Origin of the sequence: Rhizobium sophoriradicis, from assembly GCF_003939025.1 — a bacterium.
Lineage (GTDB): Bacteria > Pseudomonadota > Alphaproteobacteria > Rhizobiales > Rhizobiaceae > Rhizobium > Rhizobium sophoriradicis.
The window spans coordinates 57,672-115,342 of the sequence record NZ_RQIH01000018.1; the positions used below are offsets into that span (position 1 = coordinate 57,672).

General features: G+C 58.8%; 46 protein-coding genes, 15 pseudogenes and 1 other annotated feature (1 of these 62 only partly in view). Of the genes and pseudogenes, 27 read left to right on the forward strand and 34 right to left on the reverse strand.

Translation table 11 applies throughout. The annotated features are described in order from the left end of the window. Positions 1–49: 49 nt before the first annotated feature. The 3 genes and pseudogenes from EFR00_RS26625 to EFR00_RS26635 form a co-directional block, all read right to left on the reverse strand. A pseudogene (locus EFR00_RS26625) lies at positions 50–617 on the reverse strand (ATP dependent DNA ligase); the annotation flags it as partial. A 67-nt stretch (positions 618–684) separates the two neighbouring features. After that, positions 685–918: a hypothetical protein gene (locus tag EFR00_RS26630; protein WP_016737406.1), complete on the reverse strand. Its 234-nt coding sequence runs from the start codon at positions 916–918 to the stop codon at positions 685–687. A gap of 462 nt (positions 919–1,380) precedes the next feature. After that, positions 1,381–3,825: a beta-glucosidase gene (locus EFR00_RS26635; RefSeq protein WP_016737400.1), complete on the reverse strand. Its 2,445-nt coding sequence runs from the start codon at positions 3,823–3,825 to the stop codon at positions 1,381–1,383. A gap of 468 nt (positions 3,826–4,293) precedes the next feature. Between EFR00_RS26635 and EFR00_RS33640 the strand changes: the two are divergent. After that, a pseudogene (locus EFR00_RS33640) lies at positions 4,294–4,474 on the forward strand (hypothetical protein); the annotation flags it as partial. Between the two features lie 409 nt (positions 4,475–4,883). Here the strand turns inward: EFR00_RS33640 and EFR00_RS26650 are convergent. From EFR00_RS26650 to EFR00_RS34295, 3 genes are all read right to left on the reverse strand, one after another. Then, the gene (locus tag EFR00_RS26650; protein WP_237353186.1) at positions 4,884–5,750 is read right to left on the reverse strand and encodes an ISAs1 family transposase; all 867 of its coding nucleotides are present in this window, start codon (positions 5,748–5,750) and stop codon (positions 4,884–4,886) included. 287 nt (positions 5,751–6,037) lie between these two features. Beyond that, complete coding sequence (locus EFR00_RS26655) at positions 6,038–6,943, reverse strand: LysR family transcriptional regulator (RefSeq protein ID WP_004674388.1); 906 nt, start codon at positions 6,941–6,943, stop codon at positions 6,038–6,040. Positions 6,944–7,074: 131 nt separating this feature from the next. Further along, the gene (locus EFR00_RS34295) at positions 7,075–8,811 is read right to left on the reverse strand and encodes an SDR family NAD(P)-dependent oxidoreductase (RefSeq protein WP_225884156.1); all 1,737 of its coding nucleotides are present in this window, start codon (positions 8,809–8,811) and stop codon (positions 7,075–7,077) included. A gap of 467 nt (positions 8,812–9,278) precedes the next feature. Here EFR00_RS34295 and EFR00_RS26670 point away from each other — a divergent pair, with 467 nt between their 5' ends. The 5 genes from EFR00_RS26670 (at position 9,279) to EFR00_RS26685 (ending at position 13,857) form a co-directional block, all read left to right on the forward strand. Beyond that, positions 9,279–10,130: an SDR family NAD(P)-dependent oxidoreductase gene (locus tag EFR00_RS26670; protein ID WP_008534165.1), complete on the forward strand. Its 852-nt coding sequence runs from the start codon at positions 9,279–9,281 to the stop codon at positions 10,128–10,130. Positions 10,131–10,137: 7 nt separating this feature from the next. Then, positions 10,138–10,863 (forward strand): RibD family protein, encoded by a 726-nt coding sequence (locus EFR00_RS26675; RefSeq protein ID WP_225884158.1) that lies wholly within the window; start codon positions 10,138–10,140, stop codon positions 10,861–10,863. Positions 10,864–10,885: 22 nt separating this feature from the next. Next, the gene (locus EFR00_RS33950) at positions 10,886–11,008 is read left to right on the forward strand and encodes a hypothetical protein (protein ID WP_009982859.1); all 123 of its coding nucleotides are present in this window, start codon (positions 10,886–10,888) and stop codon (positions 11,006–11,008) included. A gap of 480 nt (positions 11,009–11,488) precedes the next feature. Further along, the gene (locus EFR00_RS26680; protein WP_016737399.1) at positions 11,489–13,438 is read left to right on the forward strand and encodes a multicopper oxidase family protein; all 1,950 of its coding nucleotides are present in this window, start codon (positions 11,489–11,491) and stop codon (positions 13,436–13,438) included. Positions 13,439–13,464: 26 nt separating this feature from the next. Then, on the forward strand, positions 13,465–13,857 hold the full coding sequence (locus tag EFR00_RS26685; RefSeq protein ID WP_004674379.1) for a hypothetical protein: 393 nt from the start codon (positions 13,465–13,467) through the stop codon (positions 13,855–13,857). Between the two features lie 77 nt (positions 13,858–13,934). Here EFR00_RS26685 and EFR00_RS26690 read toward each other — a convergent pair. The 4 genes and pseudogenes from EFR00_RS26690 to EFR00_RS26710 all read right to left on the reverse strand — a co-directional run. Then, positions 13,935–14,602, reverse strand: a pseudogene (locus EFR00_RS26690) (transposase domain-containing protein); the annotation flags it as partial. A 47-nt stretch (positions 14,603–14,649) separates the two neighbouring features. Continuing rightward, positions 14,650–14,937, reverse strand: coding sequence for a hypothetical protein (locus EFR00_RS26695; RefSeq protein WP_008534161.1), 288 nt, complete (start codon positions 14,935–14,937; stop codon positions 14,650–14,652). Positions 14,938–15,263: 326 nt separating this feature from the next. After that, positions 15,264–15,491, reverse strand: a pseudogene (tnpB, locus tag EFR00_RS34300) (IS66 family insertion sequence element accessory protein TnpB); the annotation flags it as partial. 217 nt (positions 15,492–15,708) lie between these two features. Further along, positions 15,709–16,176, reverse strand: a complete 468-nt coding sequence (locus EFR00_RS26710) for an avidin/streptavidin family protein (protein ID WP_004674376.1) — start codon at positions 16,174–16,176, stop codon at positions 15,709–15,711. 209 nt (positions 16,177–16,385) lie between these two features. Between EFR00_RS26710 and EFR00_RS34305 the strand changes: the two are divergent. The 6 genes and pseudogenes from EFR00_RS34305 to EFR00_RS26745 form a co-directional block, all read left to right on the forward strand. Then, positions 16,386–16,544, forward strand: a pseudogene (locus EFR00_RS34305) (transposase domain-containing protein); the annotation flags it as partial. Between the two features lie 200 nt (positions 16,545–16,744). Next, a pseudogene (locus EFR00_RS33660) lies at positions 16,745–16,963 on the forward strand (FAD binding domain-containing protein); the annotation flags it as partial. Between the two features lie 643 nt (positions 16,964–17,606). Further along, positions 17,607–17,846 carry a 2Fe-2S iron-sulfur cluster-binding protein gene (locus tag EFR00_RS34080; RefSeq protein WP_237358375.1) on the forward strand — a complete coding sequence of 80 codons (240 nt, stop codon included), beginning with the start codon at positions 17,607–17,609 and terminating at the stop codon, positions 17,844–17,846. 1 nt (position 17,847) lies between these two features. Further along, complete coding sequence (locus EFR00_RS26730; protein ID WP_004674371.1) at positions 17,848–18,609, forward strand: N-acyl homoserine lactonase family protein; 762 nt, start codon at positions 17,848–17,850, stop codon at positions 18,607–18,609. Next, positions 18,606–18,930: pseudogene (locus EFR00_RS26735) on the forward strand (xanthine dehydrogenase family protein molybdopterin-binding subunit); the annotation flags it as partial. The gene EFR00_RS26730 and the pseudogene EFR00_RS26735, both read left to right, overlap by 4 nt. Positions 18,931–19,108: 178 nt before the next feature. Continuing rightward, positions 19,109–19,509, forward strand: a pseudogene (locus EFR00_RS26745) (transposase); the annotation flags it as partial. On the opposite strand, the gene EFR00_RS26750 reads toward EFR00_RS26745, so the two are convergent. The 4 genes from EFR00_RS26750 to EFR00_RS26765 form a co-directional block, all read right to left on the reverse strand. After that, positions 19,460–19,780 (reverse strand): hypothetical protein, encoded by a 321-nt coding sequence (locus EFR00_RS26750; protein WP_008534157.1) that lies wholly within the window; start codon positions 19,778–19,780, stop codon positions 19,460–19,462. The pseudogene EFR00_RS26745 and the gene EFR00_RS26750 overlap by 50 nt on opposite strands. A gap of 321 nt (positions 19,781–20,101) precedes the next feature. Then, positions 20,102–20,245 (reverse strand): hypothetical protein, encoded by a 144-nt coding sequence (locus EFR00_RS33175; protein WP_016737394.1) that lies wholly within the window; start codon positions 20,243–20,245, stop codon positions 20,102–20,104. A 39-nt stretch (positions 20,246–20,284) separates the two neighbouring features. Next, positions 20,285–20,542 (reverse strand): BON domain-containing protein, encoded by a 258-nt coding sequence (locus EFR00_RS26760; RefSeq protein WP_008534156.1) that lies wholly within the window; start codon positions 20,540–20,542, stop codon positions 20,285–20,287. Between the two features lie 154 nt (positions 20,543–20,696). Then, positions 20,697–20,906: a CBS domain-containing protein gene (locus tag EFR00_RS26765; protein WP_008534154.1), complete on the reverse strand. Its 210-nt coding sequence runs from the start codon at positions 20,904–20,906 to the stop codon at positions 20,697–20,699. A 270-nt stretch (positions 20,907–21,176) separates the two neighbouring features. Here EFR00_RS26765 and EFR00_RS26770 point away from each other — a divergent pair, with 270 nt between their 5' ends. Beyond that, positions 21,177–22,229 (forward strand): type III polyketide synthase, encoded by a 1,053-nt coding sequence (locus tag EFR00_RS26770; RefSeq protein WP_008534153.1) that lies wholly within the window; start codon positions 21,177–21,179, stop codon positions 22,227–22,229. A 220-nt stretch (positions 22,230–22,449) separates the two neighbouring features. Here the strand turns inward: EFR00_RS26770 and EFR00_RS33180 are convergent, their stop codons facing one another. Beyond that, positions 22,450–22,587 (reverse strand): hypothetical protein, encoded by a 138-nt coding sequence (locus EFR00_RS33180; RefSeq protein WP_257784652.1) that lies wholly within the window; start codon positions 22,585–22,587, stop codon positions 22,450–22,452. A gap of 774 nt (positions 22,588–23,361) precedes the next feature. Between EFR00_RS33180 and EFR00_RS26780 the strand changes: the two genes are divergently transcribed. Further along, positions 23,362–24,240 carry a response regulator gene (locus tag EFR00_RS26780; RefSeq protein ID WP_016737392.1) on the forward strand — a complete coding sequence of 293 codons (879 nt, stop codon included), beginning with the start codon at positions 23,362–23,364 and terminating at the stop codon, positions 24,238–24,240. Here EFR00_RS26780 and EFR00_RS26785 read toward each other — a convergent pair. The 3 genes and pseudogenes from EFR00_RS26785 to EFR00_RS26795 form a co-directional block, all read right to left on the reverse strand. Next, positions 24,206–24,853 (reverse strand): BON domain-containing protein, encoded by a 648-nt coding sequence (locus EFR00_RS26785; protein WP_012489422.1) that lies wholly within the window; start codon positions 24,851–24,853, stop codon positions 24,206–24,208. The two genes, EFR00_RS26780 and EFR00_RS26785, sit on opposite strands and share 35 nt — an antisense overlap. Positions 24,854–24,976: 123 nt before the next feature. Further along, positions 24,977–26,332, reverse strand: a complete 1,356-nt coding sequence (locus EFR00_RS26790; protein WP_016737390.1) for a trypsin-like peptidase domain-containing protein — start codon at positions 26,330–26,332, stop codon at positions 24,977–24,979. Between the two features lie 108 nt (positions 26,333–26,440). After that, positions 26,441–26,683, reverse strand: a pseudogene (locus EFR00_RS26795) (alcohol dehydrogenase); the annotation flags it as partial. A gap of 16 nt (positions 26,684–26,699) precedes the next feature. Here EFR00_RS26795 and EFR00_RS33675 point away from each other — a divergent pair. Further along, positions 26,700–26,840: pseudogene (locus EFR00_RS33675) on the forward strand (alcohol dehydrogenase); the annotation flags it as partial. Between the two features lie 151 nt (positions 26,841–26,991). Here EFR00_RS33675 and EFR00_RS26805 read toward each other — a convergent pair. Beyond that, positions 26,992–27,447: pseudogene (locus EFR00_RS26805) on the reverse strand (pyridoxamine 5'-phosphate oxidase family protein). A 129-nt stretch (positions 27,448–27,576) separates the two neighbouring features. Here EFR00_RS26805 and EFR00_RS26810 point away from each other — a divergent pair. Beyond that, on the forward strand, positions 27,577–28,398 hold the full coding sequence (locus EFR00_RS26810; protein ID WP_008534144.1) for a universal stress protein: 822 nt from the start codon (positions 27,577–27,579) through the stop codon (positions 28,396–28,398). 77 nt (positions 28,399–28,475) lie between these two features. Here EFR00_RS26810 and EFR00_RS34085 read toward each other — a convergent pair. The 4 genes and pseudogenes from EFR00_RS34085 to EFR00_RS26830 all read right to left on the reverse strand — a co-directional run. Beyond that, positions 28,476–29,314 (reverse strand): annotated as a pseudogene (locus EFR00_RS34085) (HAD-IC family P-type ATPase); the annotation flags it as partial. Between the two features lie 167 nt (positions 29,315–29,481). After that, the gene (locus EFR00_RS26820; protein WP_012489416.1) at positions 29,482–30,576 is read right to left on the reverse strand and encodes a nucleotidyltransferase family protein; all 1,095 of its coding nucleotides are present in this window, start codon (positions 30,574–30,576) and stop codon (positions 29,482–29,484) included. Positions 30,577–30,711: 135 nt separating this feature from the next. Next, positions 30,712–31,265: pseudogene (locus EFR00_RS26825) on the reverse strand (hypothetical protein). Between the two features lie 127 nt (positions 31,266–31,392). Next, a complete protein-coding gene (locus EFR00_RS26830; protein ID WP_008534132.1) occupies positions 31,393–32,067 on the reverse strand; it encodes an MreC domain-containing protein in 675 nt (224 codons plus the stop codon). 598 nt (positions 32,068–32,665) lie between these two features. On the opposite strand from EFR00_RS26830, the gene EFR00_RS26835 reads away from it, so the two are divergent. After that, entirely contained in the window at positions 32,666–33,391 is a 726-nt protein-coding gene (locus EFR00_RS26835; RefSeq protein WP_016737385.1) for a DUF2726 domain-containing protein, read from the forward strand. Between the two features lie 203 nt (positions 33,392–33,594). Here the strand turns inward: EFR00_RS26835 and EFR00_RS26840 are convergent, their stop codons facing one another. The 4 genes from EFR00_RS26840 to EFR00_RS26855 form a co-directional block, all read right to left on the reverse strand. Then, positions 33,595–34,416 carry a DUF2182 domain-containing protein gene (locus EFR00_RS26840; protein ID WP_016737384.1) on the reverse strand — a complete coding sequence of 274 codons (822 nt, stop codon included), beginning with the start codon at positions 34,414–34,416 and terminating at the stop codon, positions 33,595–33,597. Beyond that, positions 34,413–36,014, reverse strand: coding sequence for a tyrosinase family protein (locus EFR00_RS26845; protein ID WP_016737383.1), 1,602 nt, complete (start codon positions 36,012–36,014; stop codon positions 34,413–34,415). The genes EFR00_RS26840 and EFR00_RS26845 overlap by 4 nt, the downstream gene beginning before the upstream one ends. Positions 36,015–36,086: 72 nt before the next feature. Next, on the reverse strand, positions 36,087–36,479 hold the full coding sequence (locus EFR00_RS26850; RefSeq protein ID WP_029532339.1) for a hypothetical protein: 393 nt from the start codon (positions 36,477–36,479) through the stop codon (positions 36,087–36,089). A 69-nt stretch (positions 36,480–36,548) separates the two neighbouring features. After that, the gene (locus EFR00_RS26855) at positions 36,549–38,264 is read right to left on the reverse strand and encodes a M4 family metallopeptidase (protein ID WP_125462014.1); all 1,716 of its coding nucleotides are present in this window, start codon (positions 38,262–38,264) and stop codon (positions 36,549–36,551) included. A gap of 424 nt (positions 38,265–38,688) precedes the next feature. Between EFR00_RS26855 and EFR00_RS26860 the strand changes: the two genes are divergently transcribed. Beyond that, complete coding sequence (locus tag EFR00_RS26860) at positions 38,689–38,880, forward strand: hypothetical protein (protein ID WP_016737380.1); 192 nt, start codon at positions 38,689–38,691, stop codon at positions 38,878–38,880. Between the two features lies 1 nt (position 38,881). Here the strand turns inward: EFR00_RS26860 and EFR00_RS26865 are convergent. Next, positions 38,882–40,115 (reverse strand): annotated as a pseudogene (locus EFR00_RS26865) (IS3 family transposase). Further along, positions 39,713–39,829, reverse strand: a sequence feature (AL1L pseudoknot). Its footprint overlaps the pseudogene before it by 117 nt. Before the next feature lie 56 nt (positions 40,116–40,171). On the opposite strand from EFR00_RS26865, the pseudogene EFR00_RS26870 reads away from it, so the two are divergent. Continuing rightward, positions 40,172–40,414 (forward strand): annotated as a pseudogene (locus tag EFR00_RS26870) (DinB/UmuC family translesion DNA polymerase); the annotation flags it as partial. 34 nt (positions 40,415–40,448) lie between these two features. Here the strand turns inward: EFR00_RS26870 and EFR00_RS26875 are convergent. From EFR00_RS26875 to EFR00_RS26895, 6 genes are all read right to left on the reverse strand, one after another. After that, positions 40,449–41,813 (reverse strand): hypothetical protein, encoded by a 1,365-nt coding sequence (locus EFR00_RS26875; protein WP_016737376.1) that lies wholly within the window; start codon positions 41,811–41,813, stop codon positions 40,449–40,451. 50 nt (positions 41,814–41,863) lie between these two features. Then, positions 41,864–42,451, reverse strand: a complete 588-nt coding sequence (locus tag EFR00_RS26880; RefSeq protein WP_009991263.1) for a hypothetical protein — start codon at positions 42,449–42,451, stop codon at positions 41,864–41,866. Positions 42,452–42,467: 16 nt separating this feature from the next. Continuing rightward, complete coding sequence (locus EFR00_RS26885; RefSeq protein WP_016737375.1) at positions 42,468–44,126, reverse strand: c-type cytochrome; 1,659 nt, start codon at positions 44,124–44,126, stop codon at positions 42,468–42,470. Positions 44,127–44,136: 10 nt separating this feature from the next. After that, positions 44,137–46,965, reverse strand: coding sequence for a peroxidase family protein (locus EFR00_RS26890; RefSeq protein WP_199287286.1), 2,829 nt, complete (start codon positions 46,963–46,965; stop codon positions 44,137–44,139). Beyond that, positions 46,940–47,146, reverse strand: a complete 207-nt coding sequence (locus tag EFR00_RS33185; protein WP_016737373.1) for a hypothetical protein — start codon at positions 47,144–47,146, stop codon at positions 46,940–46,942. The genes EFR00_RS26890 and EFR00_RS33185 overlap by 26 nt, the downstream gene beginning before the upstream one ends. 75 nt (positions 47,147–47,221) lie before the next feature. Beyond that, positions 47,222–47,461, reverse strand: coding sequence for a hypothetical protein (locus EFR00_RS26895; protein ID WP_125462013.1), 240 nt, complete (start codon positions 47,459–47,461; stop codon positions 47,222–47,224). 452 nt (positions 47,462–47,913) lie between these two features. On the opposite strand from EFR00_RS26895, the gene EFR00_RS26900 reads away from it, so the two are divergent. The 8 genes from EFR00_RS26900 to EFR00_RS26935 all read left to right on the forward strand — a co-directional run. Continuing rightward, on the forward strand, positions 47,914–48,096 hold the full coding sequence (locus tag EFR00_RS26900) for a hypothetical protein (protein WP_009991623.1): 183 nt from the start codon (positions 47,914–47,916) through the stop codon (positions 48,094–48,096). After that, positions 48,089–48,757, forward strand: a complete 669-nt coding sequence (locus EFR00_RS26905; RefSeq protein WP_016737371.1) for a Fic family protein — start codon at positions 48,089–48,091, stop codon at positions 48,755–48,757. Before EFR00_RS26900 ends, EFR00_RS26905 begins: the two co-directional genes overlap by 8 nt. A gap of 462 nt (positions 48,758–49,219) precedes the next feature. Next, positions 49,220–49,636, forward strand: a complete 417-nt coding sequence (locus EFR00_RS26910) for a hypothetical protein (RefSeq protein ID WP_016737370.1) — start codon at positions 49,220–49,222, stop codon at positions 49,634–49,636. Then, positions 49,617–50,867 carry a hypothetical protein gene (locus EFR00_RS26915; protein ID WP_016737369.1) on the forward strand — a complete coding sequence of 417 codons (1,251 nt, stop codon included), beginning with the start codon at positions 49,617–49,619 and terminating at the stop codon, positions 50,865–50,867. The genes EFR00_RS26910 and EFR00_RS26915 overlap by 20 nt, the downstream gene beginning before the upstream one ends. 5 nt (positions 50,868–50,872) lie before the next feature. Further along, entirely contained in the window at positions 50,873–51,469 is a 597-nt protein-coding gene (dcd, locus tag EFR00_RS26920; protein WP_016737368.1) for a dCTP deaminase, read from the forward strand. Positions 51,470–51,689: 220 nt separating this feature from the next. Next, on the forward strand, positions 51,690–54,482 hold the full coding sequence (locus EFR00_RS26925; protein WP_125462012.1) for a S8 family serine peptidase: 2,793 nt from the start codon (positions 51,690–51,692) through the stop codon (positions 54,480–54,482). Between the two features lie 8 nt (positions 54,483–54,490). Next, on the forward strand, positions 54,491–56,563 hold the full coding sequence (locus EFR00_RS26930; protein WP_064820001.1) for a trypsin-like serine peptidase: 2,073 nt from the start codon (positions 54,491–54,493) through the stop codon (positions 56,561–56,563). Next, positions 56,560–57,671: the beginning of an AAA family ATPase gene (locus EFR00_RS26935; RefSeq protein WP_016737365.1), read on the forward strand. Its footprint extends 2,260 nt past the window's final position; only the first 1,112 of its 3,372 coding nucleotides appear in the window; its start codon is at positions 56,560–56,562; its stop codon lies beyond the right edge, outside the window. Before EFR00_RS26930 ends, EFR00_RS26935 begins: the two co-directional genes overlap by 4 nt.

Consider the following 57,671-nt stretch of genomic DNA (forward strand, 5'->3'; position numbering starts at 1 on the left):
CCATCGCGGGCGTGAATTGGCCGCTACGGGTCGTAGCGGCGCCGGCGAATTATTGCACCTCATAAACGCCTGCGTTATCAGCAGCGTCGCGCAGCCCCTTAAATGACGCGTGCCGCAGCTTCCCGTCGTGCGTCCACGCTCGATATTTGATCTCGGCAACAAGCTTCGGATCGACGAAGACCGCATTTCACTTCCGTCCGTATCGACAGGGGGCTTGCCGATGGTCAGTTTGTCTATCTGTTTCCGGAACTCACCCGCAGAATATTCGCTGAAGCCGGTTCCCACTCCCCCCACATACCAGCTCTTTTCCTCTGCGCGGCGAGCAGCAGCCGCCCAATGCCCGCAATGACGCCGTCGACTTCTCATGCCCAATGATTAAAAAGCCATCGCTCTGGACACATTTGATCTTCACCCAGCCGACCGGGTCGATAGGTGGCGTCCCTTCGCTTGGCGATGATCCCCTCAAGCCCGTGGTCGCAGGCGATGCGCAGGAGAACCTCTCCGTCCGTCTCGATCTCCTCGGACAGTCGAAGGGCGTCTTCGCCGCCTGCCGGCACCAGCCCTTCCAGAAGATGGCGTCGCGAGGCGAGTTCGGTTCCAGTGAGGTCGTGGCCGTCGGCTGGAAGCTGTCGATCGATTAAGAATGCTCAGGGCGAAGCCTGGTTATGCAGTCAATCGGGCAGGTCAGTGAACGGCAGCCGACGTCGGCGCGTTTACACGTGTTGCCCACCTGCCGACATAGGTGCCGATGAGCAGCGTCGTGACATCCTCTAACGATCTCGCGCCTTCGTTGAAGAACTCGATGGCGGCCGAGCACAAGGTTTGCGACGCCTGGTCGTCGGGTTCGACCTCGTAATAGCGGTACCAAGCCTGTACCGCTTCCGAAAGCATGCGGAAGTGTTTGTCGTGCGTTGGCATGTGACATCCTCCAGCTATCGACATAGCGGAGGAGCGATCTACAACAAGACCTCAGTCTCCAACTCTTCGGGATCCTGACGGCGGTCGTTCCCCACTCAAAGGACGCCACAGTCGAGAACGGTCACACCGCGCCACTTGGCGTATTCAAAACCGCCGAGGCTCTAATCGCCGCCGGATGAAAATTCAGTGGCAGGTCACCTCTTCCATCCCTTGGTGTCCACCTATTTGGGTGGACACCTCATGCCAAAGCTCACTCAATTGCAGAAGGTGCGGAGAAAATCGCGCTTACGATCGTTCAGAAAACATTGCCTGTTTTTGGAGGCGCAGGCGGTGTTTGGCCGGGCCATTAACCAAGTACCGGTTTTGAGGCATTCTCTCACTCAACTCACCCAGCTTCACCGCCAAAACTGCATACGTTGGAACTCAACCACTGCCCAATATGGTCATTGATTTGCGGCACATTCAGAGCGCCAAGACAGCGCCCTTTTGCGTGACAGTTAAACTCAAACGGATGTCGGTGGCCGAGAACCCAGCCATCACTGCAAATTCCCCCGCCTCTATCCGCCAACGCCGCTCGGTCGTGTCGAAGAAGGCAAATGTTCGGGCGTCAAGTATGAAACGCAACCTTCGTTTCTCACCGGGTTCCAGGGCAATTTTCGAGAAGGCTTTCAGCTCTTTAACCGGTCTGGGTATAGATGCTTCAACATCGCCGACATAGATTTGCACCACTGCCGAACCTGGCCGCTCGCTGATGTTGGTCAATTCCAGTGTCACTGTCACCGCGCCGGCAGCGTCCGGTAGCCCTACCGTCAGGTCCGACATCGCAAAGCTTGAATAACCGAGACCATGACCGAACGGGAACAGCGGCTTAATGCCGTGGCGGTCGTAGTGCCGATAACCGACGAACACACCTTCGTCATATCGCACATGGCCGTCCTTACCTGGATAGACCGCGTCATCCTCGGTATGTGTGGGGTTGTCAGCCCAGCGCACGGGGAAGGTCTGTGCCAGTCGGCCCGAGGGCTCGGCCTTGCCGAGGAGCACATCGGCGATCGCGTTGCCAGCCTCCTGTCCGGGATACCAGCATTGCAGTACTGCACGAGCACCGGAAAGCCAGGGCATTTCCACCGGTCCACCGGTTTGTAGTACGACGATCGTGTTCGGATTGGCCGCAATTACCGCCTCAACAAGCTGGTTCTGCAGACCGGGAAGTGCAATACCGCGAAGATCGGAGCCCTCGGTATCCCAGTCGCCCGTTCTGCCCACGAAGACTACCGCATGATCAGCCTTTGCCGCGACGGCTGCTGCCTCGGCAATCTCCGCTTCGGCCGAAAATCTGCCTATTCCTACCCGAATTGCAGCGATATAGAGGTTGACGTGGTCGTGCCGGGCGTACTCGGCGACGACCTCGTATGTACGGCCGGCTTCGAGCGTGATTTCACCCACGACCTCTTCGCAGCCTTCTTCAAAGAATGTGGTACCACGTATCCAGGAAGCCCAAGCGTCCACCACAAGTCTGCCGTCCACATAGACCCGGCCAAGCCCGGCCGAGGTTAGTCCGACGCGATAGATGCCGGCTTCCGAGGCTGTGAAGATGGTGCGCATTCTAGCCGAAAAGCGAAGGGGATCGACAAAGCCCTCGGCCACGGGGGGCAACCATACACCAAGGCTCGACGGTTCCTCGACGACCTTCACCGGTTCGCCAGCTAGCTCCCTTCCTTGGAAAAACTCGAAGGTTGTGGGGTTTTCGATTAGCGGCTGAAACCGATAATTGTTGCAACCCTGAGCGTAGCACAGATTCTCCTCACCCAGCGCGTCCACCAGCCCCTGCCACGGACTGATGACATAGTGAGGGTTCAACTGCGCCGAGCCGCCTCCCATCACCTGCGCGACCTTAGCATTGGGTCCAATGATGGCGACCATACCTTGCTGAGCCAATGGCAGGACCCCGTCATTCTGTAGCAGAACTGCGCTTTCCGCTCCCGCGCGCCTGATCAATGCCCTATGTTCCGGTCGATCAATGGCGTACTCCTTAAACTCGCGATGATCGTTGATAGCGCCGGTGCGTTCCATCAAAGTCAGGATATTGCGCACACAGGCGCGGATCGTCTCGACACTAACCTCGCCGCCTTCGACCGCAGCCAGTAGCTTGGAGCCGCGATCGCGAGTCGGGCCCGGCATCTCCAGATCCAGCCCGGCATTCACGGTGGGTGCGGTCGAACGCGAGCCGAACCAGTCCGACATCACCACGCCGTTAAAACCCCAGTCACCGCGCAGAACCTCGTTCAACAGCCAATGGCTTTCCGCCGTGTAAGTACCGTTTAGCTTGTTATACGAAGACATCACGGCCCAGACCTTTGCCCGCTTCACCGCCGTCTCAAAGGGTATCAGGTAGACTTCGCGCAGCGTGCGTTCATCGATATCTGAAGAGATGGTTGTACGTTCAATCTCGGACTCGTTGCCGACGAAATGTTTTATCGTGGCACCGACTTTCGTGGACTGCAGACCTTCGATATAGCCGACTGCAAGTTCCGCCGTCAGGATCGGATCCTCAGAGAAGCACTCAAAGTTGCGGCCGTTTGTGACGCTACGCTGGATGTTAACGGTGGGGGCTAACGAGACGTGGGCACCTTTTGAAAGAACCTCGTCACCTAGGGCACTGCCGATTTCCTTGGCTAGATCCGGGTTCCAACTCGCTCCGATGGCGATGCCCACCGGGAAAGCCGCTGCAGTCACACCTCCGACAAAAGACCCCGCCCCGCGGGCGCCGTTGGGGCCGTCGGTCAAGCGCAATCTCCCTATCCCTAGGCGGTCGATGGGCGGTAAAGACCAGAACGTATCGCCGGAAAGTAGCGAGACCTGCTCCGCCAAGGTCATATTATCGAGTAATGCTTTCTTATCAATCATCTTCTCTGCTTCTTGAATCTCGATACTTACCTGTCCCAGATCGGCATCTCGAGATGCATATTGGGGAAGCTGGTGATCTCGGCGCCATGGAGCCGTCCATCCATAAAAAGGACGCCCGTTTGTTCATCAAGGCGTCGCGTCCCGCCGTCGCGAGGACGACGACATGTTCGAAGCCTTCACATAGCCGAGATGCGGTCACCGCTTTCCATTGAAAACAAGGGACATCGCGGCAATCGATTTCAGCAGTGAAAGTTGTGCCGGCTGCGGCAGCGCCGGTTCTGTTACGGAGTTATTCCTCCGCAAGTTTGTGAGACAGTTTGAACCTTAGCAAGCTTTATCAGACAATCTGTTGACAGACAACCTCGGTCGCGCAGCTTTCGTGTCGTCATTGATGATTCGATGCTTCCCTCGGAGGCGGATCCCGATTGATGAAGTTTCTTCGCCGCCTATGGACAAGGATCGACCACAATGGACAGGCTGTTGTCCCGTTTCCGGCTACAGAGTAATCATTTTCGTACTGTCTTTCATAATCAGCATTTGCGCGGTGGGGTTTTCGGGGCACTACGCCGCGGGTCTCCTACAAGGCCGCCTGGAAACCTCGAGCGAGGTGATGCAGGTGCTCTCGGGTTTCCGTGACGTCTCCGCCTCGTCCGTCTGCATCGCCCTCACGCCGTGCTTGAATCCTCCCTACATATGCAGGCATTCCCGGTTGATATCGATCCAGATTGTCTGAGAGCTACCAGTATTCGTTGATCCTGCCGTTATAGCTTTGCCTGCTCGTCTGCACAAATTTAGATATCGAGAGATCAAAAACGGGCGCCTGGAGGAGAGCCGTGGCAGTACCGCATTCGTACCGGCTGGTCGTGTCAGACAGCCGAAGACTTGCGGATTCTCTACCATCATGGATGGCCTCCGCTCAGAGAGGGATCGGAGGCTGTCACGTATTTTTTTCCGCTTTCGGCATGTTAAAGGATGCCAGGCGATCTTGCTGCCAATTATTTTTCTGGCTGCGAGCGACCGCTTTCTGCCGGCACTCAAATTCCCCTGGTGAAGCAGGGCTATCGCATATGAGCGATGATAGAGATGAGGAACTGATCGTCCCACCCTGCGTTCTTGATCTTTCGACGAATGGAGGCCTTATCTGGATGGGCTCGGATGAGGTTGAGGGCAATCTTTCGTAACAGAGCAATGTTTGCCGGTCCGTGATCCTTACGGTTTCTGGCGGCATCCTCGCGGAACTGGACGTCGAGCACCCAGTGCAGTTTGTTTTCGATCTGCCAATGAGTTCTGGTTACCTCGATCAGGGCGGCAGCCGACATGATGGTGGAGAGCAGGAAGTAGCGGACATGGCTGGTCAGACGGCCATCGGCATGACGGCTTGTGGCCTCGACGGATCCGATGGCCTGCAGGCCGGGGAAGTCGATGTCATTGACGGCGACGATGCAGGCACGGCGTCTTTCGCAGCGGTCATGGTCATTCTCGGCGGCGGTCTGGACGCCGAGTGGCTCGACGTCGTCCAGACGAGCAATCGTCTGTGCCAGGAGGCCGGGCTGATTGGCCTTCAACGCCAGGGCATAGTCGCCGCCGGCGGAAAGGATGGCATGAGCGGTATCGGCGCGGCAATGCAGGGCATCGGCGGTGACGATGGCACCTTCCAGCGACAAAAGCGCAAGCGCATCGAGCGCCCCTTGGACCTCGTTGCGGCCCGGCGCGGTCTGTTGGCCGATGACCAGGCCGCAACCGGCAGCCCAGACCTTGACGAGGGGCAGCGGCGGCGCCTCGTACCGCCTTGCCGTCGACCGCCACCACGCCTTCCATGCCCTTTGCAAAGGCTTCGGTAAAGCGGCTTCGAAGGCAACCTGATTGAGGCAGCGGAAAACGGTGGAGAAGGTGCCATGGCCGGCGATGCCATAGGGCAGCGGCACGATCGTCTTGAGCCACTTCTTTTTGGAAACGCCGAATCGGCCATGTCGGCGCAGCTTTCGGCGCCGCAAACGATCGCGGCAATGGCAATGAACAGGATCGACATCAGCGGATGACGTGTGTTGCGCCCCGAGGGTCGGGCAGATCTTTTAAAACAGGTGGCAAATCGATTCATCCGAACCTCCAAATTATCGGAGAGTTCTTGAGTCGATTTGCCTCAGCAAAACAACTCCTTACCATCCATGTGCGATTCTCCTGCCTGGTGAAGCTGTCTCGTCTGGTCGTCACTTCAATCGCCCGCAACCGGCGCCTTAAGGTAGTCGAGAAACGTCCGGAGAGCGGACGGCACCTGTCGATGCGAAACGTAGTATGCATGAAAACCCGGCCCGGTAGAGGTCCAGTCCGGCAGCACGACTTCGAGTGAACCGGCCGCAAGTTTGTCCTCGACCCGGGCCTGCAGGCAATAAAAGAGACCGCCTCCCTCCTCCGCCATGCGGATAGATAGTTCCGAATCTCCGAGCGTGAGAAGTCCCGGAACGTCGAGAGAAACCATGCGATCGCCGTCGCCAAGTTCCCATTTGCAGAGGTGATCTGTACCGGTTCGGATCCGGATGCACTCGTGCGTCAAGAGATCTTCCGGCCGCGCGGGCCGCCCTCGTTCGTTGAGATAGGCCGGAGAACCGACTACGATCCATTCGAGTTCGGATGTCAGACGCGACGCGATCATCCCCTCGGGAACCGTTCCCCCATAACGGATGCCCGCGTCAAAACCTTCGGCGACCATATCGATGAAGCGATCCTCGACGCTGACTTCGACCTCGACATCTGGGTAGCTCTTGCGAAAACTGTGCAGTCGAGGAGCGATCAGCAGCTCGGCGGCGTCACGCAGGGTGGTCACTCTCACTCTGCCCGTAGGCCCGCTCCTGAAACTGTCTAGGAGATCCATCGCAGCTTGAATGCCGAGGAAACGGGGCTCCAGTTCGGCAAGCAGCACTTCGCCGGCGGCGGTGAGACTGATGCTCCTGCTTGTCCGATGAAACAGACGGACGCCCAGACGGGCCTCCAAACCCCTGATCGAGTGGCTGAGGGCAGACCCGGAAACGCCGCGAAGCGCGGCGGCCTTTCGGAACCCCCCCGCACGCGCGATCGCGACGAAAGTTTCAAGGTCGGCCAGATCGGCCCGCGTTGATACCATGAGTTATGGATACTCGCACTTGTACTGAAAAAGATCGCCCTTGCCGGCGCCGACCTTGCTTCAGGCCGGCCGGCACCTTCAATCCTTATTTAACTGGCCCTGTATTTGGTATGTGATGGCCGAGGAAGCAGTCAAAAATTTGACCTAGTGATCCATGTTGGATCCTGCGAAGGACGGCGGAGATGGCCCGGTCGCTGAAAAACGAAAACGTCCGGGATTAGATCGTCATGCAATGAAGATCTTCGTGTCCACAGCCACGAGAGACGGCACCGGTTGGTTCCGCGAGGCGGTCTAACAGTCCCGGAGGTTCTAGTTCTGAGCTCTCGAAAACGCGGGCTACCAGTCCTGCCGGGTTGGATGGACGAAATGTCGTTGATCGTGATCTCCGGGGGCTGGTCTAGTGCATAGACCACGGCTTCAGCCATCGACGACGGCGGAATACCCTGCTTGTTGAGCTCTCCGGCGATCTTTCTGCCCGTCTCGTCATGAACCTTGTCGGCCCAGCCGGTATCGATCACGCCAGGGCTGATCATAGACACTTGGATCCCGCTACCCACGCCCACCTCCTTCCTGAGGCTTTCGGTAATACCGCGTATGAAGAACTTCGTGGCTCCGTAAACCCCTGCCGCCTCGCCGACATGAACGCCGGCGATAGAGCTCATATTCAGGATGCGGCCGGACCGGCGCTCCAACATCGACGGCAGCACCGCGGCGATCGCATGCAGATAGCCACGCAGATTGGTATCGATCATCTTGTTCCAATCGCCGACGGCGGCATCCTTCCAATAGGAAAAGAGCATGAGGCCGGCATTGTTGACCAATATATCGACCGGGCCGTACGTCGTTGTGGCGAACGCGACGAGGGCCTTGGTACTCTCAAAATCCGTGGCATCAGCAACCTTGTAGCTGGCAATACCTCCCGAACCGGTGATGTCTTCGACGATCTGACTGAGGCGTTCCTCATTGCGGCCGGCAAGGACGACGCGCGCACCTTTTTCCGCCAATCCTCTGGCGGTCGCCGCTCCAATGCCCGAGGAAGCCCCTGTGACGATGGCGACCTTGTTTTTCAGATGTGACATGACGTGCTCCTTCACTGCGGTTGGGTCAATTCGGCTTGCCGCGCGGCTTTGACGGGCTCGGGGGTCGTCCGGTTTTCCAACACCTGGCGCTTGGTTTCCTGATCTCCGCCGACGATATGGTCGATGCCGTTCATGAGAGCCTCGAACCCCTGCTGGGCGACGAGCGTCTTGTCGTTTTTTTGTTGGCCACCGAGCTTCGTACCGCCCATTCCAGCGTTCGCGTGGAAGTCGCTGTTGGTGGCGCCCGGAAGGAGTGCCGTCACCGTGACCCCGGTCGAGCGCAACTCCTCGCGCAGACGCGAACATATAACCAAATGCCTTCGACGGGCCGTAAACGGTTTCGTATGGCGTGGGCAGGGTCGCCGAAACCGAGGAGGTGATGAGAATCCTGCCGCGGCCGTTCTTGACCATATGTTGGACGACGCGTTTGGCCATATGGACGGTCCCGGTTACATTGATCGCAAGCAGGCGAAGCTCATCCTCGAGATCGTTATCGACAAAGGCGCCGCCAATACCGATACCGACGTTCAGAGCCGCGGCTTCCAAGGGGCGCCCCAGCCCGTGCGTAAAGGTCCAGAACCTCTCGACGCCATCGTACGTCGAGGCATCCGCTTTGAACGGATATGCTTCGGCATCAAGGCTTCGTAGCGCATCGGCGGCCTCGTTCACCTTGTCGCTTGAGCCTGAAATGGCGACATCGAATCCATTCTTGGCGAATTGTTTGGCAAGCTCGAAGCCTATTCCAGATGAGCCGCCCGTGATCATTGCGAGTGGTTTATTCCCTGTCATGATTTCACTCCTTTGGTTTGGTCAGCACCACGATCGTCTCGAGGCGCTGGTGACCAAATGCCCGTGGAGCCGATTGGTTACATGAGCAAAATTGATCGGGGCGGTGAGTGAAAATCATCCACCGATCTGGCAGGGACCAGGAGTGCGTTACCTTTTTGGTCCCGTCCGCGGTCGAACTGGCCAGGCATTCCCTACGTCACGAAGGCCCTTGAGTGAACACGGCTCATCGGTGCGTGCGATCCCGCTCACTTCAAGTAGCCGTCGCGCTACCCTATTCTTATAGTGCGATCGAACGGTCGTTCGCAGCCCGCGGATATGATCCGACGACCCAAGCGCCCGAGTAGCGTTGATGGACTTCTCTGCGCTGGTGCCATCGGCCGGCACGCTTCTCGGAGAAAAATTCCACGGCGACGGCTTGTCCGGCACACCTTCCAGCGGTGACGGTCCAATGACGGGAAAGACAAAAAATGAGCGAGAGAATGAACAGCGTCGTTGCTCCTGGCCGCGTTGCGGTCATCACGGGAGCTGCGAAGGGCATCGGCTTGGCAATCGCGAGGGCTCTCGCGGCCCGCGGCATGAAGCTCGCGCTGCTGGATCTCGACGCCGACGCACTTGAGGATGTTACTTCGACACTCGACACGGACATCCTGATCGTGAGCGGCGACGTATCAGATTTGTCGGCACTGACCAGGTTGCGGGACGAAACGATTTCGCGGTTTGGCGACGTGGCCGTTCTAGTAAACAACGCGGGCATAACGCAAGGAGCCGGCCCTTGGGACAATCCTGCAAAGTGGCGACGCCAGATCGATGTAAACTTCCGAGGTGTTCAGGCCGCGCAACACGTCTTCGTGCCCTACATGATCGAAGCCGGTCGCCAGTCGGCCGTTGTCAACCTCGGCTCCAAGGAAGGTATTACGACTCCTCCAGGTAACGCCGCATATTCGGTGGCGAAGGCAGCTGTCAAAGTCCTGACCGAACAGCTGTCGCACGAGCTTCTGAAGGAGACGGGAGGTCGTGTTTCGGCTCATCTCCTCGTCCCTGGCTACACGTGGACACCCATGAACATCGCACTCAAGCCGCAGGGCATTGCGAAACCCGATGAGGCATGGACCGCAGAGCAACTGGTGGAATACTTCCTGGTCCGTCTGCTCGACGAGAATTTTTACATCATCTGTCCGGATAACGCGGTTACGTCTGCGATCGATGCCAGAAGGATCCGCTGGGCGGCCGACGACATGATCCTGAACCGGCCGGCGCTTTCACGCTGGCACCCCGACTGGATGGATAAATTCGCAGCCTGGTTGAAGGCAGGTCACTGACGGTGGAATGTTTGTAGAGGAGAGTAATCCAATGCCCAGACCCTATGTAATCTGTCACATGATGTCGCCGCTGGATGGCCGATTGATCGTCAATGATTGGGCCGAGGCAACCGGCCATTCGGTCGATGAGCTCGTGAAGATCTATGACGGCCTGCATGAGAAGATCGGTGCCGACGCCTGGCTTTCGGGAAGAGCGACGGGAGAAGAGTTCGCGGACGCCGTCGACCGCCCCTATCAAGCAACCGGCACAGCCGCGCGACCGATCCATATCGCCAACCCGGACGCCGGCGAGTTCGCTGTCATCGTGGATAAGGACGGTCGGCTACGCTGGGACAAGAGCGACATTGACGGAGCTCACCTTGTGGTCCTGACAGGATCTGACGTGGATGATGCTTACCTGGCGGGCCTCACCCAGGCTGGCGTTTCCTATATCGTCTCGGAGAAAGATGGCGTCGATCTGAAAAACGCGCTTGACCTTCTTGGAACCGAGTTCGGTGTGAAGCGCTTGATGCTGGAAGGCGGGGCGCAAACCAATGGCCATTTCTTGAAGGCGGGTCTTGTTGACGAGGTCAGCCTGGTCATCTTCCCTGCGATCGGAGGCAAGTCGAATACACCGGCCATATTCGAGGGCGGCGAGGATGGGCTTGCCGGCAGGGCGAGGCTCACGTTTATCAGCGCCGAAGCCGCTGGCCTCGGCTCCGTGCATCTGAGATATCGCGTTGGACGTCCATAAGAGACGTCCATAGGAGAAGATTGTGGAAGGGCTCCCTCCTGCCGTCGTCGAAATGATCGTCGAGGAGCAGGGCGCGATACTCCTGAGCAAGCAACCTTGTTTCGAGATCATCGCGCAGCGCAGAGAGCCGGAAGAACTGGCGTAGTCTGCCCGTGGTGTCTCTCCGATTAGGCGGTGTGATGAACGGTATGTGACGCCGACATTAATGCCCGCGGCGGTGACCGCGATATGAGCGTCAAGGCGTTGCTCGAGTGCAGCTCGACAAACAAACAAGGTGAGACGCGTATTGCCGCACGTAACGATGCTCCCCACAAAAATGTCGGGCCTACTACACCTGCTGTCAGGTTTGTCAGGTGCGCGCCATGGTGCTGTTCCGCCCGACTTCCTACCGCGCTCTCGTGGAAGTCCTTGAAGCATAGGCACAAGATTCCTTCTGAGGCTCGATCCGGCCAGAGTGGCATGAGTCTTGAAACTTTCTCGTCGCGCGGCGGCAGCTGTCTTCTCCCGAGAAAGCGCGCGAGTCAAAGTCGAATTGCAGGTGAACGCATGGTGACGCAGTAGAACTTTGTGGATGCGGTTCGACCCGGGGAGAACAAAACTCCGGGCAGAGGTTTGGGAGGGTTGTTTGTCTGTGTCTGACAAAATTGCGATCTTCGGTATGGCGAGCGTTTTTTCGGTCACCCATGCGCTATTCGCAGTCGCTCAAGAGGCCAGGGCCGTGACTAACCCCCTGGCCTATATGCTGCAACCTATCACAAAATCCCAGGGGATGCTGAAAACCTTCGAACAAAGCCGGGAGACATTTCCGGGCGAGGTTCTGCTCGATATGAACGCTACCTATCTCGACCGACAGATCTACAATCCGGCCACGGCGCGCTACGACCACGTTAAACTGCGCGGCTATCAAGACGCCCGCCAGACCGGCTTATCCGGTGCCGACACGCCATTGGTTGGACCGACCATCGATCTACGGCCCGGTCAGACGGTGCGGGTAACGCTTCACAACCTGTTCCCTCAGGATTCCACCTGCGGCATCGGCGGTGGCAGTGCCAATACCCCCCATTGCTTCAACGGTACCAACCTGCATTCGCACGGTCTCTGGGTAAATCCGTCTGGCAATGGCGATAATGTGCTGATCTCAATCCGTCCCGGCGTTTCGTTCCAATATGAATACAACATCGCCGTTGAGCATCCCGCCGGCACCTTCTGGTATCACCCACACCTACACGGATCAACCGCATTGCAGGTGTCGAGTGGCATGTCCGGGGCGTTGATCATCCGTGGCGATCGCATGCCGACACCGACCGAGACTGGCGATATAGACCGCCTATTGAAGCAGCCGGGCGGCTCCGATATCGCCGAACGGGTTTTGGTGCTACAGCAGATTCAATATGCTTGCACCGATAACAATGGCGACATCACTTATGATTGCCAGCCAGGACAGGTGGGCGGCATCGAAAGCTACGATCAGTTCGGACCTGGCAGTTGGCCGGCTTCGGGCCGCTTCACCAGCGTCAACGGCCAGGTGCTTGGTCAGTTGGCATCAGCGGAGGCTGGCTCGGTCGAGCGGTGGCGGATGATACACGCCGGGGTTCGCGACACCATCAATTTCGAAATCCGGCGCAAGACCGGGACGACCGCGTTCCGCACGCTTGCGGCAGCGGACACCGACAGATGGATCGACCAGAATTGCGGCAAGGATACTATTCCGTATGGGGTGGTGGCCCAGGACGGGCTGACAATGGCGCAGGTGCAGATGCGGCAGCAAGCGATCCTGCAACCGGGCTACCGCGTTGACGCGCTGGTGGTGTTGCCAGGAGCGGGTGACTACTGCATCATCGATGGCGCCGCACCGGCAGCGGCCAGCGTCAACCAGGAGGCTCCAAGCCGACGGCTTCTCGGCATAGTCACTGCAGTAGGCGGCCATGCCGTCAATGGCGAGATCGGCACCTATCTTCAGGATTGGCTGATTTCGGCGGCTGAGCGCACGATGTCACAGAATGTCGCCGGCAAGGTTATCGATGACCTCAAGAACGAGATGTCGCTCTCAAGCTTTATTCCCCATCCGGACATCGACGCGGGCGAGGTCACCGGCGAGCAGCAACTGGTGTTTAACATCGATGTGAAACAGCCGGGTGCCACCTTCTTCGAGGTTGACGGCAAACCTTATGATCCCAACCGCATCGACCGGACGTTGCCGCTGAGCGGAGTCGACGAATGGACGCTCCGCTCGGATTTCGTCAGCCACCCATTCCATATCCATGTCAATCCGTTTCAGATCATCAAAATTGTCGATGCGGCCGGCAACGATGTCAGCGCGCTTGGCGCCGATGACGACGGCGATCCGCAATATCCAGGCTTGAAAAATGTCTGGAAGGACACGCTGTGGATCAAGAATCCCGGCACCGATCCGTCGGCGCGCTACACGATCACCGTGCGGACGCACTACCAGCGCTATATCGGCGAGTTCGTTCTGCATTGCCACATCCTCGATCATGAGGACCAGGGCATGATGCAGAACATCAGGATCACCCTGCCGGACGGCCAGGGTGGCACCGTTTCCGGCCATCATTAGGGCGTCGATCGCCATTGGGAGGAACTATGAGCTTCACTGGCACTTGGAGTTATCGCAGCCTGATCAACAATCCCGATTTATCGGTTGATTTCAATGCACTGGAATTTGGCCAGGGAACGCTGGTGCTGACCGAGTTGGCTCGGCGCAAGGTCGGCGGAACCATTGGTGGGCCCGGGTGGTCGCTGGAATTGACCGGTACGGTGCGTCCGGGAGACCCTGTCGAGCTGCAATTCACTGGAAAGGGCGATGTGGCCGGCGAGACCTGGATCTACAGCTATCGCGGCTACATCGTGCCGAACTGGCCGAATGGCGTCGATCAAAGGGACGCCATTGTCGGTAGCATCGTCCGCGACGTCCCGCATTCGCATGGGGTCGCCGCAGCCGGCTACGTTGCCTCCTGGTATGCCGTGCGACAGTGATGCTCCAGCATTTGCCGCAGCTCGAAGACATTCGGATCAACATTCACCGGCCAGGGTCTAGGTCGACGGACCGATGCCTCACATTTGAACCGCGTGCTCTGGCGGTTCAGCGGGATGTGCTGCCCGAACTTGTCGAACACGATCGTCGCCAGCAACTGAGGGCCGATGAAGCCGCGCGGGCGTCGCATGGAACGGTGCGGGAGCCTGACTGATCGCCTCGCAATCGCGGCAGGTAAATTTCTCGCGCACCGTCTCGATCACCTTGAATCGGCGCGGGATATCCTCCAGCGTTTCCGTCACATCCTCGCCCAGCTTCGACAGCCGCGAGCCGCCACAGCAGGCACATGCCGTCGGCGCTTCGATGACGATGCGTGCGCGCTCGACGTCTTTGGGCCACGCCTTGCGCACTGGACGCTTGCGGGCGAAGGCGCGCACGGACTGCGTTCTGGCCGCGGCCTCTTGGACGCTCAGTTCGTCCTCGGCGGCCTACGCCACGAGCTCTTCGAGCTGCAAATTCCAACTGATCGATCAGCCGCTGCGTGCGCTCGCGGCGCGGCCCGTGCTTCTCGCGCTCCAGCTTGCCGGTCAGCAACTGCAAATGCACGTTGAGCGCCTCAATGCTCGACAGCCGCGCCTTCGCGTTGGCCGCGTCCGCCTCAGCTTGCAGCCGCGCAGCACGTTCGGCCAGCAGCGCCGGATGAGCGCTGGCAAGGTCCGATGGCAGGGTAAGCGGCGGCAATGTCATAACGACATTGAATCAGATTTCTCAACAATTTCAATGCAAAAATTGAGTCAAACCCGGCTGGGGCGCCAGGTTTCCTGCCGTGCGCGCCAGTCAATTCCCTCCAGCGACAACGCATGTTGATGCCCCTCCTGGTGAGGCTGAATGATTCTCAGATCGAGTTGATGAATGGTACGGTTGCGAAGGTCGCGAACCGCGTTGACGACCGCTGGGGAATTTTGGAACAAATATGCTCCGGTTGATTGCTGGTCGATGAGCAGGCGCTTCCGCCTGATTTGAACGTAAATCCAATTGACGGGAATATCGAGCCTGGCGGCAAGTTGTACGGCGCTGAGCAAACTAGGTTCGTGTGTCCATCTGTTGCGCTGTGCCTTTACCTAGATGCCCGCTGCAAGGCGGAGGCGTTGCACAGTGATTGGCAAAACCTTCTCCTCACAATTGGGCGAATGGTGTCCTTCGCGCGTCAGTATTTCAGGCTTCGACATATCCCTGTGTCGCAGACACGGGTATCAGCAAGGTCGATCCACCACGATGTTCAACCTCATACGACGGCGCGAAGTTGCCGCCTCTACGTCCCACCTCACGCATCACATTAAAGGGGCGTCCAAATAACGGATGGCTCGGATCCAGCACCTCGATCTTGTCCGGTGATGATTCGTCAGACTCACAAGCAGGGATATTTCTGTAGACCTTCGAGCAGATAACCGAGCTGCGCCGGTGTGATCACCACCGTGCCGTCAGCGGCTGACGGCCAGATGAAGCGGCCGCGCTCCAGCTTCTTCGTGAACAGACAAGCGCCCTGGCCGTCACGCTAGATAAACCTTCCTCGCTCCAATTTTTTCGTGAACAGGCAGGCCCCCTGGCCATCGTGCCAAACGACCTTGATCAGATCGCCGCGTTTGCCCCAAGGCGGCGCATCCTCGGATGCTTACTTTTGTCCGGAAAGTTTTGGCCGCATTGAACTCATCAAATAAGGATTTGCGCCGCGCGGACGAGCACGCGGCGCTTTTATTCGGCAGGGAAAGCAGCTTCGTCTAAGCCTTTGGCCATATTCGATGAATTCTTGCTCCACAATCTCTGACGGGCCAGCGCCGGCAGGGCAGAGGAGATTAATCCTTCAAGAGGCTTTTGTTCTCAGTCGTCGGCACGTACTGGAAAGTGTCTTGTCCTTGCTCAATGGCCGGACCGGAGCCGCCTTCGTAAGCGAGGTTCCAGCTCGTGACTATCTCAGTGTTGTTGCCGTTGACCTGTGCGTAGCCGGTCCATCCGGTTGCGGAATTGCAGTTCTCCGTCGAATTGTTCCAGCCGACCGAAAATGCGATGAACGTCCCGTTTACCCTTCCTGTTAGCGGATAGGGCGAGTTCTGGCATCCGGTGCCCTGGGCTCTGTTTACATATTGGCCGGAGACATTTCCGAACGAGTCGACTTGAATGATCATCGTCGAGCCGGACTGGTTCTGCCAACTGCTGGAAGCCGATGCGATGCTTGAAAAATCCTTGAAGTTGCTTGCATCGAAAGCAAGAGCTGAGGTTGCTACAGCAAACACAAGTGCTGCAACTGCATTAGTACGGATCATGGTTTTTCCTCCTGATGTGCGCCGACCGTCGGCGATCGTACCGAAGGTTGCATATAAACTCGTAATAATCAATCAATCCGAGTAGCAATTTCCCGGGTTGAGAAAACCGAAAGACGGGCCGCGCGTTGCGTGGCGCGGCCCGAGAACGAGCATCAGGAGTGAAGACTTACACGATGCAAATTACGAACGGGATAGCGCAACGCTAATATTTGACCATCATTGGAACGGACAAACTGCATGGCCGCAACCCCGAGAGCTACCTCACGGACGTCCTAACCCAGATCAAAGATTAACCGGTAGATAGGCTTGAAGACCTGTTGCCGTGGAATATGCTTCCGACGGTCTCCACTGCGCAAAAGGCCGCCTGATGGCTCGTTCGATGCATATCTGCACGATCGAAGACGTGGCCACCATGACCGGCGAGAACCTCGAACTGCTCAGAGAGATCGTATCCATCCGAGCAGGGCCGCGGGATTTTGGGCGCCGCGCGTAGTAACGTCGGTTCATGGAGATCGGATCGAACTGCACGGAGATCGGGTGAGAATCGGCGCCGACGGTACGCCATCACATGACCGCGACAGACCCGATCATCCGCCAACACTTGCCGATCGTGCATGAGGCGATGCATCACGTCACCCATATGACCGTGCGCAACCGCGGCACCTTCGGCGGCAGCGTCGCGCATGCGGATCCAGCGACCGAGATGCCGATGATGACACGGTTCCTCGGTGGGACGGTCATCGCCTCCTCTCAGCGCGGCAGACGCGAAATACCTGCAGCCGATTTTTTTGTCGGATCGCTGGTCAACTCGTTGGAACCGGACGAGTTTGTAATTCGCGTCGAGCTCGACGCGATGAGACCGGATGCCGGATGGGGATTTGAGGAGTTTGCAAAACGCCACGGGGACTTCGCACTCGCTTGCTTTGCGACGACGCTGCATTGTGTAGATGGCAGGGCGTCTGACGTTCGCGTTGGCATGATGGGCGTTGGTGAAACCCCGCTGCGGCTTGAAGAGATCATCGAGGACGGATGTTTCCGAGCCGGCTCTCGATACGGTGGCGGATCGCCTGGCTGGAATCCTCACGCCCAACACGGATATCCATGCCTCTGCAGATTACCGCAGGCATCTCTCAGGCGTCCTTGCCAAACGGGCCCTTCGCGCCGCCTGGAGCCGCGCGAACCACGAAAGGCTTCAAGCAAGATGAGTGAGAAGACGATCACCGTCAGCGTCAACGAAGCGTATATGACGCGCACGATCGAAGCACGAACGCTGCTGAGCCACTTCCTGCGCCAGGATCCTTTGCCTGACCGGAACCCATGTCGGGTGCGAACATGGCGTTTGCGGTGCCTGCACCGTCATTCTCGATGGAAGGAGCGCACGCTCCTGTCTGATGCTTGCAGTGCAGGCAGACGGGAGCGAAATCGAAACCATGGCCAGGGAAGCGTCGATACTCGGACGAATCCAAGAAGCGTTCCGCCAGCATCATGGCCTGCAATGCGAATTTGTAGGCCCAGTTTCATCGTTGGCGATCATCGACCTTCTTCGCCACCATCCGCTGGAAACCGATGATAAGATCAGGGAAGCGCTCTCAGGAAACATCTGTCGTTGTACGGGCTATGAAAACATCGTCAACGCCGTCCGCGAACTGGCTAGCAAGAGAGGACCTTAAGATGAAGATGCATTTTCTCGAGGCCGGCCGCCTTCGTATGCGCCGGTCCATCTACGTCCCTGGGGCGCTGAAGGAAGAAGCGATTGAATTGCCGGTTCACGCCACCCTGATGCGCCATCCCCAAGGCAACGCGCTGTTCGATAGCGGATGCAATCCAGAGGCCGCCATCGATCCAGGCGCGCGATGGGGTGGGTTAAGCAAGGTTATGACCCCGATCTTTTCGCCAGAGCGGACGGTCGTTCATCAGTTGAAGACTCTTGCTCTCGATCCCGAGGACATAGATGTTGTGATCTGTTCACATCTGCATCCCGATCATTGCGGCTGCAACGCGTACTTTCGGCGCGCAACGATCCTCTGCCACGAAGCGGAGGCGCAGGCCGCCACGGCAAGCGGTGCAGAAAATCAAGGCTATCTTCGAGGAGAATGGGACCAGCCCCAGGGTTTCCAGACCTTCAATGCCGAGCATGACGTCTTTGGCGACGGGCGCATCGTCTTGCTGCCCATGCCGGGTCATACCCCCGGAATGACCGTCGCCCGTGTCGAGCTGGAAAAAGATGGTTCATTTATACTCGCTTCAGATGCTGCCCCGCTCCAGGCGAGCGTCGACACCGGTATCGCTCCGAGAAATACTTGGAACATCGAACTCGCCGCAGAGGCACTCGCTCGCCTGAAAGCTCTTCGGGAGCGGGGAGCTTCTATCATTTTCGGCCACGACGACGCGCAATGGCAAGAGTTGCGAAAGGGTGTGGAGTTCTACGAATGAGCCAGCAGGACCATTCCGTCGAGCTGCGGCCCAAACTTGTCGGCAAGCGGGACAAGCGCACCGAAGATCCACGTCTGCTGACGGGTGTTGGTCAGTATGTCGATGACATGGCGCCGCGGTATGTTGCATATCGCATTGCGACGCTCCGACCAGCCACATGCCCGAATCCTGAACATCGATGTCGGCGATGCGTTCTCGGTGCCCGGCGTCGTCGCGATCTATAACGCGAGCGACCTGGAAGGAGAGATCAAACCTGCCATACCGACCTCGCGTATGCCTGGTTATTACGCCACCCCCATATGGCCACTTGCACGCGGGAAAAGGTGGCCGTTCTATCGGATCGTGTCCCAGTACGTGGCGTAGGTGACGGTAGGGAGTAAAGCCGAGCGCCCGCGCGCTTCTCGTTGCGCTGTAGCGGGTGACCGGCTTTGCGGGCGGCCATCAGTGTTTTTCCGCTAGGGTCGGGTTGTTCAAGACCAACCTGACGGAAAGATCACCGATGACCAATGACATGATGAACGTGCGCTCCCTTGTTGAGAAGAGTGCCGATGCAGATTTGTTGCGTGAGATGATCGGTCTTGCTGCCGATCGGCTGATGGAGCTGGAAGTAGGCTCGGCTACGGGTGCAGACTTCGGTGTGAAGAACTCGATGCGGCTCGCACAACGCAATGGCTACCGTGACATCGGGAGACGCGGGCTGGCACCGTCGAGCTTCGCATTCCGAAGCTGCGCAAAGGCAGCTACTTTCCGAGCTTCCTTGAACCGCGCCGCATGGCAGAGAAAGCTCTGACGGCCGTTATCCAGGAAGCGCATATCCAGGGAATCTCGACTCGTTCTGTCGACGACTTGGTCAAGGCCATGGGTATGAGCGGCATCTCCAAAAGCCAGGTGAGCAGCCTAACATCGGGACGAACGCAATCTGCGGGGCGAAGGTGGCTGCGACGGCCATCCTCATCAGCGGCTGGAGATAGATCAGATAACCGCCCACGGTGACAAGGATGCCGATCTGGAGTAGCGGCTCGGAGATGCTGGTCCCAACGAAACTGCCCACCGGTTCCGCTTCCGCAAAGACGATCGACAGCTCAACCCCCTCGAGCGTGGATTCCGATGGCGGCGTCTCGGCCCGATGCAGAACGCGCGCCCCGAGCCAAAGCGTGCTTTTTTCGCCCACCCAGCTTCTTTAGAGGTTGGAGGTGAATTTATCGCGCCCTTCAACACTGCGACCGCGAGATAGAGGGAGACGAGAAAGAGAAGAGACCGGTATGACGCTTGCTCGGTCGCCTCATTGACGATCCGGCGCTGGAGTTCGAGAGGCGCCGCGCCGATAACGAAAAGAGCCAGGGACAGCCCTGCGACCAACGCCTGATGACGCCTTCCCATCAGCCAGATGAAGCCGAATAGTTCGGAGAGCATCGAATCCGTCGCGCCATTTGCGGGACGCGGCCGGACAATTAAATCCTGGAGGGCCAGATGTTCATCGCGCACTCACGGGTCAGAGAGAGCGCTCGACGCGCCCGGTTCGGGAGTCGTCGGATGGCCTCACCAGTAGGACGCTCACGACCGTCCCCACCATGAGGATCAGGATGACGAGGAGAAGCCTCGACACGACGGCGTCTGCGATGACCCTGACAAACATGACGGAAACTCCAGGGACGATTTCATAGTTTGAGAGAGCTCACCATGCGGTATCCAGGGTGATGTTGTTTACCACGCCGCCGACGCCGCGGATGCTTTCCGCCGCCACCCTGGCCGCCGAGCATTCCAGCTCCGTCTCGACCTCTCCCCTCAGGGTCACTGCCCCGTCGGAGACGGTCGCATTGACGATGGGGAACCTTATTTCGAACTCGGTTTCCAGGCGGCCACGAACGGCCGTCCCTAGGGCCTCGTCGCCGGAAGCAGTACACTGCCGTCGAACATCGAGAAGCGCTCGCATCAAGTCGTGACGGCTGATTATGCCGGCGAGTCTGCCGTTCGGTGTTTGATGTCGTGGGCCTGCAGGAGTTCTGCGAGCTGGCTCGCGGTTGCGCTCGGGGCGGCGCTGACGACGGGCGTCGACATCACGTCCTTGACGCGCCAGCTTCGGGCCTTCACATAGTCCGCCAGTGCATCTTCGCGGTCGCGCGTATGCGGTACCGCCCGTCTCGCCCAGGATGACGCCACCCGGCGCAGCAGGTCTCCCCGGTGACGATGCCGGTGAGCCGCCCTTCGCCATCGATGACGGGCACCGCGCCGATCTTGCTGGCGTTGACGATCTCGACGGCTTCCCTGACGTTGTGTCCCTCGTCGAGCGTCGTCACGGGGTCGTCATGATGTCTCTAGCAAGCATCGCGCTGTCTCCTTTTCGATCGGACAATTACGGAGCCAACTTGTTGAGCGCATTGACGTGGATCAAGGCAGACACGAAGCCGCGGGAGGCATCCTTCACGCGTCGTCGTCTCTGAAGCCTTCCGACGAAGTGCGGCGTCAGGCTCGCCCGCATTGCAACTTATTGAGGATCGAGGCGTTACGGTTCGGTCTCGTCCTCGCGCGGCGTACCAAATTCTTCCCGCGCCGTCGCAAGGAGTCTTATGCAGCAACCCGTCAAGCTGGTATCCGTCGGCACCGCCGTTCCGCCACATGTCATCGACCAGCGTGACGCGGCGCGAGCCTCGCACACCGCGTTCTCATCGCGATTTGGCGATTTCGAAAAGCTGGCAAGGGTGTTCGAAACCTCGGGAATTCGGCGCCGCTATGCCGTCCGGCCGATCGAGTGGTATCTCGAGACGTCGGGATGGCCCGAACGAAACCTCGCTCATATCGAGGGCGCTGGTGCAATGTTCGTCGCCGCCGCCAGCAAGGCTCTCGTGTCGGCGGGCATTGCAGCAGGCGATGTCGACACGATCGTAACCGTCTCCTCGACTGGTATTGCGACACCTAGTCTGGAAGCGAGGGTAAGCCGAGAACTGGGCTTCCGGGACGATGTCGAACGGGTTCCCGTGTTTGGCCTCGGCTGTGCCGGCGGAGTCTCTGGGCTTTCAATCGGGTCACGGCTGGCGGCATCCCGGCCAGGCTCAGTCGTGCTGGTGGTCGCCGTCGAGACCTGCACGTTGGCATTTCGCATGGACAAGCTTACGAAGGCGAACATCGTGGCGACCGCCCTCTTCGGCGACGGGGCCGCCGCCTGCGTGGTGCGTGCTAGTGAGACCGGTCTGGCCGAGGTCGAACTTGCAGGCCAGCATACGTGGCCCGACACGCTAGACATCATGGGATGGAGCGTCGATCCGGAGGGTCTGGGCGTGATCTTCGATCGTGCGATACCACCGTTCGCCGAAACTCATGTGCTGAAGGGCGTAACGTCCATACTCGCCCGATCAGATCTTGCTCCTGCCGACGTTGACCGGTTTGCGTGCCACCCCGGTGGATCAAAGGTTATCACCGCCTTGGAATCGGCGCTTAAACTAAGCCAGGGAACCCTCGACCAGGAACGTGAGGTTCTCTCGGACTATGGGAACATGTCCTCGCCAACCGCGCTGTTCGTACTCGAGAAGCTTCTTGCGCAAGGACTACCCAGGAGAACTGTCCTGACGGCGATGGGACCGGGCTTCACCCTTAGCTGCCTCTCGTTGACGGCTGCAGCATGACCCGGCGATCATTCTCCAGGACGTTTTAAGATCGCATCGTTTGCAGAACGAACAGGACTCGAAACACGTAGCTGACGCTGCAAAGGCTGCGATTGCCGTGGGACACCCCAAGTCGAAGGCGAGGTTGCCACCTCGCACTCGAATCCTTTCTCTTGCGTGCCGGCGTAGCTGCGGCAGTATGGCTGGTGGTAGTCGCTACCCAATCCGGTCCTCTGTCGCACTAGGAGGAGCGTGCCCAGCGCCAATTCTGGATTTCCGGCAAGTCTTCTCCACGCTCCCGCACGAACGCCCGGTGCTCGTCGAGCTTTGCATGCAAGGCTGCCGTCACATCTGGCACCTTTTCGGCGAGGCCGGGCACGCGCGCGATCGGTCGCGATGTCTATCTGCGTGTATCTGAACCATGCGATCCAGCCATGGCACTGAATGTGCATCGGCAAACAAAAGCGGATTTACAACCAACGTTGTCAGATACGTCTCCCCCAAGCGGGATTGATGTCTCGGGGGCCAGTGTCTCTCGATTACGCCTGTCATCGATCGCCGACCTCGGCAGGCCACAAGGAGTGGGAAACTTTGATCTCCTACGCACTTTGCTCATCGCTTCCCATTCCTAGCTGCATTGAAGCGTATCTGGGGCAGAGTGACTTCAAATAGGCGCTTCAGCGGAGTCCACCGACCGAGGCACTGGATGTTCGCAACCAACTGCCGCTTTTCCGGAAGATGATGAGTTAAGGTGGCAGGAAACGGAATAAGACTGGTTGACGAGAAGCCCGGGAAAAACAACAGAAACTGGTTCGAAAGTTCTTGTTCGTTCATCAGCGCTTTTTGTTGGATTGTGAGAGCACGGATCCTGCCAACTGCTTGGTAGCAGTGCTGTATTTCGTGCTCGATAGAACCTGCGAAGCCTTGTCCTCCATCGCAGCTCCTGTCTGCTTTGAGGTGCCCGCCTGCAAGGGCTCTGTTGCAAGATCGACTCCGACTATGTCCTGATGTACCCGGCGATCCGCCCCGGCAGCTACGTCCTCATTTCCGTGACCGACACCGGCACCGGAATGACGTCCGATGTGATGGAGAGGGCTTTCGACCGTTCTTCACCGCGAAACCGACGGGCTCGGGAACGGGGCTTGGGCTGAGCATGGTCTACGGTTTCGCAAAGCAATCCGCAGGGCACCTGCAGCTCTACAGCGAACTTGGCGAAGGGACGACGGTGCGCCTCTTTCTTCCACGCGCCGACGCCGGAAAGGATTCTCATCCGAACGAGCAGCGGGCTGAGGAAGCCCCGCCTCGGGGCACGGAAACTATCCTGGTGGTCGAGGACGACGCGAGAGTTCGCCGAGTGACGGTCAGCCGCCTGCAGACGCTTGCCTACTTCGTGATCGAAGCTACGAACGGGATCGACGCGGTGAAGGAGCTGGAGGCGGGGCATGACGTAGCGCTCCTGTTCAGTGATGTGGCCATGCCGGGAATGAACGACGACGAACTGGCCCGGAATGTCCGGGAGCGCTGGCCGAGGGTGAAAATTCTCCTGACGTCGGGCTTTTCTGAACCCCATGCCGCGGACAAGGAGATCGAAGCGGGCGCCGGCTGGCTGAAGAAGCCGTACACTGCATCGGAGATGTCGACACGTCTCAGGCTGCTGCTCGCCACGAGGCCTAATAGCGATTCTGCTCGACAGCAGGATTTCAATTTAGAAAAATCAAACCCAAACCTCAATCGCGCTGCCGTTGCGGGGACTCATATCTTTCTTCGCGGAAGATCCCAGCCTACGTCGCCACCCAAGGTCGCTCTCCAAGAACATCAATGGTCGCCTTGTGCTCGCGACGGAGGCTCTGCAACGGGTGGTGCGGAATTTCGTTCCGAAGACGAGATCTGCGCGCAAGTCGATCAAGGAAATTGGGCTCTATGCGAAGGGCGCTCAGCGGCGCCCTTGCTGCTGAGTGTGGGCAGAGCAGTAATGTCTAGCCAATCCCGATATTCGATCACCCGACCGTCAGTCGGTCGTCGAGAGTGCTGATCCCTGGAGCGGACCATGCAGCGCGCTCCGCCGCCTGCCGTTCCGACCAGGTCTTCACCTTGCCGGAGAGGATTACCTTTCTGCCTTGGACGTCGATTCTGATTGCATCGGCCTCAAGAGCGGCGTCGCGCTGGAAAGCATCCTCGATGCGTTTCTTGACATCCACCGCCGTAATATGCGGCTTCAGCTCCACTAGGTTGGACACCCCTACTACGCCGGCGAGATCCCGCACGGCGTCGTAGGCCGCGTTCTTTTGATATTGCCACTCGACCTCTCCCCGCAAGGTGATCCACCCTTTGAGGACCCGCACCTGCACCGAATCCTTTGGCACGGAAACGTTCCAGTCGAGCATTTTGACAGCTCGCCGGGCGATGTCGTCGTCGTCTGTTTCCTTCGGCCCGAAAATCCGGACCTCGATATCGGCAGCTATTCCGCGCACGCCCTTGACGCGACTAACCACGCGCTCTGCGGCTTCTTTCTCCGCGTAGGTGCGCACGTGACCAGTCAGTGTGACGATCCCGCTATCGACCGCGACGCCGATATCAGCCGCGTCGATGCTGGGCTCGAATTCCATTTCGTCGAGAATGTTCTGTCTGAGTTGAATGTCGTTCATGACAACCTCCTTCAGGTTTGCGACGTGCCGATCGTGACAGCGCCGCAGATTTTCGTCGTTGATCTTCATCAAGCACGAGAGCGACCTTGGAATTTCAGCGGACAGAACACGGTCTGCGGGCTGCTACTGGGTCTGCACGTCAGCGGCCACGAAGAGGCGGTGGCCGTTCCTCACGACGGTGATGAGAGCACGGGCATGCTCCTTCACGAGTATTGAGAGGAGTTGCCCGACGTCCGTCACCGGCTGCTGGTCGAGAGCGACGATAACGTCGTCCGGCTGCAGGCCGGCCTGTGCCGCGACCGAACCCTCGGCGACGACGACGACGCGGGCGCCGGGACCATCGGGAGAGTTCGCCATCTCGGCGTCGGCGAGAGGGCCGCGGGCGATATGAATGGTACGCGAAGCAGCCGGTTCGGCAACCGGTGCGTCGGACACCACGGGAAATGCTTCTATCCTTCGGCTCGCGCGGTCGATCTGGAAGGACGGCTTGGACTGCAACGGTAGCGATCCCACAAGCCTTCGAACGTCGGACGCGCCGCGCACCGTCCTTCCGTCGACCATCCGAATGACGTCGCCCGGCTGAATTCCTGCATTTGCCGCCGGTGAACCCGGAAGGACTTCGCTGACCAGCGCGCCCGCCCCTTCATCGACGCCGAACGCCTTTGCGAGACCGGGCGTCAGGTCCTGCGTTAAAATTCCCACCTCGCCGCGTACCAACTTGCCGGTCAGGATGAGCTGCCGCATCACGATGCCGACAGTCTCGGCTGGGACCGCAAAACCGATGCCGATGCTTCCTCCGGCGGGGCCGATGATCGCGCTATTGATCCCGACCACGACGCCGTCCTCGCTTACAAGCGCGCCGCCCGAATTGCCGGGATTGGTCGACGCGTCCGTCTGAATGAATCCTTCGTACCCCTCCGATCCCACGGCACGGCGCCCAAGCGCGCTTACGATGCCCATCGTCGCGGTCTGGCCCAGGCCGAAGGGATTCCCGATCGCCACGACGACGTCGCCGACGTGAAGCGAGGACGCGCTTCCAAACTCGGCTTGAACAAGATGATCAGGTGGAATTTGAACGACAGCGACATCCGTCTCGGGATCGGCGCCGACAAGTTTCGCTTGGAAGCGTCGGCCGTCGGAGAGCGCCACCTCGATTTTTGAGGCGCTTGCTATGACATGCTGGTTGGTGACGATGTAGCCGTGGACCTCGTCGATGACGACACCCGATCCGGCCGATTGGAAGCTGTGCTCTGCCGGCGCAGCGTCGTCAGGTAGTCCGAAGAACTTTCTGTAGAAGGGATCAGCAAGCGTTGCATCCGCGTCGTCGAGTTCCCTGCCCTGCACCGAGATGCTGACGACGCTCGGCACGACACGCTGGAGCATCGGCGCGAGCGACAGGCTGTCTGCAACGGCTGGAGCCGACAATAGGCTCTCACCTGCGATGAAGAGCGCCGCCAAGGCGAGCAACGAACGCGACATCTCTGATCTCCTTGCGGAAGCGCCGCCGGTTGTCGGCGGACGTCTTGACGAAGAAGCTTTTGTGTAGCGCAAGCAAAGCGCATTGATCCTTGTCAAGGGGAACATCGGCTACGGAACGATCACGGCGGCTCCAGAGACACGGCCTGCGCGCAGATCGTCGAGAGCCTCGTTCGCATGCTCGAGGGGGTAGACGCTGGTGAAGCATCTGACCCCTGCCGCCTTCCCGATCGAGAAGAATTCCGCCCCGTCGCTCCGCGTCAGGTTCGCCACCGAGACGACCCGCCGCTCGCCCCAGAGCAGACGATAGGGCATGCTCGGAATGTCTGACATGTCGATGCCGCCGCAGACCAACGAGGCCGGACGGAAGTTCACGCTTGATCTTGGCGCCGTCTGGACCGGGTTTTCCGGTGAAAGGCCGCCGGTGCCGCTCGACGCCGCCATCATCTTCGCGCCGGCCGGCGAGCTCGTGCCAATGGCGCTCGACGTGGTGCGGAAGGGCGGAACGGTTGCCGACCGGCAAAGATCTCGTCTTGAATCAGAGCGCCCGCGCGAAACGCGGGTGCGAGGTGAAATTAGATGTGGCGCTTGGATATAGGCCGCGTAGATATGGCATGTGGTGCTCCGATTGTGGGATGCGGGTTCGGCTCGAGCATCGACGGTCATTCCGTTCTGACTGCACTGCGTCCCGACACGGCCGTGACGGCAATGCCGTAGAAGACATGAGGAGAGCCATCGGGCATGGGGAACTCCTGGGGCTTTATAGAGCCGATTTCCCACCAGTCCGAATACTTTTGGAGAAGACCACGCGTGGAGCCGTTCGCTTTGTCGCGCCTCGCTGTCAGGAAATTCCTCGAACCTGCCTTCGACGACGATGCTCGTCCACCCGCCGGCGCTCGAACGCTGCTCGATGTGTAGGCAGACCTTGTCGTTCCCCGCATCCAGTCGAGCTTCTTGCCGGGCATGGTGAAGCTATAGGCGACGCCGTTGGAAAAGGCGAAATAGATCGCCGCCACGTAGAGCTGCCCATCCTTGCAGCATGCCAGATGACCGAAACGCTCGTTCTCCAGGATGCGGTAGCACTCACCGGGGTTGATCTCCGTCAGATTGATCGTCATGGCCGTGTCCTCCAGCTTCGATGAAGGCGCGATTATAGGAGCTTCATTGCGCCGCGGCCTTGACCAAGCGCAATGCGAACTCTCTCAGCGGCATGCATCATGACGGAAGTTAAACCTCAGGAGGCAAGCATGAAGCCGCAGTTCCATCTCCCGTTGTCGACCTATCCCGACGCGAGTTCCTTCGCCATAATCGACAATGCTATCGGCCTCGCTAGGCAGAATGACGCCCATCTCGTCGCCAGTATCCCACAAGTCCGGATCCCCCAGGTCCATCCGCCCTTTCCCACCGTTATCGATGTCGAGACATGGCGGGGACAAGCAGAACGGTATAGCCGGGACAGCGGGACTTCGCTGCGGGGACACATCGCCGACGCTATTTCGGAAACTGGCTTCGAGGTGCGAATCCACGGATTCGAGGTCAGGGAACCGTTCGTCTATGAACGCTTTTCTGAAATTGCCAAGTGCTACGACCTTTCCATCGTCGAAGCCTCGGAGCTCTCCCGGCAACTCTCCGAAACGCTGCTATTCGGAAGCGGCCGTCCGCTCGTGCTATTTCCAGCCACCAGCGTCTACTCTCGTGTGGACACGATCGCCGTCGCCTGGGACGGCAGCGCCACCGCAGCGCGCGCCCTTTCCAGCGCACGGGTCTTCATCGAACGCGCGATCAAGGTGCAGGTCATCTCGATCACCGACGACAAGGAGATCGACGAGGCGAACCGCGCCCTCCTGATCTCTTCGTTGAAGCATTCGGGACTCGACGTGGATGACGTATCGATCCAGGCAGGCGGCGAGACCGCGACAGGCGCCATCCAATCGGCCGCGCTGGAACGAAAGGCGGACCTTCTGGTCGCGGGCGGATTTGGCCATTCGCGGCTTCGTGAGTTCATCCTCGGCGGCGTCACTCGAGAACTTCTCGTCAAGGCCGAGCTACTAGTGCTTCTCGCCCATTAGAGGGCGCGAAGGGCGTTTAGAATGACCGCGACGTCGATGGCCTCCTAAAGCAATGCCCCGCCGACTGGCGGAAGGTATTGAAGCCGGTCTTCGAGCGTGATCGTGCCAGCCGGCGTGCCGTCAAACACTACCTTGACACGCATTGCGCTGCCTGACCCGTTAGGCGTCTCCTCCGACGCCGACGCGCACGCCATCGACGATTCCGGATCCCGCGGTCTCGGTCACCTCCGATGGGCGGCTCACTCCCAACCCACGTCTATGCGCCTCGTCCACCAGCGCGCGTCCGACCACATGGCCCGACGCCTGGTCCAGCGAGGCGGCCAGCCGCAGGATCCTGTTAGGATGCTCCGATCCCTCGATGTGGCCGACTTCGGGCTGTCCCGCGGTGAGCGTCCCCGTCTTGTCGAACACCGCCACGGTGGCCTGGACGAGTGCCTCGAGAGGTCCCGCACCCTTCACCAGAACGCCCTCCTTCGCAAGTGCGACGGGTACGGCCAGGATCAACGGACAGGGCGTGGCGACGACCAGCACGGCCACGATCCTTGACAGGTCTCCGGACATGAACGCCGAGACGCCTGCAATCGCTACCGTGGCGAACAAGAACCACACCGAGAACCGGTCGGCCAGTCGCATCAGCTTCGCCTTGGAGCGCCTCGATGCTTCCACGAGCCTCACTATTCCGGTATTCCGGCATAGGTGCTGTCTCGGCGCGACTTAGAACGCGGATTTCGATCACGTCCCCCTCGTTCGTAGCGCCACTTGAAATGTTGCCATCCCTCGCGATGCGCACCCTTAAAGGCTCTCCGGTCAGGACCGCCTGGTCGATCGTCGCGACTTCGCTGACGAGAGCCCCGTCGGCCGGTACGACGTCGCCCTTGCGTATCAGGAGCACGTCGCCGACCGCGATCTTCTCGATTGACCCCCTTGCTATGTAGATCAGCGCTTCGCCTGCCCGGCGCTGGCCGGGGCCAGATCTGAGACCGTGCGATGCAGATATTCGGCACAGGACCCCGCAGGACCATATTCATCTTCATTGTCTTCACGACTTCGAATCAAATCAACTGCTTAGCCTTGAAAGACGGCCTATTCTCCAAACGGAAGTTCAATTTCTTCGCCGTTTCTTTTTCCGCCCTCGGTCAGGACCGTGTTGAGCCGCTCGGCATCTTGTGCTGGCAGCATTCCCGCCCCGGTTCGAATACCTTCTCGCCATGTAGGCCCGCGCCTCCATGCTTCGTTGTAGACGAGCGCCAAGTCGGTAGATCGCCTTGTCTGCTGCAGCGCTTCGAAGAGCAGCGCAGCTTGTCGGATGTCCTTCTCACGCTTCGCCGGCCCCTGCCCGTCCGTGTTTCGGCGGCTGGCGACTATTAGCTTGTGGACGGCATACCGGGACGGATCAGGGACGACGACCGGAACACCGCTTCGGTGGAGCAGCATTGTCCTGACGGGTTCCCTTATGAGGAAGTCGAGAAAGCGCAGTGGATCCGCGCTGGCGCCACCAAGAGCGGGCATCTTCGCCGGCTGATCGATGTAGTCATCCGAACCACGGTTCGACGTCAGGAACTCAACCCTGTAGCCGTCGGCATTCTGAAACGCTGACGATACCGCGGCTCCCGATCGATGTGGAACTGGACGAAAGCTGGCGTCGACGCCCTGCAGCAACTCAAGGATCGGAGGCAGACTATCTTCGACCTCCCGACTGATGGCATAGTCCTGGGCGATGTCAGCATCGCCGGTCAGGATCGCAGCCATGGGAAGACGGACACCGAGCAGTCCTGAATAGCACTGAAAGGCCACCGTGCCTATGAGAATACCCCGGAGCCGAAAGAGACCGCCATCGGCAAGAGCCTCGACGATATCGCCCGACATGGCGTCAGGGGCGATCATCCCGCCTTCGCGGGTCAGGGTATTTACCAAGCGCCTGCGAGCGCGTAGATCGTCCTTGTCCCGCTTATGATCAGCTACGCGCTGTGCGATAACCGGATCATCAGCGGAACCGACGTAACGACGTTTCGTACCACCATGTCCATCCGGGATGTCGAAATACCAGTACTTGCGCCCCTTGATGTTTGCCGGGGTGAACCGACCCTCCGGAGGGAAATCGGCCGTCCAAGCGGCGTCGAGCGAGCGCTGACCGAGCTCAGCGAGCATCGTCTGATACATGAGGTCGATGGACTTCATAGCTCGACTCCAGGGTTATACTGTTTTTCAAAAACAGTATAACGGTCGTGAGGATAGGTCGCAAGATAGGATGCCGCCTCTATCGCCTTGAAAGGACACCTGCAACAAGCTTAAAAGGCAGGCAGCGCGTCACGCTCATCGTTCAAACCGCTCCAGCATTTTTCTCAACTGCGCGTTTTGCAACGTTAGCTTTCTGGCCAGCTGATCCCTGAGCATCCTGATCTCGTCATCGAGGCTCATCCCGTTTGCAGTTTGGATAAATTGGGGATCGTCTGCAATCGCCACCGCTTCCTTGCTGCGGCTCCTTTGCTCGCGCGGTGCGACTCGGCAATTCGCTTGAGCCTAGCGGCATCATTCGCAGCGGTGACGTCGAAACCAGTACCACCTGATATAGCGGGATCAGCGACCTCCACGATTTCGGCAACTTCGCCGTCGACCTTGTCGTGGACATCGCTTTCGGCTTCTTCGGAATGCACAGGCTTGAGGGAAATTGCACCGGGTTGACCGTGACGAGGTAGCTCCGCGCCTGCCGGCCGACCATCGCTATTCAGGCTGTCCTCGGCAGGCGTTTCAGTCGGACCAGAACTAGGCAACGCCTCCGGCGAAACCTTCTCGGTCGAGCCGCTTTCTCGCTTTTGTTCGCGTCCCGGTGAGACCAGTCGGGCAAGAAATTTCCAGGGAGACGCCATCTATCCGACCTCGCGTTTTATCCCGCAAGCAGGCAGTAAGTCTTCATTCCGGCAACAGCTCACCGTCGCCAAATTTTATCTCTTGATAAGCATGGAAATGCGGCCGGCGATTGACCAGCTGCTTTTATCAATCGAGCTTGAGCCGTTTGCGCAGATCGGCATTTTCAGCGCGAAGTTTTTCAGCCAGAAGCTTGCGCAGCCGCTGATTTTCCTCTTCTAACTGCAGGAGGTCCGCCATTTCATCGATCGCTGTCATCGGCGCGGCAGGCGCCGGCTGCACAGCCTTTGGAGCGCGGCGCACCGGTGCGCGTTTGGCACTCGCCGCAGCTTCGACCACCTTTGTCTTGCGCCCTCTCCTCTTCACACCACCGGCGCCGGCCAGAGCAGCTGCTGGCTCTGCCGTAGTGTCAGCTGACGCGGTTTCGAGTGCCGCGGCTTTCTTGGCCCTGGGTTTGCGCTGTTTCTTCGGCGTAATTGGCGTTTCGACAACGGCCGGCACATCGGCACTGGTTGCAGTATCAGTCTCGTCGGCCATGCTCGTCTCCTGTGTATCTGATGCAGTTGTCGACGGCTCAAGAGGCGGTGTCAACAACGACTCAGCCTGATCTGGTTTTGGTAGAGAAATTTCGCTGTTGGATTTGCCACTCTGAGAGCTATCCGACAGAAACGGCATTGCCTCTTTGTCTAGGTCGCGAGCGACGGATTTTAGGTCCACGTTGCCCCAGATCGAGTTCGACCTAGTATCGAGTTTTCGTCTGCCGCTTTTGTACTCGACGGCAAAACTGCGTTGCACTTTTTTCAATATAAAAGCCCTTGAAAAATTCACGGGATGATTTGGTGATAGGGTGGTGTATCCGAAATAACGATTACCGGACTGCCCGTCTATAGCCACGCTCGAATGTCCACCTCACCTTTCCAGGAGCAGAATTCGTGGCCAGTCGAATGGGGGATGAGACGGGTGAGGCTACATTGGCCCTGAACGAAGTCAAACCGTACTGATTCAAAAGTTGCACGTGGGCAACTTATCGGCGAGCTTCCTTGTTGTGCATCGCCGGAGTCTTAAAAGATTTTAACTGCCGAACCCTCAATCGAAGAAGCAATGCGCCTGTCAACCTTGTCTTTCTTTGCTCGCCTGCCGGGCCAGTTCCCTTCGATCCATTATGCGATCTTCCTGGCCCAAAACGTGAACTCCATAGCAACAAGCCGGCCGCTGGCCTCGAAAGCTCTCCCAGTACCAGCGACGTAGGAATGTCCTGGGCCGAGCGGATTGCGACTGACCGCTAGAGCCAATATCGGTGCGCCGGCGGAAGCTTCATGCGTGCGAGCCCTCATTCTTTTGGATGACTTTCCGCGCATCGTAAAAGCGTCATACTATCTTGGCGGGAAATTCGGAGAGGGGCATGCATTATCGCCAAAGGTCGGTGCTGTCTGCGGCACCTTGGCTGATCATCGGAGCTGCCGTAGTAGGCGCTTCGAGCGGTGTAACTGTTGCAGACTTCGAAAAGCCGGAACTGCTAATCGCCGCCCTGCTTGTCGGCCTTATCATCGGCATGTCCGTTGAGCAGTTCCTAACCAGGACGAGCAGACAGGCGTGGCGCGAGAGAAACAGGTCACGATCGGAGGAAAGGCGCTGGAACGAGCGCATCATACAGGAACCCAGGCTTCAGACGCCAGCTGCTGAGCCATTGCGTCCAGTCGACGCCACGGATCAACTGCGTATTGTGATGCGCTCCAATTTCACCATTCAGCCATTGTTGAACAAGAGCGAAGCCCGGGTGTTTCGGGAACTCGACAGCGTCGTGATCGGCTGCAATTCCACCTGGCAGGTGATGGCTCAGGTTTCGTTGGGCGAGATCCTTCGAAGTGCCGACCCAGACGCCTACAGTTGCATCAACTCCAAACGTGTCGACTTGCTCCTCGTCGACGGCAATTGCCAACCGAGGCACGTCATCGAATACCAGGGCGGAGCACACCACCAAGGCACCGCGGCCGCGCGTGATGCGGTAAAGAAGGAGGCGCTGCGACGCGCCGGGATCGGCTATTATGAGGTGGTGGCTGGCCAAACGACGCCGTCGGAACTCAGGCGATTGGTCGAGAAGCTGGTGGACAACCCGCGTGTCACTTAAAGCGATATCATCACAAACCTATGCACGGCCGAGCCTCTTCGACAGGAAGAAACGATTGTCTTGCCGCGATGTAATTGAGGCACACCCGGAATGATCTCCGATCTCCAGGCGGTTCGCGAAAATCTGTTTCCGGCCAGTCGCGCAGCGATCGAGGACTTGCAGGCGTTCCCTTGGCATCGTGATCGAACCAATCGAATCCAAGCCTACAAGGCGCATTCGTCGCAAGCCATCGTAATCGATGTACTGCCAGAACTTTGTCGCCATCCCGCAACGTTCCGGGCGATGAGCCTGATGGCCCTTGAAGGCACCCGGAATTGCCAGCGAGGCGCACAGGCCGGCTCCAGTCGCTCCGCCCAGATGTAGACGGCGACAATTGCCATGAGTGGCAGATGATGCGACGGCGCAAGCAAGGGCAACAGCATCAAGCCCCAACAGCTTGCAATGCACCAGAGACCGTGTGTCATCCCCCATGCCAGCACATTTTCATAGGCCGCCGGCGGAAAGGCGGCCAGGCTGGGGCGGCGATGACACCGGTTCAGGGCGACCTGCTTCCAGGGTGAAATCTGCCAGATAAACGCGATGATCAGGCACGCGACCAGAGGCAGGGCGGAACTGGTTGAAGCTAGGCGCAGCGTGATCGCGACGCCGAGGAGAGCAATACCCGCCACCATCCATGTACCGAGATAACTGACGACAAACAACAGCTCGGCCCACGGCCGCACGCGCCAGAAGCTGCGCTCGCGCACATGCCTCAGTGGAACAGAGAGCGTCGGCAGCATCATTGCCATCACCATCATCGCCCAGCTGACGATCAGCTGCAAAGGTGAGACGTAACTGAAGAAAAAGGCATAAGTCTTCGGTGAGGGAGTGGACCAGACGAAAGCAGCGGAACAGATCGTCGGCATGGAGGTGCTGTCGCCGCCGACAGCCAGGGGAATCCATGCCGAGCCGGCAGCCAGTGCGAGTGGCGCAAAACCGCGGCGCCACTCGCGCACCGCAGGAGAGGTGCTGCGCAAGACGCTCACTCGAATTGCCGATAGATGCTGATCCGGCCGATTTTGATATTCGCCGCATCCGGGATGTTTTCGAGCGGGACGAAACTTACCGGCAGGCGGGCGACATCAAATTCGCCGTCGAGGTGCATTTTATCGACAATGTCTGTGATTTCCAGCTTGTATGTGATGCCGTTTCCGGAATGTTTGCCTGCCGGATCGCTCGCCTGCGTCACGCCAAAGAGCGCGACACTGCCCGCCAGATATTTCTTGTTCCCGGCGGGATCGGCCCCCTCGGGCAGCCCGACATAGACCTGGAATATCACGGCGTCATGCACGCCGGTGACATTCTCGAGATTGAGAAACACGCGGTCGGGCGCCGTCGGGGCGATCCTGTTGGCGCTCAGGCTTTGGCTCACCCTGGCCCTCGCATCCGGCTCGACCTTGACAGAGCTGCGCATAGTGCCGCTGCCGGCGAGCGACATGCCGCTGTCGCTGGCCGCGACCAGTTCCACCTTGTTCTGTGTCGGCATGTCTAAACCTCTTGTGGCAGCAACGGAACTCCGCGCAATGCCCAGTCTCTCCATGCGTGCGGCGACGGTGACGATCGGTCCGGCCTCCGCGCCGGGTGTCAGGTCGTCGTATTCATAGCCCAGACTGGCCAAGTCCTGCATTTTCGTCGGAGTATAAACCCATTTGGTCTTATCTGGGTTCGGCATTGTAAATTCGCGCTCACCGATGCTCGCCGGCCCATCCAACCATTTGGAGTCTGTCGGATTTTGCCAATCCGTCGGCGAAGTAAAGGGTTTGCCTGTGGGAAATTTGTTCCAGCTCTCCCACAACCGATCGATATTGCAGTGATGTAGGTAAAAGATAGGGTCGAGCGCTGCCGCGGTCGGAGTCGACATCAGGCCCGGCAATGGGCGCCCGGCCTGAGGCGAACCTGGCGGAAACACCAGGGTTGGGTGACCACCACCAACCAGCACATGGATGATGTTGTGCGGATCCGATTCGATTCCGCCGCTTTCTTCGCCGCTCCAGCTGAAGCCCGTTTCAACGCCACCGAATCCGGCACTGCCCCCGCCGCCGGGTCCGGCAAATTCTGGATCCTGCATCGCATTCAGGTTGGTTTGCGAGCTGACGTCGAATGGTGTGCTGCTGCTGAGCACCCCCCACCGCTGTTCGACAAACAGCGGATTGTCTCCGGTGCCATCCGGCCAATTGGCCGTGCGGAATGCCGGCGGCAGGACGTCCTGATCGGTTCCGAAATAGTTCCAATAGGGCAAGGCCCAGCTGGCGCTTGGTCCGTTGAGCAGTTCGATCTCGTGCCGGAGCATATTTTCCAGAGCCAGGAGATACCCGCGATGCCAGGGCAGGAAATACCAGCTCTGGTGCTGACATTGGTCGAGATAGGTCGACGTGTCGGATGCATTGGGGTCCGCATCGGCACTGTCGGTGATCTGATAGAAATCCCAGAGCCCGCGCCACATCCCATGAATCGCCGCATAGAAGTTCCAGCTTGTCGGATCTTCCAGCTTGCGGGCCTTCATCGCCTTGACGCCCCTTGCATACCAGAGGATCGGGTCGGCCCAGTCACTTCCCAACTCAAAGATATTCTCCCGTTTGCGCATCGCACTGTCCTCTCAGGAAACGATCGAGAATTGCTGGCCGCAGACTGCACGCGACCACTCAGGCCGGCCGCATCAAACGCGCACCGCATAGAACGTGGCCGTATAACCCGCGGGTGACTGACCATTGGAGTGGGTCACTGTCCGAATAACCGTACCGACGATGGTGTCGATCTGGTCCACGCCGTTCGGCCAGCGGGGAACGGGATAGCCGAGATAGTCGTAGACCCATTCCTCGTTGTCGATCATGCCGCGCCCCTGCCATTTCAGCGTCGCCGGCGCGCCGTCCGTGGCAGCCCCGTCGAGGGAAAGAGACCAGCCGGTTCCGCCAAGAGAACCGCCGATCTTGCCGGGCGCAGGCTCGGACAAAATCAGCGTTCCCGCGCCAAAGCGCAAACTGTCGAAAGATGCGGAAAGGTCGGGGTTGTTCACCAGGCTTCGATAACTCCAGATGCCGGAAAAGCTTATCGCCATGATAGTCCTCCTTCGGTGAAGCATGCTCAAATCATGTGGCGAGCGGCAGAGGGTCCCCCCGCGTCAGGCGATGCCGACACCGTCGAATGACGCGTCGATCGCCGAAATCCGTCGCGCAAGCTGAGCGGATGGAGCGGTCCTGAACAAGGTGCGTGCCGCACTGACGACAGCCCGACGACTGTCACGGAATTGCGAGGTGCGCGAGAGCAGCTGCGTCACCGCGACATAGAAGACCGCGGCGACTTCGTCTGGCGTGAAGACCAGACTGCCGCCTTCCTCCGCCACCAGCATGAGATAAGCCGCCTTGTTATGGATACCGCTGTTGACATGCACCCCTCCCCAGTCGCCATTCTGAGTGACCGGCATGATCCGATACTGGTTCATATGTGCAGGCTGGCCCCGCGACGCGGGATCGGACATGTCGCGGATGGGACCGCCGCCTCGCGCGAACCCCTGCCCGAGCCTCCAGTCCCATTGGCGGGGATCGGGATTGCCTCTATTGGCGATCAGCATGCCGAAAATATCGGAATAGGATTCGTTGAGCGCTCCGGATTGCGCTGCATATTCGAGGCGTGAGGTATTGTCGGTCACGCCATGGAACATCTCGTGCCCGACGATATCGAGCGCGGCGGCCAGGGTGAGAAGCTGGTTGCCGTTGAGCACCTGGCCATAGACCATTTGGACGCCATTCCAATAGGCGTTGAACCACTGGTTTCCACCGGGGCTTTCGCGCATGACGACGCAATTGATGCTGGCGTTCATCGGGCCGCCGCGATTGTCGATATTATTCCTCAACACGACTTCACGGAGGAAATGCGCGACGGCCGCCGCATTTGCATGCGCGCTGACTGCGGCAGGCGGCCAGGCAGGTCCTATTTCGTCCCCCGGCAGCAGGGCATCGTTGACGTTCGGATCCCGAAAACGAAAGTCGAAGGTCTGGATATTGTTCACCGTGTCCTTCAGAACGGCGCGGGCACCAATTTTTTCGACATTTATGGTCCGTTGAACATTGCGGGCGTCGAAGGCGAGCTGCTCCTCGGCGGCCATTGTCGGGGTACGCGGTAATTCCGCAATCACCCTCCCGGTATTCGCATCCACCACGTAGTCGAAATAACGCGGCCTCAACGGACCGGATCCGGCACTCTCCGGCATCGTCACCTCGACGTCCTCGAAAATATATGCCAGATGCCATTTGTCCTTCTTGGCCTCGTAATAGAAACTGAGACGGGGCGCGACACCGGCGATCTTCTTCTTGAACTGGCCTTTCTTGTCGACCGCCGACGCCGCTCTGGTGGCCGAAATCTTCGCCACAGGCGGAACATTGGTCGGCTCCCCCAGCGCCGAATTCAGGCTCACGAGTTTGTTGTCGTCGTCCAGCTCCACGGTCACCAGCGACCCGTAGACAGGGATGTCGTGGAACGCCTGGCGAAATTTGACGGTACGGGTATGGGTCAGTGGAACCGTTTCTGTGCCGATAACCTTGAATTGAGAGTCAGCGTTTTCTGCAGACGGCGCAGTAAAGTCGGGGACGCTATTGCTTGTGAGCGCATGGCCGAGATATCGACGGGCCGCAGTCTCAGGGTCCACCACCTGTGTGGCAGCAGGCTCAAACGCGAAGGTCGGGAGGTCAGACTGTTCTTTAGCGAGAGCGGCGAACATAGGAGCCGATCCGGCGTCCGATACGTGCATCGAAAAAGATTTCATCCCGTTTCCGGGCCTGTGTGACTCTGCCATGGCAAATCCCCATCCCCATAGAGGCAGCCGCGTCGCAGGCGGCACGCCGGCTATGCAGTGTTGCTTCGGTCAAATCCGATATCGCTCACACCCTTCTAAATCGTTCGCGGAGGTATCCATGCTCGTCGGCTCGCCATCTGTAGCGCACGTCCTGTTCGTTCTGCCCGCGTCTACGGTTCAACGCCAAAGTCACAAAAGCACAGCATGCTCCGCGAGTAGGGTCACGACATAGTCGCGTCCCCCTCCGAGAGAGGATCCGGAAGAACTGAAATGGTGTGGATGCCCTTATAACGATAGGTTTTATTAAAACACGAACGCAAGCAACCATCAAGAGCTTTATCGTTCATAGTACAATTATTTCATGCACTCATTATTACTTGTAGGGACGATGGATCCATAGGTGTGCAGGTGGCCGCATTAGGCCTTGCAGGGAGAAAACGCGCACCAGCCGCCTGGATGAGAATCTGCATTGGTCGGCAAGGCGGATTTAGGCTCAGAGGCGGGTCTGGGAGAGCAGGCAACTTGCGAGCACGAGCAGCTTGAGCATGATGGCGACGAGGAGATCTTGGCTATTTTTCCTGCGGCTTTGAATGTGTTTGCTAAGCGAGCAAGAGCGGGGGGACTGAACCGCGCCGGGTTTGCCGGAGACCGTTTGGTTTAAGTTATGCGGCCATAGCTGGTGCGTCCAGCATGGCGTAGTATCGTTCTTCTGCCTCTGCTGGCGGAATATTCCCAATGGGTTCCAGAAGACGGCGGTGGTTGAACCAGTCGATCCATTCGAGCGTGGCGAACTCCACGGCTTCGAAGTTGCGCCATGGGTCCTCGCCGATGGATGACCTCGGCCTTGTAAAGACCGTTGATCGTTTCGGCGAGAGCATTGTCGTAACTGTCGCCAACGCTTCCGACAGACGGCTCGTGCCCGCCTCCGCCAGCCGTTCGGAATAGCGAATGGACACATATTGCGAGCCGCGGTCGGAATGATGAACCAGCGCGCCACGTTTAACGGGCCGCCGATCATGAAGCGCCTGGTCGAGGGCATCGAGCACAAAGCCCGCATGGGCCGTTCGGCTTGCCCGCCAACCGACGATACGGCGGGCGAAGGCATCAATGACGAAGGCCACGTAAACGAAGCCCTGCCAGGTCGCGACATAGGTGAAATCGGATAACCACAGCATGTTCGGCGCTGGAGCGAAGAACTGTCGGTTCACCCGGTCGAGCGGACATGGAGCGGACTTGTCCGACACGGTGGTTTTGACTGGCTTGCCGCGAATGACGCCTTGAAGCCCCATCATTCTCATAAGCCGAGCGACGGTGCAGCGGGCGATGTCGTAACCTTCTCGCTGCAACTGCCGCCAGACTTTGCGCACGCCATAGACCTGGAAGTTCTCGTTGAACACCCGACGTATCTCGACTTTCATGGCAATATCATTCCGTTCGCGGGCCGATAGGCGGTCCACGTCCATGCGCTTGGCGATAACCTCATAATAGGTGGACGGGGCAATCGGCAGCAGTCTGCAGATCGGCTCGACCCCGAGCACCGAGCGGTGTTCGTCGATGAAGGAGATCATCGCTTCAGTGGGCGGTCGAGCTCCGCCTGGGCAAAATACGCCGAGGCTTTGCGTAGAATCTCATTCGCCTGACGAAGCTCGCGGTTCTCTCGCTCCAGAGCCTTCATCTTCTCCGCCACGTCACTCGGCAAACCTGCACGCTTGCCGCTGTCGACCTCGGCCTTCTTCACCCATTCATGGAGGGTATGCGCCGAGCAACCGATCTTGGCCGCTATCGATGATACCGCCGCCCAGCGGGGGGGGGATGTTCGGCTTCATGCTCCGTCACCATCCGAACGGCGCGGGCACGAACTTCAGGAGAGAATTTGTTCGTCGTCTTGCTTGTCATAGACCCTACTTCTCACGAGTTGGGGGCTCCGGCAAACTCGGCGCGGTTCATTCTGACAAGACCTCCATACCTACGACCCGGCCCGTGAAGGGCTTGAGCCGCTAATCGAAAAGGTGTGGAGTTATTGCGAGGCCAACGGGATCGCCGCGAAGACTGTGACGCTCAAGTTGAAATATTCTGATTTCGCCCAGATCACCCGCAGCAAAACGGTTCCCACACCGCTGCCGGTAATCGCCGACCTGAAGGAGATCGTCAACCTTCTGCTGGTGCCGATCTTTCCGCCCCGAAAGGGCATTCGCTGTGTTCCGGCGTGCAAATTTGGCCTAAAGCTCGTCAATGCCAATGATTGTCGTGGTCGTGGTGCGCGCCGGTCAATGCGTTTTTGAAATAACGGTTATAGTATTCGAGGTCGACGTGATGCACCTGTATCCACACGCCGGGAACATGAATTGCATCGACATGCGCGGGGAAGCGACCATGGGTATCATATATGTACTCGCAAATGTCCGTCACGCACTCAATCACGTCGCTACTGTACTCGGCGGCCTCGGTTAGGTAACGATCGCCAAAGTCATCCTTGTAAATTCCCTTGAAAAGGGCCGCATCCTTGTAAATCCCCTGTGAACCAAACTTGGCCGAAACCACTTCGTCCACGGCTTCTCTCATGTTTTGATAGTTCGGGGGGGACTTCGCCTTGATAAGGTCGCGGTCTCCCAGTCGCAGACCAACCGGATGTGCCCTGAGGCTGCTGTATTTCGGCAGCGGCACCTGCCAGCGTAAAATGTCGAGCAGTCGCCATTTCGGCACAGCGAAATCGAAACCTAGCATCGGACCGTAGCTGTCCCGGAATTTTGGATCGCCGAGCAGTACCGGCGGGCTGATGGAGGCGTGAATATAGGCTCCTAGGCCCATGGCATCAGCGACCAACATGAGATTCTGGAGCAATAAATCTGCTTCGATCTGGGTCCGTAGGCTACCGATGACGCCGAGCGGCACCTTGATCTCTTCGTTGAGAAATCGATTCTTGACCCATTTTCCTACGCCGGCCCTAAGATAGAAATTACGATCGTCAACGATTGTTGGTCGGTGTCCTTCGGGCTGTGTCAAGAGATACATCAGGCCGTTAATATATTGATGTGACAGGTCTACGACGGGAAAAAGCACCGTCGTGCCGGGCAGGTTCGACAGCAAGCGATTGGAATCGAGATAGGCGGGGAATTCGCGGTTTGCCGTATCCAGTCTGCCATTGCTAATTTTCACTTTCGCTCGTTTGGCATGTGCGATTAGTGCCTCCGGTTCGAACGATAATGGTGGGGTGAACGGAACCCTGTCGATGAAGTATGTGCCGGTATCGTTGATGAGGAAGAAATATGTCCCTTGGGCATTGTCGGGGCTGCCGGCCGTTCGCCCTTCCATATGGACATTCGGCTTTGCCATTACGAACTCGCCGGTGACAGGATCCTCAAACGGCCTGTCCGGCATTGTAAGGCCGGTAAGGCCAGTCATGGCGATTAAAATTGCCTCTTCGAGGTCGGTAAGTGGCACCGGTTTTTGGGTGGATTGATAGGTCATGGTGCCTGCTTTGATCAGGGGAACACCTCGGCCGATCCGGTGCGTACGCCGTTGAAGAATCGTCTGGATTAATGGGCGCTCGAGCAATCGCTCAAAACCGGTTTTGTTTGTCTCCTCGCTGCTCATGTTTCCTCCCCAGCCTCCGAATGTGGCGTCGACGACCCAGCTTGGCCGTCTCAGTATTGGACGGCGCGCTCACGTACCCACAGCCGAATGGCCAGGGATAGCGAGATCACGGCCGCAAAAATGATCCCAAGAATATGAACCGGACCACTTCGCAAAAACAGGAAGGTGGTCGCGAATATTAGAAAAGTAAGCGTGCGTACAGCGATCTGGAAGCGCGCCGCGGGCGGGGTCCGGCTCGGCGCAAACCATAGAAGCAAAACATCCAAGCCCCACAGGATAACGAGCAGGAAATTTATGCTGGCAATGGGAATGCCCATCTGCACGAAGGTGTCCTTAAGCCCGTTGAATATTACGAATATGGCCCAATAAGCGTGAACAAGAAAAAGCAGATAAGCGAAGGTCCAGAACAAGTGTACGACGTTGGCCATGCGTTGGGAGAGCGTGCGGTAGGGATAGAGCGCCAAGCTCGGGAGAAGCATGAGACTTGTCACCCAGATAGTGGCTTTCGTGCGACCGAGATCGACGTCGTCCAGCGTCGTCTCCGGCCAGAGGAGCGCAAGAACCAGCAGTACGCCAAACGTCACGAACGCCAGCGAGAACTGCGGCAGAGTTATACTGTTCGGAGGCATGGCCTTCATGGGCTCGTTCCTGACGTTAGAGCATTTTCAAATAGTCAAGCAGCGCGGCAAGATCGTCCGGATTTCGTTTCGGGTCGTCATAGGCCCATGGATAGTCATGTCCCCTGTTCGAGTTGCCGATCTGAGTCGTATCGAACGTGAAGTAATTTCGATCGTCAGCGCTTTCCGGAGAGCGAAAGCCGACGTCGGCCGGATCGTAGGTGTTATCGCCCCGATAAAAGACATCTCTACGCTTCCTGAGATTAATCAGTTCAGCCAACGTCATGACACTGCCGTTATGGAGGTAGGGGGCACGCAGGAACATCCCGTCCAGCGGCGCGTTTACGTAGCCCCTAATGGATGTCTCCTCCTCTTGTCCACGCTGGGGCCAAATATCCTCTCGCTTAAAATGGAACGGGTGCTTGTCGGGGAAGAGCGCAAACATTTTTTCGGCGAGAGGTCCATAATGACGAAACCGCACGCGTTCCGGATCGGTGTTGAGCTCACCGGCCGGCACGACTTGGCCGGTCTTCTCGCCGTTGACCCAAGCCCCGGTCGAATCCCGATCGCCGTGGCAGGCGGCGCAATATTGCCCGTAGACTTTGCGCCCCTGCAGGATACGTGCAGGATCGATCGAGGCCGCATCTTCCGGGAACATGTCGGAATAGCGCAACGGACGCAACGTCTTCGTGAAATCGCTCGCTTTGCGGATATTGTCGGCAATTTCCGGCTTAGCCATATTAGTGACCGTGGCCCCGGCTGCGAGCGCCGCCAGCGAACTGCGGGCATATATGTCGCCGATCGACCCATCGAACTGGGCGCGCGCGCGATGATCCTCCGAAAAAACCGTGGCAATCTTCGTGTAGACGGGCATATCGTTGCCAGGCCGGTCGAGCACAGTGCGAACGAGAGTGCGAAACGGTTGGGTACGTGTTGGACCCGTCGGTGTTACGTCTGCATCGCGGGATCGGTAATTTCCGATCGGTTCGTCGAAGCGCGGCAATCCTGCCTCGATCCGAGCGCGAACCTGGCGAAGCCATAGCCCAATCAACAGGCGTTGTATCGAGCCCAGCGTTTCACCCGTCTTGGCTCTATACGAATCGCAAATGCTGTCGACGGTCAGACGATAGGGCCGTTCCATGTCCGTTTCGCCATCTCTTTGCGGCTTCACCCTGGTCAAGACCGCCGCCTGAAATGCATCGATCCAGGCGAAGAGATTGATCGATACGCTGCCTGGTCCGTAGACGACGACGCCCTTGCTCTCCTCACTTTTGCGAATTCGCGTGGTGTGGCAAAGAGCACAACTGAAGCCGACGAACGGGACAGGCGACGGCGCCGCGGAACCGGGGCGGTAGTTGCTGGTCGCAAAGCCGAGTGGCAAACCGTTATTGGCCTCCGGGTTGTCATACGGCAAGAACCCGAATTGCTTCACCCAATCGCCGGCATCCGCACCGGCCGGCTGAAAATGCTCGGGAAACAGGTCGGGCAGTACCAAAGCGACCGGTAGCGGCATGAGTTCCGTGCCGATGGTGCCATTTTCGAACGCATCCTTTGGATCCCGGATAGTTGGATGCACCCAGTCGCCTTCGAGCCTGATGAATATCCCCGTTGCAACAAGAGTGATGAGTACAAGCAGGTTGACGCTCACCAAGAGGAAGCGAAAGAGCCGGTATAATCTGTCGCGGGAAATTGGCATGGTGTGCCCCTCAAGACAGGATAGGCCGGAAAGGGGCGAATGCACTGGCAGTGCGCGGCAATACCGGGGCGAGTTGCGGACAGTGACGCAGGATGATGCTGGTCATACCGTTGTTCTCGATCCAATCGAGCCCCAGGGGCGAGTAGATTTCCGGCCGAAAGTCGACGGTGAGAAAACGGTCGCTCTGCAACCGTCGGGAGGCCATCAGAATAAACACGCGAAAAGCCGTATCGCTGAAGCCGAAACCGTCCGGCGGAGGCTCAGAATGCAGGCCGACCATGGTGTCCACCATGTCGATATTGCCATAGAGAACCTGCATTGCCCGCACCGTTTCTGGATCCGACGACAATTCCTCCCAGTTGCTTAAACGCGGCTTGTGCAACGCCTCGCGAAAGTCATTGAAGCGAGGAATTCCGCGGTGCCTATCCCTGACGATGTCGACGACGGAAAGATCGATAATCTCCTCCACGTCGCCTGACATCCGTTTAAACTGGCGTAACGCATTGGGGTAATTATGCAACGTGATTGCACCGGGATGTGCGATTCCGAGTGAATAGATGACATTGTGGAGCCGAAGGTGCCGCATTTTGGCATCGGTTCCCGCACCTTGAATGTCGGCGAAGCCCAATGTTTCTGTTCGCGCACCGGTCTCATAGTTGAAAAACTGATAATCGTCGGGAATGAGCGGATGGAGACGGTAGACCGAAACGAATTCCTCCGTCAGCGAGTACGGGATGCCGTGATGGTCGGGCACAGTCTGCGGAATGCCTTTGAGTTCGTGCGTGTCGAGCATCCAGATGCCGAGCTGCGTGAGCCAGTCCTTAGGCGCGCCGTACCAGTTCGCCGGCAGGCCGACTTTGATCGCCCGCGTCGCCAGAATAGCTGGCGTCCACTCAATGGTGTGAATCTTTGCGATCAGAGCCGATACAATCAATCGAGCGGTGTTGTAGATCCGGTCCGGCTCCCAGTCCGGATATTCGCGCATCAATGCTTCGGCGAGCACGTTGTGTTCACGAGCAAACAGCGTGTGCATCATACTGAGGCCCAGCCACCAGCTTTCGTTGAAGCCAGTGACGTTCATGCCGTTCAATTCGGTCGGCAGATAGAGATCCTCGGTGAGCTTAAGACGACCTCCGTCTCGCAGATCCAGCGCTTTTTCCGCTGTATTGCCGTAAACCTCTGAACCGTCCCACCACGGTGTCGTCATATTTTTGAAAATGGGGTAGCCGCCGGCAGCCATGCGGAAAACCTCATTGCCAGCAATGCGCATAAAAGCCTCCGGCTGACCGCCTGTGGTGCTCTTCCAGAGCTCTCCGTTCGGCATTCGCAATGCAATGTCGGTCTCCGCATTCCCGAGACTATGGCGCTTGTGGTTGACCCAGTCATGCACCTGGAACTGAATCCAGGCCGCGGCAAGCACATTTAGCGAGCGTGCCGGAATGAAAGCCTTTCGCGTCATCAGTTGGCGACTGACTTCGATTGGGTTCGGCTGCCCGAATAGCTCTGGCTTGTAGACCGCTCGCATCGTACGGCCGAACGTCGCTCCCTCCGCACCCATCCGCGGGTTTGAGAGATCGTTGTAGGTACCGTCGAATGTCCGCTGAGTGCGGACCGCCTCGGGAATTACTGGCGGCTGCGGGGTCGCCTGCGGTGGTGCATCCGGCAATTCGGTGTCAAACAAGTTCTTTGTGCGTAGCTCTTCCCGGAGAATGGAGATGTTAAGCAGGCTCATGCGCCAACCGAACCTATACCAGGGCACGTGTGCATTAATCGCCTTAAACAGGGCCGCGACAGCCCGGGCAATCACGATGTTGCGTAGCGGCTTCCGTTCCCGGAACCGTTGGTTCAAGCGATGCGCGGAGCTGGCCGTATAGGCTGCCTTGCGGACACGGTTGAGATTGCCCAGCGGGCGAAATGTCTCGGTCGTATTCCAAGGATTGAAGCCAAGCTGGTCGACAAGCCGCTCCATCGCCCTGCCAGGCGCCGCATCGATGTCCTGCGACGGAATGGTCAGCGTTGCGACCCCGATCGGCCTCGATGCGTCTTCCGTCCACTCGACCGCACCATCCTCGATTGGAGTAAGTTTCTCATCGACATAGCGCTGCAGCAGGAAATCGAACTCGACAGGGCCTTCGCGAAGCCGCTCGGCAATCTCACGATGTAGAAAGTCAGGGTCAGTTGCCGAGGCGGGCTTTGCCGCGGTCGTCTTGGCGCTTGGACGCAGCAGGAACCGAACTGGACCTGCTTCATTGCCCCAGAGAAGAGCGCCTCGGCTCCAATAGCCCTCTGTGGCTAGGCTGTCGACGACGCGCGCTCCCCTCAGGACGTTTCTGAGCATCCTGAGGGTTTCGGAAAAGCCGACTGCGAGGACGAGGCGCGGCAAAAGCAGCAGCTTCGAGCCGGACATCGCCTTGGCGAACGCCACGAATTGATAAGCGTTGCGGGCATGAGAAACCGGAAAATTCGTTGCGAGGAAATCGTGATATTCGTTCTCGGATACTTTAACGCGTAGCGCTATCCCACGCATATCCTTCTTGAAGTCGGCCTGACGGACACCGTTGGCGTTGGAAAGCCGCACGGTCACGTCGTATTGCTTGCCACGCTCAAAAAAACCGACTTCGAGATCTTCTGGAATATTAGGCAGAATCTGAAGTTTCGCATTGTCGACACCAAGTATACATTTCGCGTGAAACGCGCGACTTATGTCGCTTGCTCGGGCGTTCGCCCTATTGGCAAGTTGCACATCCATGATATCGCGTGCCAGCTCTGCAAAAAGCAATGCTTCCGCCTCAGGGTTTCCTCCCTCGTAATTTTCACGCCAGATATGGCCCGAAGACATGCACATCCCCCTGCACAAAAAGCATTGCTAAGAAAAACAAGAATGCGCGACTGGCCATTTTCAAACGCAGGCGTAGCTCCCCACACAATACGCAGGGCTGCGCAAGCTTATCGCCAGTCAGGATACTCGAATAAATTGCGAATTTGATGATAGCACCAATAATGGGAAAATAAAGTGCCATTAGCAAAGACCTTTTTCTCCCCATGACGGCATCGCAAGGGGCACTGGTTGGCCTAATGACTTCAACCAAAGGCGATCAGAGCGTCGGCGGCTTGAATACAGCCAATCGGAAATGCCAAGCGATCATCTTGCGCAGGGTTAGAGGCGGTTGCGGCAACTTCCCGACATAGTCAGCCGAGGTTTTGCGGCACAGCTCTGCCGCCTTTGCGCTCCAATCCGGAAATCTCTCTGCTTTTTCATTTGTCCGTCGGGAAGGTGCACCGATTTCGTGATAGCTGAATGACCGCAATTGACCCGTAGTTGCCGCATCCATCATGGATGCGACCGTTGCCTTCGAATATCCGATTCGGTCAGGGGCGAGTGGCACGCCGCTTACGATGAAACCTGTGAAGCAGAGACTTCGCTGCTCGTAGCGGGAGGCAACGCGCCGGAAGTGTTGCGGCCATTGGAGCACCTCTCGATGCAATAGCCGAAACAGTTCAGAGGCCGTCAGTTGCCGGAGCCATTCCCCCGGGGCGGGGCGGTCTTAGAGCTGACCGATGCCCGCATCAGTGCGAGAAAAAATGAAGAACGAAACGCCAAGCCTCGTTGCCAATCCCGTCCCGCGCTTCTTGCTGCTCGCCAATCGTCGCGATCGGCATTATGGTGCTAGCGCAGTTGCAACACTCTTCCACAAGCTTGGCGCAATTCCATGTTTCTATCCTTGTCGAGGTTGCCTTGCAAAGGAAAACCGCTTTTATGGACGCCTAAATAAAAAGGACGCCTGCAATGAACGAACCGCTCAGAAACCTCCTCGAAGCCGCCAGAAAAGTGCAGTTGTCGAAGAGTGACATTGAAGTCCAGCGTCGCAGCTTTGCATACGGCAACACTCATTTCGAAAATGAGATGATAACCCGCGAGTTGGTCGATCGCGTCGCCGACGAGATGGCAGATCAAAAGAAACATGACTGACGCTACGCGCCGCCACAGCGTGGCAACCGAAGCTTATTTGATCATGGATGAGAAGGCGCGCGCCGAAGCCGAAGCCCGCAACGGCCTTCTCCAGTTCGACCTAGCGCGCGACATGATTGTCGATGCAATCGACAAAGGGGAAAAATGGAAGCTTCGTCCCTCGATGCTACTGTCGCTTCACCGTGAGGCATTGCAAGGCATTAGCATCTATGCCGGCAACTTCCGGCCCGCTGAAGTTTCAATTGAGGGCAGTAAGCACAAGCCTGTCGGGGCATTTCAGGTCCCTGGACTCATTGAGGATTTGTGCGATTATGTCAACGACAACTGGACCGAAAAGACAGCCGTGCATCTTGCGTCGTTCGTGATGTGGCGGCTCAACTGGATCCACCCCTTCAGTGATGGGAATGGGCGGACATCGCGCATGGTGTCCTATTTGGTTCTTTGCGTAAAGCTTCAATTGCCCCTACCCGGGGTCAAGACCATCCCGGACCAGATTGTCGATAACCGGCGCCCGTACTTCGACGCTTTGGAAGCGGCCGATGCGGCTTCAGAAGACGGTGCCTTCGATCTGACAAAGATGGAAGAACTCATTGAGGGCATGCTCGCTACCCAGTTGGCAAGCGTCCTGGAGACCGCGACGGGAAAGCATTTTCTTTCCTGATCGAGGAGGCGTGGCCGGGACGACAGACCAAGTCTTCCGAAAGGCGGCCTGACCGTGGTTGTTGTAGTGCGGCGGCGCGCAGCAGCCGCGGCCAGTGCGGGGGATCGCCCAGCTACACTTGGGACGCCGCGCACCCACGTTCTCTGTTCTTCCAGAGGCCGACCGGCTTGCGTCCTGCCAGCCGAAAGTGAAATGGGCGCGGTCGTGCTGCCTGCGGCGCCTCGGCACCCCACGTCCTCACTATTTGCCCGTCGAGGTCCGGATTTCGCCATGGAGGGAGTCGATGATTGAGCATTCGTACGCATCACCGTTCACCATAGTCCGTTTTAGACGCTTGACGAGGAGTCACCGCGGATTCATAGTTTCGCTGGTCCGTCCCGGTTCGATTTCTGTACCAAACCGTTTCGATGATATCACAGGCGGAACAGTTCGCGACCAATGCAAAGCCGAGGAAATCAATTCATGGACTTCCCATCGCTCGCCCTTGACGCCGCCATCGAGCTCGACAAGTTGGAAAAGCGGCAGCCGGCTGATCTGGCGACTATCCAGCGCTTCGGTCACTATCTTGAGGCGCCGCCGAGTGGCGGACGGCCTGTCAGTCTTTTCGCCCTGAGTGAAAACCCGGTCAACGTCGAGATCCTCAACTCAGCGATCTTTCACACCGAAGGCGCCTCACTCAGCAACTTCAACGATCTTGAACAGTGGGTCAGGGATCTCGTCGCGCAGGCAAAAGCCATCGCCGCCGGTGAAAGCACCGGCAGCGAGGAGATTGGCTCCCTCAAGCGCTTCTGCCTGTCATTGCATCAGGTTCTTCTCGAGGAACTGACACCCGCGCCCGACGACGAGTGGATGCCGGCATATGACGAACGGGTCGCTTGACATCGATTTCGTGCGGCAGAAGCTGCTGTCGGTCATTGACCAGATCAAGCATCTGCAGACATCGGAGTTTCCCTATCAGGAATCGAGAGAAGCTCTTAAATTGCTGGCCGATCTTTACGGTCGGGAACTGAACCGGCTTTCCGGGATCGGGCCAACGACTGACCATACAATACGCCAGCAGGTAACCGCGCAGGTCAATGCCTACATAGCGCGCTATTATACCGTTCTCGGCTTTATCCTGCGCTCGACTAACGTGCGCAATGCGTTCGAGATCTACGATCCGCTTCTGCGCATGAGCCAGACTATCTACGGGCCGGAAGCCAAGTTGATCGTCAGCTCGGAATGGAGCTTTTCGCCGTTTACTTATCCCGCGATTACTGACGAATTCCCCAATCTCATGTTCATAGGGCTGCCAGCGACCGAATCCGGCAACCCGTTGATCGTTCCTCTTGCCGGTCATGAACTCGGCCATTCCATCTGGCGCAAGAAGCCGCACCGCAGCCCCCACCTTTCTGCCCTTGACGCAACATTGCAGAGCCGCCTGGTTGGCGAATATCAAAACAGCTGGAGTGAATTCCAGCAGTTGTTCGACGTCCAAACCAAGCCGGCCGACCTGTTGAGCGACCTTTTCCTGCGCAGCATCTGGGCGCGCTCCTACCGGCTGGCCACGCGCCAGATTGAAGAGCTTTTCTGCGATATCATCGGGCTGCGACTGTTCGGTGAAAGCTACCTTTATTCGTTCATCTACCTGATCGCGCCGCACACAGGCGAGCGCGCCGCCTACTATCCGTCCTTGGGCTCGCGGGTCACGGCACTCGAAAGCGCAGCGAGAGCGTTCGGGATCACCGAGCCGCCGGCCTTCTCGGGCTATTTCATCGATTTGCCGAAGCGGCTACAGGCCAACGAGGCGTTTTGCCTGCGTATGGCAGATCAGGCGTCCACCGCGATGATCGAGGATCTGATCGCCGCCGTAAGTGGTCACGTCGCCCGCACCGGCCTGGCTTTGCCTTCCGACGCCGAGCGCGATCGAATTGTGAAACAATTCTGCGCCCTGTCACCGGCAGCATCGACGACTTCGATCGGCGATACGATCAACGCAGGTTGGGCGATCCGGCTCAACTGGGCGCATTGGAAGAATTTCAACTTCCGCGAGGACACTAGACTGGAAATCCTCAACGATCTGGTGTTCAAAACCATGGAAGTCATGGAATTTGAGTCCCGCACGAGGTAATCTCTATGTTGAGCAGCACTGGATTGATCGGCCGGCTCAATCTCGCTCCTGGCGCCGACGGAGGCATGCTGGCAATCGTGCCGCGCCCTGATCTTGGACGGCTGGCCGCCGTGGGCGCCGCGTCGCTCGATCTGCGTCTCGGCCGATGGTTTCGGACACTGCGGCACTCGCGCACCTCGCTGTTGCGCGTCAGTGAACCGGATGAGGATCCGGTTCCGACCAAGGAACATTTCGTTCGATTCGGCGAGGAGTTCATCCTGCACCCGCACAATTTCGTACTCGGGACGACCTTGGAGTGGATGCGCCTGCCGGCGGATCTCGCCGGCTATGTCACAGGGAAATCGTCACTCGGACGGCGCGGTCTGATTATCGAGACGGCAGCCGGAATCCAGCCGGGGTTTGCTGGCTGTCTTGCCCTCGAATTGAGTAACGTCGGAGAGGTGCCGATCGCCCTGCAGCCGGGAATGGAGATCTGCCAGATCTTCCTCCACGACGTCGGCCCGGACGCAAAGTTCGCAAAGAGCCAATTTACCGGCCGCCGGAAGCCGGTTCTCGGCAATGTCCGGTCCGACGACGTACTCAGGCGGCTCAGCAGCAAATGATACGGCACCAGGGTTAACGGGAGAAAGCGAGCCCGCCTCTATAATCTTGCTGGTCATGTGACAAGACCCGGAAGACGTGTTGAAACCGGCATGCAATCGTTGCTGTAAAGAATGTCAGCAGTATTGTTTATATTGCTGATTCATACAACCATGGCAGCGTATCCTCATTGCAAAATCGAAAAATAAGAGACATAAAGTAGTATCCTTGGGGGGCGATACGGTGATTGAACTTGATATCCTGCGTTCCGTCTGTGAAGCCTGCGACGCCGAAGATCCCGTTCTCCGGCCAGGAATTATACGCTTCGAACTGGAGTTGAAGCGGCCAGATGACGCTGGCGGGTTGGAGGCCCACATCGCCGGTTTGCTGAAAGACGGCCGCTTCGTCCTTCAGCCGCTCGATCCCTTGCTCCCGACGTTCTATGTCCTGCAATTTCCTGGCGTTGCGCGCACCATCGCACCGGACCGCCTATTCGCGATTGCCGACTACCTTGCAGGTGAACTCGAACTCGTGTCCTGCACGCCCGACATCGGCTCGACACTTTACGCCGAGCCCGATGCCCATAGGCTTGACCGGACCAATCCGGAATCAGCGGCTGTCGATGCCCTTTGCTGGTCGAAGGCGTCGGCCCCCACTGATTTCCACTGGTCGGCAAAGGCGGTGCGCGCGCCCGAAGCCTGGGCGATTTCGCCCAAAAAGGGTGCGGGCATTATCGTCGCTCAGCCCGATACCGGTGTCGCCAGTCATCCCGAACTGGATACCGAGGCGCTTCGCTTCGATCTCGCCATCGACATCGTTGGTGGAGATAAGGACCCCGCTGATCCCCTTGATCCGTCTTTTGCCAATCCCGGACATGGAACGGCCACGGCGAGTGTGGTCGTAAGCCGTGAACGTGGCCAGATGGTCGGAACGGCACCAGCAGCGAGCCTTGTGCCGATCCGTTGCACGACCGACGTCAAGATATTCGACGGGACCCCGGTGGCGGCCGCCATCCTTCACGCCGTGAAAATCAAGGCCGACATCATCACCATGAGCCTCGGGGGGATCTTCTCAAGATCGATTTCGGCTGCCATCGGCGTCGCCGTCGATCGGGGACTGATCGTGCTTGCCGCGGCAGGAAATTGTGTCAACTTCGTCGTCTATCCGGCCTCAGACGACCGTGTCATTGCTGTGGCCGGTGTCGATTCGAACGACAAACCGTGGAAGGGAACCAGCGCCGGGCCCAGTGTGACGATCGCCGCTCCAGCGGAGAATGTCTACGTGGCACGCAGGACACCGAATGATCTCGGCATCGGCACGGTTAGCGGTGGGCAGGGGACCTCCTTCGCGGTAACGACCACCGCCGGCGTGGCGGCGCTATGGCTTGCGCGGTTCGGACGCGACAAGGTTCGGGCGGAGGCCAAGCGCCGCGGCGTCAGCGTCCAGGCGCTCTTTCGCGCGGCACTGACGGCGACTGCACGGCGTCCCGCCCGCTGGAACAGCTGGCTTTACGGTGCCGGTGTTGTCGATGCCGCTGCCTTGCTGCGCTTGGCGCTGGCGAAGATCCCGGCAGCAACCGGGAATGAAATAGCACCTGAAGCCGTTCCGGATGCGCCGGAGAGCGCCGCCGTTGCGCAAGTCTTTGCCGATGCCCAGAGCACGGATGTGGTTTGGGCGCGTTACGGCGCAGAGGCAAGCTACCTTGCCGCCGACGCCTGGAGGCGCGGCGACGCCGGGCGCTCCGCGCTGCTCGAAACCCCTGCCCGGCCGCTCCCGTCACCAGGGCTTCAAGCCAAGGCGCCCACCGTCTTGAAACGAAGCCTGCGATTTGCGAATGCAGTTCCACATCTCCAAGCTCCGATTCTTGCGCCCACACCGCCTGCGCGCCACCCTCTGACAATAATTGCGCCGTTGAAGCCTGGCCAGGAAAGCACTGCAGAAAACGCGCGCGCAAGTCTTGCCGGGACGGGTCTGAGGGACTTGCAAGATCTCATCGAAGGCACGCTGACGCAGATCGAATCCCAGACGGAAAGTACCCCTGAGGCAACCGCCGCACGCCGCGATCTGTTGAACAGCACCGAAGCGGTCGTCCGCCAGCTTGCCAGCGATGGCGAGGCGGCGCTTTCCATCGAAGGCAGAATCGTGACCGAGGCGCTTGTCCGGCTGAAGGGCCGCCCAGCCTTCAAGGTGGAGGATGGCGCGATCTCCTCGAAGCATGCCGAATTCACCGATTGGAGTGCGCTTCTGACGGCGGCCAAGCAATATCTGCCCGCCCTTTGTGCGAGCGTCGGCCGCATCGACGTTGCGGGCGCACATGTCGGTACGGGATGGGTCGCCGGTCCCGGGCTCGTCGTGACCAACCGCCATGTGGCAGAGGCCATCGCGGACGTCGTCGTCAAGAGAGGTAGCGGATCGAAATGGTTCATGCGTGACGGTGTCACGATCAATTTCAGCGACAACGGAAGGGGCAACGAATTGCGTTTCAAGGTCAAAGGGGTTGCCGCTGCTGGTGATGCCCAAATTGGCAGAAGCGTCGATTTCGCTCATCTTGACATGGTGGTGCTCGACGTCGAAACGGAGAACACTACCGCGAAGCTCCCCGCGACCGTGGGGCTGACGGGCGATCCCGGCGAAGCCGCAACTTTGCAGGATATCGCGGTGGTCGGTTATCCTGCCCGTCCTGATCGGTCCGCTCTGGAGGATCCTTCCGGCAAGGAAGCTACTGAGACGATCGGAGGCCGTCTGGCGATGATCTTCGGTCTCGACTATGGCCGGAAATATTTCAGCCCGGGCACCATCGTCCAAGCGGCCGGGGGCGTGAAGGCGGACGGCAATCACTGGATATTCAGCCATGACGCGACAACGCTGGGTGGCTCGTCAGGCTCCGCAATCATTACCTTTTCAAACGATCTTCCGATCCTTGGCCTGCATTTCGCAGGCCAGGTGATGACCGCCAATTACGCTCACTCTCTGGCCGCAGTGAAACAATCGCCATTTATCGGGGCGGATGTTACCGAACGGATGGTATGGAGATAGGGCGCGCCGTGTCAGAAGGTCCTGATGAGCTCGATCCCGGCAGGCTCTCACGTCAGGTCAAGGTAACCCGCGAGACGTTCGAAAAGGCCTTCGACGCCTTTGCCGAGGTGAGCCCTGACGAACGCATCCCGTTCAAGGCCGTCGCCTTGAAACGTCAGCGGGCAGCGCCCCTTGGCCCGGGCCGCGAGCGAGATTTCGCCGATTTCGAAGCTGCGCTGCGCTATGCGAGCGATAAAGGGTTCCTGCAGGGTTTCTGTTCCGCAGGCGGTGCAACGCTGTTCAAGGCAAGCAGCGAGGATGATGGTACTGGCGGGGTGGTCATGGCGGCCGCGCTGGTTGCGGATGCGCGCGATCGCGCGAGCGTGCTCGTCACCTTCGAGGCAATCGTTAATGACCAGGAGCGCTTTCGCGATCCCGACGACGTCAATGCCGCGGTGATGCGCGCACAACGCTGCACCTGTCGCATCGTTGTGCGCGATGGTGCCCGGCGTACACGGGGAACGGGTTTCCTGATCGGGCCGCGCCTCGTGCTGACGAACTGGCACGTCGTTCGTTCGCTGTTGGAACCTATGAGCGACGAAGAGGCTGCGGCCGCAGGGCTCGCCCCGGCAGAATCATGGAAGGCTGCCGCCGGCAGCGCGGCAAGGCTCGGCGTGGAATTCGATTTCACGGCACGCGCCGCACAGGCGGGCGGTGTTATCCGCATCGGTGTAATCGAGAACTGGCTGGTCGCGGCAAGCAGTGCCGAAGGATCCGAGCGAACCGGCAGTGAAGGTGCCGGCGACTGGCCGGCAGACGGCGCGGATTTCGAGCCGTACGACGATTTCGCCGTGATTGAGATCGCCGAGCCGGCAGGACTGGAGCGGCGCTTTTATGATATCGTCTCCGAAGACCCGCCTATGCCAAGAGGCAATATGGTCCTCCTGCATCACCCGGGCGAATTTTCGATGCGCCTGTCCTACGGAAGTTTCGATCTCGGTCTACCAGCTGCAAACCTTCTCGGCGGCGTTCCCGCGAAGACATCTGCGAGGATCCTTCATAGCGCAAATTCCATCGGCGGCTCATCCGGCGCACCTTGCTTCAATTTCGACATGATGCCGGTGGCGCTGCACCAAGCGGGCGTCACCTATGGCGGCAATTCTGATATCAGCGACGATAACGGCGATCCCGTGCCAAGCGCGAACGTCAATATCGCCATACCGTTGCGCCGTATCCGTGCCAAGGCCGGACCGGCCATCATCGCCCGGATGGGTGCTCTCCAAGCACTCAAACCAGCGCTGTCAAATGGCGATCCATTGATTGGGCGCGGAGAGTTGCAGGAGGCGATTGCGGAGGCAAGCCGGGGCAAGGTCAAGATACTCATCGTTCGCGCCGATCTCGGTGTGGACGGAAAGCCGCTCCAGCGCGTCGGCAAAAGTTTCTCAAGGCGCATCCTGCGGGAATTTCTTGATCTCGCCGAACACGAAATCGTCGAGATCAGCGCCGCAAACCTAATGCAGAACGCGTACCGCACTGCAGCCGCCCTCCTTGAGGCTGTCAGCGCCGGCCGGTCATCCGCCCTGACCCCCGTTGATGACAGCAGCCTACCTGCCGATCGTCAATCGACCGAGATCAACGACGTTGTCATGCGCGTTGCTGGCGAACTAAAGGCTGAGCTCGTCAGGATCGCTGGCCAGCGAACATTGTGGCTCGTCATCGACGAACTTGAAAAACACGCGCTGCCGGACACAACTACGCGAACGCTCCTCGACCGGCTTTATGCAGACGTCTCCGTCGAACCGTCGCTTCGCCTCGTCATGCTCGGCCTGGTTGACGTCGATCTGCCGTCACTGCAAGGCATCAAGGCCAAACGCCTCGAAAAGCCGCTGACGCATCTCGACAGCAGCCGGGTAGCCTCCTGGGTAGGCAATCGAGTTGACGGGCGGTTCGGCTTGCCGGACGTGGCGTGCGAATGCCTTGCCGCCGTCGTCTCGTCGGTCGCAAGCAGCCGGGTCAGCGAGACCTTCAGCATGACGCAGGCCGTCGCCGCGGTTGTCCGCAACGACCTCGACCCCCATCTCAAGAAACGGATGGGTGTATGAACGCAACCAAACATGACACACCCGAAAACGCCGCTCTCGTCCTTCGCCGGCGGGCCGCCGTCGTCGGCACGTTCGATCCGGTGGCTTTCCTGCAGCTGCCGGTCCGCGCGGAGGACAAGGAGGCCTTCGAGGACCGTGTCCTGGCATTCTTATCGCCGATGATGGAAGAGGTCATCGAAGACAAGCGCGTGCTCTGGCGCCTGCGGCCGCAGCCACGGCGCGACACTTTGAGGGAGATGGCCGCCGAGGGGGTACTGGAACAGACCGTCAGGCAAACCAAACCGCAAGTTTCTGATCGCTTCGGCCAAGTCCTCCAGGCAATGTTGAAAAAGGGGGCGGCAGCCGGCGATCCGCGCAAAATGTCGACGGACGACCTGATGTTACAGGCCTTGGCGCTCGATTTCGTCCGTTCCTTGCCGACGGATTGGCCGGTCAGGGAACCGCCGGTAGACCCGCGCGTGATGTTGGCGCGCAAGGCCGAGCGACGCCGGCAGGACTTTGTGGCCCCCCGTAAGCTGTTTGGCCGTGCGCTCGAGGCACATGCCCTCGACCAGTATATTGAAAGCGGCCTTTTGCAGCAGCCACTGGTCGCGCTCCCCAAACCGCCAAGCGACTTCGCACGCCTTCGTCCTCTGCTCGTCACCGGCATAGGCGGCTCGGGCAAGTCGGCTCTTGTCGCCGATTTAATGCGCCGCACCCAGAAAGACGACTGGTCAGGTCCGATCTGCGTCTGGATTGATTTTGACCAGCGCAACGTTGCTCTCGGGGGCGAGCGCGAATGGCTGAACGAGGTTACTCGGCAGATCGGCTTTGCCAGGCCAGCAGCGGCCGAGCGTCTATCGGCGATCCGGAACGCGGCTCGAAACGATCTGCACAGGCTCACTCAAGAGAGCGGCGACGTGGAGCGGCTCTCCGGTACCGAGAGCTTGAACGTTGTTTCATCCATGCGCGAGGAAATGCAACGGGCCTTGGGTGACGGGATGTTTGCCGAACAAACCCTCGTTGTCCTCGTCGATACCTTCGAGGAAGTCCTGGTACGCTCCAATATGAAGGCCCCTTTTCTGGACCAGGAGCCGTTCGGCCTTGTGCTCGAATTCTTGAACTCACT

What these genes read in the sequence shown, in the direction of transcription:
- EFR00_RS26685 (WP_004674379.1), top strand. Translation starts at nt 13,465, where the DNA reads ATGAGCTTCACTGGCACTTGGAGTTATCGCAGCCTGATCAACAATCCC.
- EFR00_RS26630 (WP_016737406.1), bottom strand. Translation starts at nt 918, where the DNA reads ATGCCAACGCACGACAAACACTTCCGCATGCTTTCGGAAGCGGTACAG.
- EFR00_RS26880 (WP_009991263.1), bottom strand. Translation starts at nt 42,451, where the DNA reads ATGAAGGCCATGCCTCCGAACAGTATAACTCTGCCGCAGTTCTCGCTG.
- EFR00_RS26915 (WP_016737369.1), top strand. Translation starts at nt 49,617, where the DNA reads ATGACGAACGGGTCGCTTGACATCGATTTCGTGCGGCAGAAGCTGCTG.
- EFR00_RS26885 (WP_016737375.1), bottom strand. Translation starts at nt 44,126, where the DNA reads ATGCCAATTTCCCGCGACAGATTATACCGGCTCTTTCGCTTCCTCTTG.
- EFR00_RS26710 (WP_004674376.1), bottom strand. Translation starts at nt 16,176, where the DNA reads ATGATCCGTACTAATGCAGTTGCAGCACTTGTGTTTGCTGTAGCAACC.
- EFR00_RS26835 (WP_016737385.1), top strand. Translation starts at nt 32,666, where the DNA reads ATGCATTATCGCCAAAGGTCGGTGCTGTCTGCGGCACCTTGGCTGATC.
- EFR00_RS26635 (WP_016737400.1), bottom strand. Translation starts at nt 3,825, where the DNA reads ATGATTGATAAGAAAGCATTACTCGATAATATGACCTTGGCGGAGCAG.
- EFR00_RS26770 (WP_008534153.1), top strand. Translation starts at nt 21,177, where the DNA reads ATGCAGCAACCCGTCAAGCTGGTATCCGTCGGCACCGCCGTTCCGCCA.
- EFR00_RS26780 (WP_016737392.1), top strand. Translation starts at nt 23,362, where the DNA reads ATGGTCTACGGTTTCGCAAAGCAATCCGCAGGGCACCTGCAGCTCTAC.
- EFR00_RS26895 (WP_125462013.1), bottom strand. Translation starts at nt 47,461, where the DNA reads ATGATGGATGCGGCAACTACGGGTCAATTGCGGTCATTCAGCTATCAC.
- EFR00_RS26760 (WP_008534156.1), bottom strand. Translation starts at nt 20,542, where the DNA reads ATGCGAGCGCTTCTCGATGTTCGACGGCAGTGTACTGCTTCCGGCGAC.
- EFR00_RS26675 (WP_225884158.1), top strand. Translation starts at nt 10,138, where the DNA reads ATGTTTGTAGAGGAGAGTAATCCAATGCCCAGACCCTATGTAATCTGT.
- EFR00_RS34295 (WP_225884156.1), bottom strand. Translation starts at nt 8,811, where the DNA reads ATGACAGGGAATAAACCACTCGCAATGATCACGGGCGGCTCATCTGGA.
- EFR00_RS33185 (WP_016737373.1), bottom strand. Translation starts at nt 47,146, where the DNA reads ATGGCACTTTATTTTCCCATTATTGGTGCTATCATCAAATTCGCAATT.
- EFR00_RS26670 (WP_008534165.1), top strand. Translation starts at nt 9,279, where the DNA reads ATGAGCGAGAGAATGAACAGCGTCGTTGCTCCTGGCCGCGTTGCGGTC.
- EFR00_RS26820 (WP_012489416.1), bottom strand. Translation starts at nt 30,576, where the DNA reads ATGAAGTCCATCGACCTCATGTATCAGACGATGCTCGCTGAGCTCGGT.
- EFR00_RS26790 (WP_016737390.1), bottom strand. Translation starts at nt 26,332, where the DNA reads ATGTCGCGTTCGTTGCTCGCCTTGGCGGCGCTCTTCATCGCAGGTGAG.
- EFR00_RS26845 (WP_016737383.1), bottom strand. Translation starts at nt 36,014, where the DNA reads ATGCGCAAACGGGAGAATATCTTTGAGTTGGGAAGTGACTGGGCCGAC.
- dcd (WP_016737368.1), top strand. Translation starts at nt 50,873, where the DNA reads ATGTTGAGCAGCACTGGATTGATCGGCCGGCTCAATCTCGCTCCTGGC.
- EFR00_RS26890 (WP_199287286.1), bottom strand. Translation starts at nt 46,965, where the DNA reads ATGTCTTCGGGCCATATCTGGCGTGAAAATTACGAGGGAGGAAACCCT.
- EFR00_RS26900 (WP_009991623.1), top strand. Translation starts at nt 47,914, where the DNA reads ATGAACGAACCGCTCAGAAACCTCCTCGAAGCCGCCAGAAAAGTGCAG.
- EFR00_RS33175 (WP_016737394.1), bottom strand. Translation starts at nt 20,245, where the DNA reads ATGTTTGTCAGGGTCATCGCAGACGCCGTCGTGTCGAGGCTTCTCCTC.
- EFR00_RS26910 (WP_016737370.1), top strand. Translation starts at nt 49,220, where the DNA reads ATGGACTTCCCATCGCTCGCCCTTGACGCCGCCATCGAGCTCGACAAG.
- EFR00_RS26905 (WP_016737371.1), top strand. Translation starts at nt 48,089, where the DNA reads ATGACTGACGCTACGCGCCGCCACAGCGTGGCAACCGAAGCTTATTTG.
- EFR00_RS26730 (WP_004674371.1), top strand. Translation starts at nt 17,848, where the DNA reads ATGAAGATGCATTTTCTCGAGGCCGGCCGCCTTCGTATGCGCCGGTCC.
- EFR00_RS34080 (WP_237358375.1), top strand. Translation starts at nt 17,607, where the DNA reads ATGGCCAGGGAAGCGTCGATACTCGGACGAATCCAAGAAGCGTTCCGC.
- EFR00_RS26810 (WP_008534144.1), top strand. Translation starts at nt 27,577, where the DNA reads ATGAAGCCGCAGTTCCATCTCCCGTTGTCGACCTATCCCGACGCGAGT.
- EFR00_RS26785 (WP_012489422.1), bottom strand. Translation starts at nt 24,853, where the DNA reads ATGAACGACATTCAACTCAGACAGAACATTCTCGACGAAATGGAATTC.
- EFR00_RS26875 (WP_016737376.1), bottom strand. Translation starts at nt 41,813, where the DNA reads ATGAGCAGCGAGGAGACAAACAAAACCGGTTTTGAGCGATTGCTCGAG.
- EFR00_RS26655 (WP_004674388.1), bottom strand. Translation starts at nt 6,943, where the DNA reads ATGGTATCAACGCGGGCCGATCTGGCCGACCTTGAAACTTTCGTCGCG.